Origin of the sequence: Nisaea sp. (genome assembly GCF_034670185.1) — a bacterium.
Lineage (GTDB): Bacteria > Pseudomonadota > Alphaproteobacteria > Thalassobaculales > Thalassobaculaceae > Nisaea.
On the sequence record NZ_JAXMNY010000004.1, the window covers coordinates 399,629 to 454,805 of the forward strand.

Below are 55,177 nucleotides of genomic sequence, written 5' to 3' on the forward strand. Positions count from 1 at the left end.
CAGACCGCAGCCGCGATGATGCTGAAGGGCATGACCGCACAGTATCTGATCCGGCAGATCTACAAGGTCAGAAAGGGCGACACGATCCTGATCCATGCCGCGGCAGGCGGCGTCGGCCAGATCGTCTGCCAGTGGGCCAACCATCTCGGTGCAACCGTCATCGGGACCGTCGGCAGCAAGGAAAAGGCAGAAATCGCCAAAGCCAACGGCTGTCATCACCCCGTGCTGTACAACGACGAGGATTTCGTCGAACGGGTGAAGGAGATCACGGACGGCAAGATGCTGCCGGTGGTCTACGACTCTATCGGTAACACCACCTTCGAGAAATCCCTCGATTGCCTGCGTCCGCGCGGCTTGATGGTCAGCTTCGGCCAGGCTGCCGGCCCGATCCCGCCGGTCAATCTCGGCATCTTCGCGCAGAAAGGGTCCCTCTTCTTCACCCGGCCGACCCTGTTCAACTACATCTCGACCGCTGAAGATCTGCGCGCGACGGCTGGCGATCTGTTCGATGCGGTCTCCTCAGGCGCGGTGAAGATCCATATCGACCAGACTTTCCCGCTGGCAGAAGCCAAGGCCGCCCATGAGGCTCTCGAGGCACGGAAGACCACGGGTTCGACCATCCTGATCCCGTAAGGTCCGGACTCAGATCAAACAAAAAGGGCGGAGCCATCAGGCTCCGCCCTTTTCTTTGATCTTTATGACCGATCAGGAATTCATGGCATCGAAGAAATCGTGGTTGTTCTTCGAGACCTTGAGCTTGTCGATCAGGAATTCCATGGCATCGACCGTGCCCATCTGGGTCAGGATACGGCGCAGCACCCACATCTTGTTGAGGGTCGCACGATCCACCAGAAGCTCTTCCTTCCGGGTGCCCGAACGGGTGATGTCGATCGCCGGGAACGTCCGCTTGTCGGCCAGCTTGCGGTCCAGGATGATCTCGGAGTTACCCGTGCCCTTGAACTCTTCGAAGATGACTTCATCCATGCGGGAGCCAGTATCGATCAGCGCGGTCGCAATGATCGTCAGCGAGCCGCCCTCCTCGATATTTCGGGCCGCACCGAAGAAGCGCTTCGGCCGCTGCAGGGCGTTCGCATCCACACCACCGGTCAGCACCTTGCCCGAGGACGGCACCACCGTGTTGTAGGCCCGTGCCAGACGGGTGATGGAATCCAGCAGGATAACCACGTCGCGCTTGTGCTCGACCAGACGCTTTGCCTTCTCGATCACCATCTCCGCGACCTGGACGTGGCGTGACGCCGGCTCATCGAAGGTCGAGCTGATAACCTCGCCCTTCACCGAACGGTCCATGTCGGTCACCTCTTCCGGCCGCTCGTCGATGAGCAACACCAGGAGATAGGCGTCCGGATGATTTTCGGCAATCGCATGCGCGATGTTCTGCAGCATAACCGTTTTACCGGTACGCGGCGGCGCCACGATCAGACCACGCTGCCCCATGCCAAGCGGCGCGATCAGATCGATCACCCGCGTTGTGGCACCCTGCTGCTTGTTCGTCGGATCTTCGAGCTCGAGATTGAGCCTTTGTTCCGGATACAGCGGAGTCAGATTATCGAAATTGATCCGGTGGCGAACCGCGTCCGGATCTTCGAAATTGATCTGATTGACCTTGAGCAGCGCAAAGTACCGCTCGCCGTCTTTCGGTGCCCGGATCTGCCCCTCGACCGTATCGCCGGTGCGCAGCCCAAAGCGCCGCACCTGACTCGGAGAGATGTAGATATCATCCGGACCCGGTAAGTAATTCGATTCAGGCGATCTTAAGAAGCCGAAGCCATCCGGCAGTGTTTCAAGAACACCTGTGCCGTAGATCGGTAGATCGTTATCAGCTAATTGTTTAAGAATAGCGAACATCATGTCCTGCTTGCGCAGAACACTTGCGTTCTCGATCTCCAAGTCTTCCGCAAATGCGAGAAGATCTTGAGGTGTCTTCGATTTCAGCTCTTGAAGATGCATCGTCCTGTCGATGATCAGGTATAACGAATGTTTTGAGAGTTCGGCCTCATGAGCAAGCCGCACGAGTGTGCTGGTTAGAGCAGACTTTTATTATTCGTTCTTGTGCGGGAAAGACCTGACGCAGCGCCCTACGGCGATCAGCGCTGATTTCAATTACAGTGCTTCAGCGCTTAATGTCAAACCCGAATATTTGAGAAAAATGGAATTCATCCGGAAAACGGCTTCACGATTACCATGATCACGATCACGATCAGCAAAATCGTCGGAACTTCATTCGCTATGCGATAGAAGCGTTCGCTATGCGGATTTTCATCCGAGGCGAATTGCCGTCTCCAGCGCGCCAGTCCGCCGTGAAAAGCGGTCATGATCACGATACAGGAAAGCTTCACATGCATCCACGGCTCCGAGAGATAGTCCGGAACCAGAACCAGCATCCAGATACCGAATATGAACGTCGAAATCATCGCCGGGTTGATGATCGCCCGCAGCAACCGCCGTTCCATCACCTTCAGGGTTTCGGAGAGCTCGGAGCCGGCCGCAGCGCCCACGTGATAGACGTAGAGACGCGGCAGATAAAACATCCCCGCCATCCAGGCGACCATGCTGATCACGTGAAGAGCCTTGATCCATTCGTAGCTCATGCCCGCGTCTCTCCCTGCGAATAGCGTCAGCGCTTGGCGCGAACCTGCCGGACAAGCTGTTCCACATGCTCAATCGGCGTGGTCGGCAAGATGCCGTGCCCGAGATTGAAGATAAATGGCTTCGAGGCTGCCGTTGAAAGGATGCTCTCGACTTCCGCTTCAAGCCCGGGACCCCCGGCCAGCAAAGCAATCGGGTCAAGATTTCCCTGGATCGGCATCCGGGTCTGGATGTTCTCGACAGCCCACCGGAGCGGCATCGCCGTGTCCACCGCAACCGCATCGACACCGGTTTCCTCGATATAGTCGAGATAATGGGCCCCGGCCGCGCGCGGAAATCCAATAATCGGCAGATCCGGATACTGGGCTTTTACCGCCGAGACGATCTTCTTCGTCGGCTCCAATACCGCCATGCGGAATAACCGCGATGACAACACACCGGCCCAGGAGTCGAAGAGTTTGAGGACTTCAGCCCCTGCTTTCGCCTGACCGAGAAGATAGATAATTGTCCCCTCGACCACGATATCGATCAGCTCCTGAAAGCCTTCCGGATCCGAATAGGCCCAGCGCTTGGTCGCTGCGTAATCCTTACTGCTGCCACCTTCGACCATATAGGTGATCACGGTCCAGGGGCTGCCCGAGAAGCCGATCAGCGTGGTTTCGGAAGGGAGGGCCGCCCGAACCCGCGAGACGGTCTCATAGACGTTCCCTACGCGCTCTGAGAGGCCATTGATATCGAGACTCTTGAGCGCTGCACGATCTGTCACCGGTTCGAGAACGGGACCCTTGCCCTCGACAAAGCGCAGAGGCTGACCGAGACCGTAAGGCACGATCAGGATATCGGAAAACAGGATGGCGCCATCCATGCCAAACCGGCGGATCGGCTGCAAGGTCACTTCCGCCGCCATCTCCGGATTGAGGCAAAGATCGACGAAAGATCCGGCCTCTGCCCTGATCGCTCGATATTCCGGCAGATACCGTCCAGCTTGCCGCATCAGCCAGATCGGCGGGATTTCCGCTGTTTTTCCGGCGAGCACGTTCAGTAGAACTTTATCGGTCATCGATTGCCTGTCCGTTTGGTGATAAGCGCGCCACTCCTATCAAAGAATCTTATTATAAATAAGTAGGAAGTGGTTGTAGTGGTGCTGTGAGTCCTGTGGATTATCATTTCAGCACAGATCATCCACAGTTCTGTTCTGCCGTAAGCATACAGGGCTGGATCGGGGACAAGGAGGGGTAAAAACGTCGCAAGGCCCCGGTATCTATCACGCCCGGTTTTTGTGAATAGCGGGGATATCTTGTCGCCGCTCGGCCAGATAGGAGTTGTCCATCTGTCGGGAAAAGATTGTCCCTGGATTAACAACCGGCCTGCTAGCTATGGCATGAAGTGGTGCAGTTTTTCTTTCGGAAGAGATTCCGGATTCTGTAAACAGATCGTACACAGTTATCCCCAACCGGATGTGGAATGTGACCGATACGGATATTCATCTTCACCTTGTGTCGGACGCGACCGGTGAAACCAACCATCAGGTCGCCCGGGCTTGCCTCGTTCAGTTCGAGGGTGTCCGTGCACGTGAGCATGTTTGGTCTCTGGTCCGGACATCCGGCCATATCGAGAAGGTCCTGGCAGCGGTCAGCGTCTATCCGGGGCCGGTGCTTTTCACCCTGGTCAACCCGGAGCTTCGCCAGCAGCTGGAAAAGGGCTGCCAGCAACGCCGCGTTCCCTGCATCTCCGTACTGGATACGGTGGTCAATGCCCTGGGCAGCTTCCTGGGTCAGGAGAGCCACGGTCGGCCCGGCCGGCAGCATGAACTGGACGCGGCCTATTTCAACCGGATCCGCGCCATGGACTACACGTTGGCGCATGATGACGGGCAGATGGTCCATGATCTTGAAGATGCCGACATTGTGATCGTTGGCGTTTCCCGAACCTCTAAGACCCCGACCTCTCTCTATCTGGCGAACAGAGGCTATGCGACGGCGAATATCCCGGTGGTGCCGGGGGTTGCCCTGCCGCAAGAACTTTACAGCCTGAAAAAGCCGTTCGTGATCGCCTTGACCAACGACCCGAACCGGCTGACCCAGGTTCGGCGCAACCGGATGCTGATGCTCCAGCACAGCAACGAAACGGACTATGTCGATCCTGAAAAGGTCCGTGCCGAGGTGATAGATGCACGCAAACTCTTCACAAAAGGCGGTTGGCCGGTAATCGATGTGACCCGTCGTTCGATCGAGGAAACTGCTGCGGCAGTGCTTCAGAAATACGCCAAGTTTCACGGTCTGGAATCCTGATGACCGAGCATTTTGATCCCTCTCATCTTGCCGGTACCGGTGAAAAACCGGTCGTGCTGGCCTCCGGAAGCCGGACCCGCGCCGATATGCTCCGCTCAGCGGGCCTGGCCGTGGAAATACGAAAACCCGCCGTTGATGAGTCCGAATTCAAACGGAGCCTTCGGGCTGACGGAGCGAGCGCGGCCGAGGTCGCGACTTTTCTTGCCGAAATGAAGGCAAACACTGTCTCCCGCGCCGTGCCGGAAGCGCTGGTGATCGGCGCCGATCAGATGCTCGATATCGACGGGGAGTGGCTGGATAAACCGGAAGACCGGGCAGGCGCCGCCGCGCATCTGCGACGTTTGTCCGGCAAGCGCCATAGCTTGATAAGTGCCGTGGTCGTTTCCGCCGGTGGAACCCGGATATGGCACAATATCGCTACGGCCAGTCTGCTTGTCCGCCCCCTCTCCGATGAGTTCATAGACGCTTATCTCGACACTGTCGGTGACATGGCGCTGGAGTCCGTCGGGGCCTATCAGCTTGAATCTGTCGGCGCCCAGCTTTTCACGGCGGTCGAGGGCGACTTCTTTACCGTTCTCGGGCTGCCATTGCTTCCGCTGCTCGATTTCTTGCGCACGCACAGCGCGCTCAGGACCTGAATCAATGCTGGTCCTCGGTCTGACCGGCTCCATCGGCATGGGGAAAAGCACTGCAGCCGCGATATTCCGGCGCCTGGGGCTCCCGGTGCATGATGCAGACGCTTCAGTGCATGCTCTTTTCCGGGCTGGCGGCACAGCGGTGGCACCGATTTCCCGCCGGTTCCCCGAGGCCGTCGTCAACGGGGCGGTCGACCGGGAGCGGCTCGGCAAGATTGTTTTCGGCGATGCGGATGCGCTGCGTGATCTGGAAGCCATCGTCCATCCGCTGGTGCGCCGCGAGCGGGACCGATTTCTTGATCTGCAGCGCCGGGCCCGGCGCCGGGCGGCCGTGCTTGATGTGCCTCTTCTCTTCGAGACTGGTGGAGAGGGGATCTGTGACTATGTCTTCGTTGTCTCGGCACCGGCCTTTTTGCAGCGGCAACGGGTTTTGGCCCGTCCCGGCATGACAGCGGAGCGGCTCTCTTCTATTCTGGGAAAGCAGATGCCGGATCGTGAAAAGCGGCGCCGTGCAGATTATGTGCTGCCGACCGGCCTCGGCCGGGCCGTTACAATCCGGGCGATCAAGAAGGCCCTCCGCCAACTGGGAATTAGACATGCGTGAACTGGTTCTTGATACGGAAACCACGGGTATCGATCCGAAGCAGGGGCACCGGATTATCGAAATCGGCGCCATCGAGCTGGTCAATCATGTGCCGACCGGCGAGAGCTATCACGTCTATATCAATCCGGAACGCGAGGTCGAACAGGGCGCATTCGAGGTGCACGGCCTTTCGACAGAGTTCCTTGCCGACTATCCGAATTTCGCAGGGGTCGTGGACGGGTTTCTGGAGTTTGTCGCGGATGCCACTCTGGTCATCCACAATGCCAAGTTCGACATGGGATTCATCAATGCCGAGCTGAAGCGGCTCGGTCATCCGGAAATGCCAATGGAGCGGTCGATCGATACGCTGACCATGGCACGGCGCAAATATCCGGGAGCGCAGGCTAGTCTGGATGCGCTGTGCCGCCGGTTCGAAATCGACAACGGGCATCGCGATCTGCATGGCGCACTGGTCGACGCTGACTTGCTGGCGTCAGTCTATCTGGAACTGATCGGCGGACGGCAGCCTGGCTTCGAGCTCGCGGGGCAGGAAAAGGCCGGAGCAGCCGCGCCGGAAATCCGCGAGGCAGTTATCCGGCCGCCGCGCCCGCACGCGCCGAGCCCTGACGAGCTCGCGGCGCATGCAACGCTTATGGAAAAGGTGAAGGACCCGATCTGGAACCGGGCCGGGGAAGCTGCAGAATAATCAGGCGTTGCCTTCGGTCTCGACCGCAGCAACGTCGACGCCGCCGGTTCCCTGACGCTTCAGTTCGTTTTGCTGAAAGACGCCCAGGAAATCGATCGGCTGGATATGCAGCGGCGGATAACCGCCATCGGCTGTCACCTGACCGATGATCTGGCGGGCAAACGGGAAGAGCAGCCGAGCGCATTCGACCATCAGCACGTATTCCGCCTGATCCGGCCGGACATTTTCGAACCGGAAAACACCGGCATAGGACAGCTCGACAATGAAGACCTTCTCGCCCTCGTGAACGCCGTTGACGTTCAGCAGCAGGATGACCTCGAAGACATTGTCAGCCATCCGCTCGGCGCGAACATCGACAGCAATTTCGATGTCGGGACGAATATCGGCACGCAAGCTAAAGGGCGCCTTCGGGTTTTCGAAGGACATGTCCTTGATGTATTGCGCCTCAACGGTCATCGAGAAGGTGTTGATCGCGTCACCATTTTGGGCGGGCGCAGTACCGGTATCTGTGTCGGTCATCGGTTCGATCTTGTCTCTGCCGGGTCAATTTGAAGGCGCGTGGGTATCACGGATCGGGGGTGTGAACAACCTCTCCGGCGCCGTCCCGCTGGACCTTGACCACAGTTCCGTTGCCGACCGGCAGGCCGGTGAGACGGTTGATGAAACCCCAGTGGCTGACACAAACCACACGATCCCAGTCTGTTCGCTGGTGGTTGGCATTGAGGAACGCACTCACCCTGGCATGAACCTCATGCTCTTCCTCGTGATGGTCCGTCCACCATTGCTCGTCGATATGGTCGAAAGCCAGATGGGGCCAGTCAGCCTGCAGCTCCGTGCGGGTGCGTCCGATATCGCAGATAAAATGCCGATGCTCGCGGATCAATGGCTCGATCCGGATCTCGCGGTCGATGGCCTCGGCGATGATATGCGCTGTTTCAAGCGCCCGGCGATAGGGGCTGGAGACGATATGATCGACATCGTGCCCGCGTAAAGCTTCGGCGCTGTGCCGGATCTGGGCTTGGCCGAGTTCGGTCAATGCCGGGTCTTCAATCCCCGGGTCGCGGCCGGTGGCTCCATAGACGACATTGAATTCGGACTGGCCGTGACGGACGAACAACATGCAGGTGAAACCCCTCAGATACGGATCTAGGTATGGCTGGATCAGCGCGGCGGTAATTTGCGATCGGTCTTGTCGGCACCGGTCTCTGGTTTATAGTCCGTATCCGTCAGATCCTCGAACTCTGCGTCGATGACTGTTCTGGAACCGGAGGAGGTTTTATCCGACCGACCTCGGACAATCCAGACATGAGAGTGGGCAGCCCGTGCGGCGCCTTGGAACAACATGCCGATCAGTACGATGCGCAGCGGCGGTATGAAGAGCAGAAATCCGGCTATGTCGGTCACGAAACCAGGCAGGAAAAGGAAGGCTGCTGCCAGCAGGAGGCCAACCCCGTCAATGATTTCAGCCAGCGGTGTCTCTTCCCGCTGTAGCTGCTCCTGGGCCCGTTGCAGAACGGCTGTGCCTTGGCTCCGGAACATAATTGCACCCAGTGAGGCGGTCAGCAGGGTCAGGCCGACCGTTGCCCAGCCCCCGATGATCCCGCCCACTTCGGCAAAGACGTAAATCTCGATGGCCGGGATGCCTATCAAGATGAAAAGGATTATCAGGGCCATAGTTGTTCTTTCAAAAGTGACAGCCTATGTATGCTGTAGTACGGTCGCCCGAAGGTTAAAGCGGCAGCTCTCTGGTCAGAACACAGCCAATCTGCCGTACAAACCGAAGGCGACTTCTTCATCAATGGATAAGGGTTTTTAAACCCGCAGTTAAGGGCGATATGGGCGACGGTGCCGCTTTGTTCGAGATAATTCTGTTCGCAATACTTGCGGGCTTCCTTGTTTTCAAGCTGCGCAGCGTGCTTGGAAAACGTACCGGGCATGAAGAACGTCACAGCGATCCGTTTTCGCCGGCACCCGAGCAGGGCAACAAGTCGGACAACGTGATCCAGCTTCCGGGCCGTGACGGGGAAATCGACAGTGCCGAACAGCAGGACGGCGAATTGTCGGAAGCCATGCGCCTGAAAATGGCCGATCCGTCCTTTGACGAGATCGAGTTCCTGCAAGGTGCGCGGACCGCGTTTGAATGGGTGGTCGAATCTTTTGCCAAAGGCGATCAGGAAAGCCTCCGCCCGCTTCTGGCGGACGATCTGATGTCTGCCTTCGCCGGTGCGATCGACGCGCGTGAGCAGGCGGGCGAGACGCAGGAAACAACGATTTCCTCCATGCGGTCAGCTTTGATCAGCGAAGTTCACCTGGTTGGCTCAATTGCCCGCGTGACGGTCGAATTCATCACGGATCAGGTAAAGGTGACCCGTGCCGAGGATGGGTCGGTCGTCGACGGCGATCCGGACAAGATCGAAACCGTGACCGATCTCTGGACATTCGAACGCGATGTTGCTGGACGGGACCCCAACTGGCGCCTCGTCGCGACACGTGTGCCTGAAGAATAAAGCGTCGATCACAATGGTCCGAAACGGACTGGAGAATATTTTGACGTGGCGCGGCTTGTGGCTGCTGGCAGTTTTTCTTCTGGCCGCGTGCGCGCCGGACCAGGATCCGGATCGCGCGGACTCGCCGCCGGTCAGCTATAAGCGGACCGACCTTGCGGGGCTGCCGTCCTGGAATAGTGACCGGGTCAGCGAAGCTCTTCCGGCCTTGAAGCGTTCTTGCGGAAAACTCCGGCGTCAATCCGATACCGATTCCATCGCACCGGCAGAAATCGGCGGCACGGTTGCCGCCTGGCGTGGCGCCTGCGATGCCCTTTCCCGGCTGTCCGACGGCAGCGGCGACGGTGCCGTGCGCGACTTTCTCTCGACCTGGTTCGATGCCTACGAGGTCCGGGCCGGCAAGAGTGACGGGCTCTTCACGGGATATTACGAGCCGGAGCTGAACGGCTCGCTGGAACGGCGCACCGGTTTCGAGACCCCGTTGCTGGCAAAGCCGTCTGATCTGGTTCTGGTCAATCTCGGGGACTGGCGGATGGGCCTGCGCGGAGAGCGTATTGCCGGTCGGCTGCGTAGCGGGCGCTTGATCCCGTATGAAAGCCGTTCGGAAATCGAGTCCGGTGCGCTTGGCAGTAATGCGGAGACGCTGGTCTGGCTCGACGATCCGGTTGACGCGTTCTTCCTGCACATTCAGGGATCGGGCCGGATACGGCTTGACGACGGCCGGGTGCTGCGGGTTGGCTACGACGGTCATAATGGACACATCTACTACCCGATCGGACGTTATCTCGTTGAAAGCGGCGAGATAGAGCGCGAGGCGGTATCGTTGCAGACCATCCGTGACTGGCTACACCGTCATCCTGATCAGATGCGCGGTGTGATGGACCGGAACCCCTCTTACATATTTTTCCGCACAATCAATGGCGATGGCCCGATCGGCGCCCAGGGCGTAGCTTTGACAGCCGGGCGTTCACTTGCCGTTGACCGGCGGTATATCCCGCTCGGCGCGCCTGTTTGGCTTGATGTCGATTATCCGGACGAAAGCGGCCGCCCCTTGCAGCGCCTGGTCGTCGCCCAGGATACCGGCGGCGCCATCAAGGGCGCGGTCCGCGGCGACGTGTTCTGGGGCCACGGTCCGACGGCGGCCGAAAAAGCCGGACCGATGGCAGCCCCCGGTCGATATTACGTGCTTCTGCCCAAAAATCTCGATATTGCCTTAAAGCAATAGGATACGGCGTGCCGGTCCAAGGGCCCCGCATCCTCAAGAAAAAAGAGATGTGAGTGGGAGCCTGCTGTGTCTGCGTCCGAGAATGCCCGTCCACGCGTTGGCCTGTTCGTGACATGCCTTGTCGATTTGTTCCGTCCGTCCGTCGGCTTCGCGACCCTGTCCCTGCTTGAGAAGGCAGGATGTGAGGTGGTTGTGCCGGAAGCGCAGACCTGCTGCGGCCAGCCGACATTCAATTCCGGTGACTTCAAGGACAGCCGCGACATTGCGGCCAATGTGATCGAGGCCTTTGAGGGTTTCGATTATGTGGTCGCGCCGTCCGGCTCCTGTGCCGGGATGATCCGGGAGCATTACCCGGAGCTGTTCGAGGATGACCCGGCGATGGCCATGCGGGCCCAGCATCTGGCCAAGCGGACCTACGAGCTGACGTCTTTTCTTGTGGATATCATGGGTGTGGAGAGCACCGGCGCGGCGTTCGATGGCACGGTGACCTACCATGATTCCTGCTCCGGCCTGCGTGAACTCGAGATCAAGACCCAGCCCCGCAAGCTGCTGGCAGCGGTGGACGGCACCTCCATCAAGGAGATGCCGGGCGCCGAGATCTGCTGCGGCTTCGGCGGCACCTTCTGCGTCAAATACCCGGAAATCTCCGACAAGATGGTGACGCAGAAAGCGGCGGAAATCGTCGAGAGCGGCGCCGATTACCTGCTGGCGGGCGATCTTGGCTGTCTGCTGAATATGGGCGGCAAGCTGAAGCGGCTCGGCGCCAGGACGGAGGTCCGGCATGTTGCCGAAGTGCTGGCCGGCATGACAGATCAGCCCTCGATCGGTGAGGGAGAGCGCTGATGCAAACCACCTCGCACAGTTTCAAACAGAATGCGCGTGATGCACTGACCGATGTCCAGTTGCAGAAGGCGCTTTCCAAGATGCGCCCCGGCTTCCAGCAGAAACGGGCGGATGCAGTCGCCAACCTGCCTGAATTCGAGGATCTCCGCGACCGGGGCCGGGATATCAAGAACCATGTGCTGGAGAACCTCGATTTCTATCTCGAGCGCTTCGAAAGCAATGTCGTTGCCAATGGCGGGCAGGTTCACTGGTGCCGGAATTCCGAGGAAGCCCGGCAGACCATCATGGAGATCTGCCGCTCCGTCGATGCCAAGACGGTGACCAAGGGCAAGAGCATGGTGGCCGAGGAAATCGGCCTCAACGAGTATCTGGAAGAGCACGGTGTCGAGCCGATCGAGACGGATCTCGGCGAGTACATCATCCAGCTCCGGGATGAGCCGCCGAGCCATATTATCGCGCCGGCGATCCATGTGAACAAGGAACAGGTCGTCGAGGCCTTCCGCAAGAAACACACGGATTTGCCGCCGGACCGCCCGCTGGAGGAAGTCGGCGACATTACCGACGAGGCCCGAACCCAGCTCCGCCCCAAGTTCTTCGCTGCCGATGTCGGCATCACCGGCGCCAATTTCCTGATTGCCGAGACCGGCCAGACAGTCATCGTCACCAATGAAGGCAACGGCGACCTCACCCAGACCCTCGGCAAGGCTCATGTCGTGGTGGCAAGCCTGGAGAAGATCGTGCCGACGCTGGAGGATGCAAGCTGCATCCTGCGGCTGCTGGCCCGCTCGGCGACCGGCCAGGAGTTTTCCGTCTACACCACCTTCTCCAGCGGGCCGCGTCGGGAAACCGATCTGGACGGCCCGGCCTCCTTCCATGTGGTGCTGATCGACAATGGCCGCTCTGCCATGCTCGGCACCGAATATCAGGACATGCTCCGCTGCATCCGCTGTTCCGCCTGCATGAACCATTGCCCGGTCTATGCCGCCGTCGGCGGGCATGCCTATGGCTGGGTCTATCCGGGACCGATGGGCGCGGTGCTCACACCCAGCCTGATCGGCATCGATGAGGCGGGTCATTTACCCAATGCATCGACCTTTTGCGGCCGTTGCGAGCAGGTATGCCCAATGCGCATCCCGTTGCCGAAGATGATGCGTCACTACCGGGCAAAAGAGTTCACTGAGAACAAGGCTACCTCGCAGGTTCGCGCGGGTTTGAGGCTTTGGTCGTACTTTGCCAAAAGACCATGGCTCTATCAGCAATCGACCAAGTTGGGGGCTGCGCTACTGCATGCTCTGGGCGGAAAGCGCGGCCGGATCGCCATGTTGCCGCTGGCCTCCGGCTGGACCTCGGTGCGCGACATGCCAGCACCTGAAGGACGCACCTTCCAGCAGCTCTATAAGATGAGCGGGCACGGCAAGAAGGGGGACGCGCGATGAGCGGGGCGCGGGAACAGATCCTGGCGGGCATCCGCAAGTCCCTTGGACGCGGCAAGCTCGAAGGCGCGGCGGCCGAGGCTGTCGAGGCGCGTCTGAAAGGGCACGAACGCATTCTTGTGCCAAAGCGCTCCGACGGGGATCAGGCTCATAAGATCGGCCTCTTTGTCGAGATGGCGGAAGCCGTCTCCTGTACCGTTGATAGGCTGGAGTCCCTTGAATCCGTGCCGGAGCGGCTCGCGGACTATCTCCGTCGGGAGAACCTGCCGGCCCGGATCAAGCAGTCACCGGCTCTGGAAGACACGGTGATCCCGTGGGACAAGGCGCCGGCGCTTGAAATCACCAGCGGTGCCGCCGTCAACGAGGATGCAGTGGGGCTGACGCCGGCCCATGCAGGGATCGCGGAGACCGGCACATTGATGCTGCATTCCTCCGCCGAAACCCCGACAAGCCTGCATTTCGTGCCGGACACGCACGTGGTATTGCTGCGCGAGAGCCAGATTGTTGGCGCCTACGAGGATGCCTGGGACATGTTGCGGCAGAAGCTGGGGCTGGAGCCGGGAGCAAGTGTGCCGCGCACGGTCAACCTCGTCACCGGTCCGTCGCGGACCGGCGATGTGGAACAGATCATCCAGCTCGGCGCGCACGGTCCCCGGCGTCTGCATATCATGCTGGTCAAGGACTGAGCCCGAAAGCGGAACGGATTTCATGGCACGGCGACCGACAGCGGAGGAGCTTGATCTGTGGCGCAAGGTGGTCGCCGACACGGTGCCCCTGACGCCCGAGCGTCGTGCCGCCCTGGCCGAGGCCGAAGAGGTGCCGAAAGTCCCGGAACTCAGCACGAAACAGCCAAAAAAGAGTGGCAAGGGGCAGCAGGCAGCGCGCCATCACAGCCGTCCCCAGAACGACCCGGGTTTTGCCGCCATCAAGGTGCCGAGCGCACTGGCGGAGTACGCTCCGGGCAAGGTTCCGGGGATAGACCGGCGCACGGCGCTCAAGATCAAACGCGGCAAGCAACAGATAGACGGCCGCATCGACCTGCATGGCATGCGCCAGGAGGAAGCCCACCGGGCTCTCAACGGCTTCATCGCGTCTGCCTACCGGCGCGGCCAGCGTTGCGTGCTGGTGATTACGGGCAAGGGCAGCCGCTCGGCCGATGACGGTGAGCGGGAAGTGGGTGTGCTGCGCCGGATGACGCCGCGCTGGCTGGCCGATGGGGCGAACAAGGACAAGGTGCTGACCTATTCCCCTGCCCAGCCACAGCACGGGGGCAGTGGCGCGCTCTATGTCATGCTGCGTCGGCAGAAGAGCTGATGACGAGGCAAGGCAACGCATGACCCCGTTCGGCGCAAAGATCCGCGAGCTGAGAGCCGACCGTGGGGTCACCCTGAAGCAGATGGCAACCGCCCTGCAGGTTTCCTCCGCCTATCTCTCGGCCCTGGAGCACGGCAAGAAGGGGCGTCCGACCGTCGGCCTGATCCACCAGATCTGCCAGTATTTCGGCCTGATCTGGGATGATGCGGAAGATCTGAAGAAGCTCGCGAAACACTCGAACCCGCGTGTCGTCATCGACACGGCCGGGCTCAGTCCGAAAGCGACAGAACTCGCAAACACTCTCGCCGTCCGCATCCGTGATCTGGATGATCCGCGGATCGATACCCTGCTCGCCGAACTCGCGCCGCCGGGCAAGGGGCCACGTCACTGAGCGCGGCTATGTCCCGTCAGAGGATAAACTTGCTGAGATCGGTGTTTTTCGCCAGTTCGCCCACCCGTTCATTCACGTAAGCCGCATCGATTTTCAGCGTCTCGCCGCTCTTGTCGGAGGCGGTGAAGCTGATTTCGTCGAGCAGCTTTTCCATGACCGTGTGCAGCCGGCGGGCGCCGATATTCTCGACATTCTTGTTGATGTCGACCGTCAGGTCGGCGAGGGCGTCGATGGCGTCGTCGGTGAAGTCGAGCGTGACTTCCTCGGTTGCCATCAGGGCCGTGTACTGGCGCAGCAGGCTGTTTTCCGGCTCCGTCAGGATACGGCGGAAATCGTCCCGCTCCAGTGCCCGCAGCTCGACTCGGTTCGGCAGACGGCCCTGCAGTTCAGGAAGCAGGTCCGAGGGTTTCGCCAGATGGAAGGCGCCGCTGGCGATGAACAGCACGAAGTCGGTCTTCACCGAGCCGTACTTGGTCGCAACCGTGGTGCCCTCGATCAGTGGCAGCAGGTCGCGCTGCACGCCCTCGCGGCTGACGTCACCGCCACGCTCCGCACGGCTGGTGATCTTGTCAATCTCGTCCAGGAAGACGATGCCGTTCTGCTCTGCCGTCTCGATGGCCTGGCGCACGACCTTTTCCTCGTCGAGCAGCTTGTCCGCCTCTTCCTCGACCAGAACCTTGTAGGATTCCGCCACCGCCATGCGGCGTTTCTTGGTGCGACCGCCGAAGGCCTTGCCGAACATGTCGTTCAGATTGAGCATGCCCATCTGCGCGCCTGGCATGCCGGGGATCTCGAAGGTCGGCATCCCGCCGCCGCCGGAATCTTCGGTCTCGATCTCGATTTCTTTTTCGTCGAGCTGGCCCTCGCGCAGCATGATGCGGAATTTCTGCTTGGTGTCCGGGCTCGCGTTTTCGCCGACCAGGGCTTCGACCACCCGGTCCTCGGCCGCCAGTTCCGCCTTGGCATGCACATCTTTGCGCATTTTCTCTCGGACCTGGCTGATCGCGATCTCCACGAGGTCACGGATGATCTGCTCTACGTCCCGGCCGACATAACCGACTTCGGTAAATTTGGTCGCCTCGACCTTGATGAACGGCGCTTCCGCGAGTTTGGCGAGGCGCCGGGCGATTTCCGTCTTGCCGACGCCGGTCGGGCCGATCATCAGGATATTCTTTGGCTGCACTTCCTCGCGGATATCGTCGGCCAGCTGTTGCCGCCGCCAGCGGTTGCGCAGGGCAATGGCGACGGCGCGCTTGGCATCGGTCTGGCCGATGATGAAGCGGTCGAGTTCGGAGACAATTTCACGCGGGCTGAAGGAGGTCATGCGTGGTTTTACCAATCATCAGGAATGCGAGGGCCGATCCGGAGGTCGGCGGGGTCAGTCGGACTCGAGTTTCTCGACGGTGAGATTCTCGTTCGTGTAAATGCAGATATCGGCAGCGATCTTCATCGCCTTGCGAGCGATCGCCTCGGCTTCCATGCCGTCGATATCCACCAGGGCCCGTGCGGCGGACAGGGCGAACGTGCCGCCGGAGCCGATGCCGATCAGACCGTCCTCGGGCTCCAGCACATCGCCGTTCCCGGTCAGCACCAGGGAGACCGACTTGTCGGCCACCGCCATCATCGCTTCGAGCCGGCGCAGATAACGGTCCGTCCGCCAGTCCTTGGCCAATTCGACGGCGGCGCGGGTCAGCTGGCCCGGATGTTTGTCCAGCTTCTCTTCCAGCCGTTCAAACAGGGTGAATGCGTCCGCCGTGGCGCCGGCGAACCCGGCAATCACGCTGCCGTCGCCGAGCCTGCGCACTTTGCGGGCCTGCGCCTTCATCACCGTGTTGCCGAAGCTGACCTGACCATCGCCGGCCACCAGCACCTGGCCGTTCTTGCGCACCGAAAGGATTGTGGTGCCGTGCCACTGGATCGGGTCTGCGGCCTGATTGTTCATGAGAACTCCATGGATAACGTGCCCGTCCAATTTGGGCATCGGACGGATAACGTCAAGAGAACGCTTTTGACAAGGGTGGAAGCATAGAGAGAACTTGCGGTCCGGTGATTGGCATTTCGCCGTACTTCCTGCTACATAGCCGCCGTATATTGCTTGGGAGCAGAACCCATGTCGGACAACCGCAGCGCGACCGTCAAGCGCGTGACCAATGAAACCAGCATTTCCGTCGAGCTTTCGCTGGACGGAACCGGGAAGTATGACGTCGAGACCGGGATCGGTTTCCTCGACCATATGCTGGAACAACTGTCCCGACATTCCCTGATGGACCTCAAGGTCCGGGCCGAGGGTGATCTGCATATCGATGCCCACCACACGACCGAGGATTGCGGCTGGGCCATCGGCGATGCGCTGACGAAGGCGCTGAAGGACCGGAAGGGCATCAATCGCTATGGTTCGTCCTATCTGCCGATGGACGAGGCGCTGAGCCGTGTTGCGCTCGATTGCTCGAACCGCCCGTTTCTGGTCTGGCGGGCAACCATGCCGGCGCAGAAGCTGGGAGACATGGACACGGAGTTGTTCCGTGAGTTTTTCCAGGCCTTCAGCCAGGCGGCCGGACTGACCCTGCATATCGAAAATCTCTATGGTGACAACACGCACCATATCGTCGAGTCCATCTTCAAGGGTGTCGGCCGGGCGTTGCGTGTAGCCATTGAAATCGATCCGCGCCGCGCCGATGCCGTGCCCTCGACCAAGGGCACCCTCGGTGGGAGCTTGTGACCGCCTCTGGCGGCCGGACCACAGTCGCAGTTGTTGATTACGGGTCCGGCAACCTCCGTTCGGTGGCGAAAGCCTTCGAGCGGGTGGCGTCCGAGCATGGAAAAGGTACCGAGATCGTCGTGACGTCCGATCCGGCTGTGGTGCGCAAGGCAGGGCGGATCGTACTGCCGGGCGTTGGTGCCTTCGCCGATTGCCGAAGTGGTCTCTATGGTTTGCCCGGCATGGTCGAGGCACTGTCGGATGCGGTACTTGGGAACGGCACGCCGTTTCTCGGCATCTGCGTCGGCATGCAGCTCATGGCGGAGCGCGGGCTGGAGCACGTGACCTCGGAAGGGCTCGGCTGGATCGGCGGCGAGGTTCGCCTGATCGAACCTGCGCCGGCGCCGGACGGGCTTGCCCTCAAGGTCCCGCACATGGGTTGGAACCAGCTCAATTTCGTCCAGAGCGGGCATCCGTTGCTGAAAGACATCGAAGAAGGTGCCTTCGTTTACTATGTGCATTCGTATCTGTTCGATGTTGCGGACCGGTCCGACCTGATCGCGGTGAGTGATTACGGCGGCGAGATCGCGGCGCTCGTCGGGCGCGAAAACTATTTCGGGACCCAGTTTCACCCGGAGAAGAGTCAGGCCAACGGCCTTGCTTTCATCCGGAACTTTCTCGACTGGGCTCCATGAGGGAGGGCGGCATGGACGACAGCGGCTCTGAAACACAGCTTCCGGCAGCCCCCACGGTCGAGATGCTGAACGAATTCGGCCCGGGCGATTTGCAGGATCTGTCTGATGCGGCCGAGGCTGCGATCATTGACGGTGGCGGTTTCGGCTGGATCTCGCCGCCGCCGCGGGAAACGCTGGAAGCGTTCTGGCGCGGGGTTCTGTTGATTCCCGAGCGTGATCTCTTTGTTGGCCGGATTGACGGTGTGATTGCCGGGTCCTGTCAGATCCAGAAACCGGCACGGAACAATGAGGCGCAGCGCCATACCTGTAGCCTGACCACTACCTTTGTCGCGCCCTGGGGTCGGGGGCATGGCCTGTCCCGGGACCTGGTCGAGATCGCGGAAAATCATGCACGGGACGAGGGCTTCAAGGTGCTGACGCTGGATGTGCGTGAAACCCAGCATGCGGCGATCCGGCTTTATGAACGGCTTGGCTATGTCCGTTTCGGCAGCCTGCCGCATTATGCCTATGTGCGGGACGGGTTCGTCTCCGGGCACTTCTATTACAAGGAATTGGACGCGGCATGATCCTGTTTCCCGCCATCGATCTGAAAGGCGGCCAGTGTGTGCGGCTGCTCAAGGGCGAAATGGATACGGCGACGGTCTTCAATGACGACCCGGGCGCCCAGGCGCGGCTGTTTCAGGATGCCGGGTGTGGCTGGGTTCATGTGGTCGATCTGGACGGCGCCTTTGCCGGAGAGACCCGGAACGGCGAAGCCGTCGACCGCATTCTCGCGGCCGTCGATGTGCCGGTGCAGCTCGGTGGCGGTATCCGCGACATGGCGGCAATCGATGCCTGGCTCGAAAAAGGCGTCGCCCGTGTCATTCTCGGCACCGTGGCCCTGCGCGACCCGGAGCTTGTGAAAGCAGCCTGTGCGCGCCATCCGGGCCGCATTGCGGTCGGCATCGATGCCCGCGACGGCATGGTCGCGGTCGAGGGCTGGGCCGAAACCTCGACCCTGTCGGCCGTCGATCTTGCCCGCCGTTTCGAAGGCTGCGGTGTTGCCGCGATCATTTTCACCGACATCGATCGGGACGGCGCGCTCGGCGGCGTCAACGTGGCGGCGACAGCCGCTTTGGCAAACGCGATCTCGACGCCGGTGATTGCCAGCGGCGGCGTCGCCTCGCTGGAGGATCTGGCGGCACTGAAGGCTGCCGGTGCGCCGGGTATCGCTGGTGCGATTTCAGGCCGGGCGCTCTACGATGGCCGGATCGATCTGGCTGAAGCGGTCGCTCTATTGGCCGCGCCCGACGTGGAGGCCGTCTGATGCTGACAGCGCGCGTTATCCCCTGTCTCGACGTCAAGGACGGCCGTGTCGTCAAGGGCGTCAACTTCCTCGATCTGGTTGATGCCGGCGATCCGGTGGAGCAGGCCAAGATCTATGACCGCGAAGGCGCGGATGAGCTCTGCTTCCTCGATATCACCGCCAGTCACGAGGAACGGGACACCTTGTTCGATGTTGTCGGCCGGACGGCGGAACAATGCTTTATGCCGCTGACTGTCGGCGGCGGCGTTCGGACGCTTGAGGATATTCGCAAACTGCTGCTGGCCGGGGCCGACAAGGTGTCGATCAATACGGCGGCGGTGAAAGACCCTGATTTCGTGCGGCGCGCGGCGGAGAAATTCGGCAGCCAGTGCATCGTTGTGGCGGTGGATGCGAAAAGCGTCGGGCCGGACAAGTACGAGATCTTTACCCATGGCGGGCGCGAGGCGACCGGTATTGACGCCGTGGCCTGGTCCCAACGCATGACCGAGTACGGTGCGGGCGAAATCCTGCTGACATCGATGGATCGGGACGGCACCAAACAGGGCTTCAACCTGCCACTGACACGGGCAATTTCAGATGCGGTGAGCATCCCGGTGATTGCCAGCGGCGGCGTTGGCACGCTGGAGCATTTCGCAGAAGGTATTCTCGAAGGCCATGCCTCGGCGGTTCTGGCCGCCTCCGTGTTCCATTTCGGTACTTTCCGCATCGCTGAAGCTAAAGCGGCGATGGCGAAGGCCGGTATCCCCGTGAGGCCGCAATGAGCGAGCATATTCTGGACAGGCTCCACGCGGTCATCGACTCCCGCAAGGGCGCCGACCCGGATAGCTCCTACACTGCGAAGCTGTTCGACAAGGGTCCGAAAAAGATCGGTCAGAAGGTCGGCGAGGAAGCCGTCGAGGCTGTGATCGAGGGCGTTGCCGGGGACCGTGACGGGCTGACATCGGAGAGCGCCGACCTGCTTTACCATCTGCTCGTGCTTTGGAGCGCGACCGGGGTGAAGCCGGAGGATGTCTGGTCCGAACTGGCGCGCCGCGAAGGTCTGTCGGGGATCGAGGAAAAGGCAAACCGCTCCGAGTGAGCGCCAGCCGATTGGGAGTGGGGGAAGTTCTATGTCCTATGATGAGCAGAATATATTCGCCAGGATCCTGCGCGGCGAAATTCCGAACAAGACTGTCTATGAAGACGATCATGTTCTCGCCTTCGAGGATATCCAGCCCCAGGCGCCGGTCCATGTCCTGGTAATCCCGAAGGGCCCCTACAAGACAATGAACGAATTCTCGGAGCAGGCGAGCGACGCTGAGATCGTTGCCTGGGTCCGGGCTATCGGCAAGGTGGCGAAGATCATGGAAGCCCGCGAGGATGGATATCGTCTGATCGTCAACACGGGTGAGAATGGTGTGCAGGAAGTCCCGCATCTCCACATCCACCTGCTTGGCGGCCGCCGTCTTGGCCGGATGCTGCAGAAGCAGGATTGAAGCAGGGGGTTATTGCCCCTCCACGATCCGCATGTTGTCGCCCCAGAATGAATAGAGCCCGTTCAGCACCGCGGCAAAGTCCAGGCTGCGATATGCCCAGGCGATTTCCTGCCCTTCCAGTGAAAAATAGTCCGCATCGCCTTTCAGGGGGCAATGCGTGACCTTGTCCTGCCGGGTGAGTGGCACGGTCAGGGACTGCTCCGGCAGATAGAGCCGCGGCTCGTAGGCCCGGCGCCCGATCTCGATCACACGCACCGCATCCATACTGTCCGCGACGAGACGGTCGCCGAAAAAGATACGAACCCTGCGCCCGGCGGGCTGCACCACCATGAAATGATGCGGATTGGCGGGATTGCGGATCGCTCCCTCGACCGGGGCGACGTTGTCGGGCAAATCATTCTCTGCCACAGATATTCTCCCTTGATGACCAAGACTGAAGAACTTGGGTGCGGCGATCCAATCTGCAAGGACACGGATGCGCGAACCGGCGCCCGATTGAGTGGCAAATAAGTCTTTAGGTAGGGGTGATTTAAGGATTAGCTTTTAATCCACACCATAGAGTGTTGATTTTATTGATTGATATGCGCCTTTGGATTGATTAAAGTAAAACTCTAAATAGGAACCAATATATAGACAAAACAGTATCCATTTTTTCTATATGTTGTTGTCTGTTTACCAGACGCTCGAATACTGGCCTGGAATTGCACAATGGTTCTCGATGAACTTCAGCAAGAACTCGACAAAACTGTCTCGAAACACGAGGCGTTTTTGCGGCGCTATCCAGGCGGTGAAATCGCCGATCTGAGGCAGCGCGACCTGCGTGGTGTTCGTTTGCCGGGTGCGGATTTGCGTCAGGCCTTGCTCGCGGGCGCCAACCTGCAGAACAGTATCTTTGCCGGCGCCAATCTTTCGGATGCCCAGATGCTGACGGCGCGTCTCAGCAATTCCGACCTGTCGGGCAGCCGCCTTGTCGGTGCTAATTTGCGGGGGGCCTCTCTCGCCGGCGCGAAGCTGATGGCGGCGGACATGACCAATGCCGATCTGCGGCCAATGAAGCTCCGCGACGTGCATCATGCGATCGAGCAGGTGGCAGACCTGCAGAACAGCGATATGTCCGAAGCGAAGCTGATCCATACCGACCTCACCAATGCCAATCTTTCCGGCGCCGTCGCGGTCAACGCGAATTTCTCCGCCGCAAAGCTGGTCGGGGCCAATCTCCACCATGCCGATCTCAGCCGGACGATCTTCAAGGATGCGGTGCTGCAGAACGCTAATCTTCAGGGCGCTAACCTGACCCAGGCGCAGCTGCGCAACAGTGACCTTTCCGGCGCGGACCTGCGCTCCTGCAATTTTGACGGCGCGGATCTGACCGATGCGGACCTGACCGATTGCCGGATTGCCACCGGTATGGAGAATTTGCCGGAGGATATCCGGCACCGGCTCATCGAGCACTTTCACTGGGTTTCCTCCGGCGGGACCAAAGGCACGCGCGGGGATTTTCGGGATACGGATCTTTCCGGTATGGATTTGAGCGGGACCGAACTCAGCGCGGCGGAAATGTCCCGGGTTAAACTGAACGGCACGAAGCTGAAGGGCGCGTCCCTTCGGCTCGCCAACCTGCAGAACGCCAACCTGACCCAGGCGGACCTGACCCGCGTCGACTTGCGCGGGACCAATCTGAAAGATGCGGACCTGAGCGGCGTGACCCTGGTTTCCGCCCGCCTGTCCCGGATTTCGATCCTGAAACCGGGTACGCTTGAGGTGTTGCGGGAATGGCCGACGGATCTGCGTGGCGCCAAACTGGTCGGTGCGGACTTGCAGCGCGCCGATTTCGCCGGCGCCCTTGTTGAAGATACCTGCTTCGATCATGCGGACGTGACCCATGCCAGCTTTACCGAAGTGGCGGTGCGGTCCTGTTCCTTCCTTGATGTGCGTGGTGGTGACCCCGCCATGCTGGAAGAAAACTCCTAGGCCACATTTGCGGTTCTCCTGAAAACAGGCCAGATCGGCTCATAACCAACCGGGAGATATTCTTGGTGGAGCGGTTATGGTTGCGCGGGTTCGGACGGTGGCGTTTCAGGGGGTCGATACGCTTGATATCGATGTCCAGGTGCATATGGGAAACGGGCTCCCGGCCTTTTCCATCGTCGGGCTTCCGGCCAAGGCCGTAGACGAGAGTAAGGACCGGGTCCGGGCGGCGCTGAGCGCGCTTGGTCTGGCTCTGCCGCCACAGCGCATTACCGTCAATCTTGCCCCCGCGGATGTCACCAAGGAGGGCAGCCACTACGATCTGCCGATCGCCGTCGGAATACTGGTTCAGATGGGCGTCCTTCCAGCCGAGGAAATCGCCGGGTACCTGGTGCTTGGGGAGCTGGCGCTGGACGGGAAGTTGACGGAAGTTTCGGGGATATTACCCGCAGCACTCGGGGCGGTTTCCCGTGGAGTCGGTATCATCTGCCCGGAAAAGGTCGGTCCGGAAGCCGCCTGGGCCGGGGATCTCGACGTGCTGGCACCACGAACGCTGCTTTCCCTGATCAACCATTTCAAGGGCAGTCAGGTGCTCACCCCGCCCGAGCCCGCAGGGGCTGAGGAGCCGGGCCTGTTCCCCGACCTTGCGGATGTGAAGGGTCAGGAAAGTGCCAAGCGGGCGCTCGAGATTGCAGCAGCCGGGGGCCATAACCTGTTGATGACCGGGCCACCCGGTGCGGGCAAGTCGATGCTGGCCGCCCGGTTGCCGGGACTCTTGCCGCCGCTCGACGCGCGGGAGGCGCTTGAGGTCAGCATGGTGCGCAGCGTCGCGGGCGACCTGAAGGGCGGCCGGATATCGCGCGCCCGTCCGTATCGCGATCCGCATCATTCCAGCAGCATTCCGGCGCTTGTCGGCGGTGGTTTGAAGGCCCGGCCGGGGGAAGTCTCCCTCGCGCATTGCGGCGTCTTGTTTCTGGACGAGCTGGCGGAATTCCCGCGCACAGTGCTGGATTCACTGCGGCAATCGATCGAGACCGGGCAGGCGGTTGTCAGCCGGGCAAATCACCGGGTGACCTATCCGGCTCGTTTCCAGCTGATTGCGGCAATGAACCCCTGCCGGTGCGGCTATCTTCCCGACCCGGCTCAGGCCTGTGGCCGGGCGCCTAAATGCGGGCTCGATTATCAGGCGCGCCTCTCCGGCCCGTTGCTCGACAGGTTCGATCTGCGTATCGAGATTGAGCCGGTATCGATCCAGGAGCTGGGGCAGCCGCTCGATGCCGAGCGGTCGGAGACGGTGGCCGCCCGGGTGGCTGCTGCCCGTCGGCTCCAGCGCCGCCGGTTCGAGGGTGTCGAGGGTGTCTCTGGCCGGGTCAATGCGGACCTCGGCGGAAAGCTGCTTGAGGAGCATGCCCGGCCCGATCCGCCGGGACAGGCGCTGATGGAGGAGGCTGCCGCCCGCCTTGCTCTGTCGGCCCGTGGCTATCACCGCATATTGAGGGTTGCCCGGACCATCGCCGATCTTGAGCAGTCAGGGCCGATTCGACGGCACCATATAGCCGAGGCACTGGCCTATCGAGGCCTGGTGCTGAAAAGGGCCGCGTAAAGAATATATTTCTACTCAAACGAGTGAATAATATGATATTCGATCGTATCGATAACCATCGGTGCGATTGTTTATGCGCTCTCTTCGCTTGTTGCATGCCCGGGTCCTTGCAGCCGCCCTGCTTCTTGTTCTCTTGCCTGTTTCGGTGCTCCGGGCGGAACCGCTGGATCCCAACTGCTTCCAGCAATGCCCGATCACGACGACGGACAATCGGGTGGTGATAAGGAGCAGCCACACGCTCTCCAACAACGCCGCAACGAAGTTCGCAGACTGGGTAGCCTATGAAGTCGTGCCGGCGGATATAGGCAGGTCACAGCGCCGGGTCTGGCGCCCTGACCCCCTGTTGCCGGAAGATGAGACCCTGGAGCCGGCAGACTATAAGGGCGCGCACAAGGCGTTGAAAACGGATCGGGGCCATCAGGCGCCGCTTGCCAGTTTCACGGGCGCTTCGGGCTGGGAGGCGACGAATTATCTCTCGAATATCACGCCGCAGAAAAGCGCTCTCAATCAGGGTCCCTGGAAAGAGCTGGAGGGGGCGGTCCGGGCTTTGGCAAAATCCGGAGCGGGAGCTGTTCATGTGATCACTGGGCCGCTTTATGAGCGCGATATGCCGTCCCTTCCGCAAGCGGACGAGCCCCATCGCCTGCCGAGTGGATACTGGAAAATCATTTCCCTGCTGGGCGGGCGCGCGACGGAAGTCGCCGGGTTCGTTTTCGATCAGGAAACACCGCGCAAGGCTGACTTTTGCGATACGTCCTATGCGGTTCCAGTCCCTGAGATTGCCAGGCGATCCGGGCTGACATTTGCTCCGGGGCTGGCAAGCAGTTCCGCCGCAAAGGTGCGGGCGCGTCTCGGTTGCGCGGCGGTCGCCTCGTCGTCCGAGGCGGCGCCGCGCAGTTGAGGGGTCAGCGTTTGGACTCGATGGCGTCCCAGAGCTCGGTCTCGATGGAACGGCCCTCGAAACGGCCGAGTTCCTGCAGGCCGGTCGGCGAGGTCACGTTGATTTCCGTCAGATAGTCGCCGATCACGTCGATACCGACGAAGATCAGCCCCTTCTCGGCCAGGGTCGGGCCGATGATCTCGCAAATCTCCGCGTCGCGCTTGGTCAGGCCGATCTTCTCCGCCCGGCCGCCAACATGCATGTTGGAGCGCGCTTCGCCAGCAGCCGGCACCCTGTTGATGGCACCCACCGGCTTGCCATCGATCAGGATGATGCGTTTGTCGCCCTGCCGTACTTCAGGCAGATAGCGCTGCACGATCACCGGCTCGCGATACATTTCGGTAAACAGTTCCAGCAGCGAGTTCAGGTTCTCGTCGCCGGGCTTCAGGTGGAACACGCCAGCCCCGCCATTACCGAACAGCGGTTTGACGATGATGTCTTCATGCTCGGCCCGGAAAGCCTGGATCCGTTCCCGGTCATGGGTGATCAGGGTCGGCGGCATGACATTGTCGAAATGGGTGACGAACAGCTTTTCCGGCGCGTTCCGGACTTCCACCGGATCGTTCACCACCAGTGTTTTCGGATGGATATGTTCGAGGATGTGGGTCGCGGTGATGTAGGACATGTCGAAAGGCGGGTCCTGGCGCATCAGCACGACGTCCATCTGGGAGAGGTCAATCAGCTCGGGCGCGCCCAGCGTGAAGTGGTTGCCCGCTTCGCGGCGCACGTCGAGAGCCCGGACACGGGCCATCACCTTGCGGTCCTGGAAGCTGAGGTCCTTCGGCTGGTAGTGGTACAGCGTGTGGCCGCGCCGTTTGGCTTCAAGTGCCATGGCGAAACTGCTGTCGCCGTTGATGTCGATATGTTCGATGGGATCCATCTGGATGGCGACGCCGAGACCCATTGCTTCCTCCGTCAGGTAAGCGCTTTTTACGAGCCGGGACTATGTGGTGATCCGGCATGCCGGATCAACCGGATTTCCGGCTCAGTTCAATTGACTTTCAAGAACTTGAAGAACCCGCGTGACATCCACGCGCTCCGGCTCGCGGATATTGTCCCGGGTCAGGAAGTCGCGCAGGCAGCTGATTGCCGCCCTGCGTTCTCCCTTGCGGGCCAGCAGCAGACCCTCCTCGCGCAGCAGGCTCGGAATGCCGGGCGCGAGCAGCCGCATGTCGCGTATGACCTGCAGGGCAGGCTCCAGTTGGCCATCCCGCAGCAGGCGCAGCTTTATGTTGTTTTGAAGGCGCAACAAAATGTTGAGATCGCTGACATCGCTGTAGTGGTCTTGGCTGAGTTCGGCGTTCGCCCCCTGAAAATGGGTGAGCAGATCGCGCAGGGCGCGGGCATCGAGGGTGACGCCGCCGTTGAACGGGTCGACAATGGCGCGTCCGCCGTCCCATTGCAGCCGGATCAGGAAATGGTTCGGGAAATTCAGTCCGCAGGCCTCCAGCCCGAGCGCGCGGGCTGTCGCGATATAGAGAATGCCGAGTGAAACCGGCAGGCCCTTCCGCCTGTCAATCACCCGGATCAGGTTCGCGTTTTGCGGATCGTCGTAGGTTTTCTGGTCGCCCTCATAGGCAAATTCGCCAGCGATTGTCTGACGCAGGGCGGAACTTGGATCATCGGCGGATAAATTCGCCGCCGTCTTGGCGATGGAGGCCAGATGGTCGTGATACTGGTCCAGCGGCACACCGGGGCGATCCAGCGAGGCGAGCAATAGAGCGGCTTCGCCGAGATCGCCATCGGTCAGGCCTGACTGGCCGAACCGTCTGAGTGTGGCGCGGGTGGATTCCGGGTCGGGGGCCATGATTTACGGGGCGCCGCGGATACGCACATAGCTGATGACATTGCGGACATATTTGAGATTGCGCGCATGATTGACGACGCGCAGATGTTCCGCATTGTCCTGGGCCGTTCCGAAGATATAGACGGTGCCGTTGACCGTATCGATGTCATAGTTGATCGACTGGACCGCGCCATCGAACAGAAGCTTTGTTTCAAGCTGGGTTTCGATCCAGGTGTCGCGCGCCTTGTCGATGATGTCCGAATTGTCGACGACCTGAATTTCGTTGATCACCTCCCGGACACCATCGGCCTTCCAGGCAAGCCGCGCTGCTTCAATCCGGTCTTCCGGTTTCGCCACCGAGCCGGTCAGCAGGACGCGCCCGTCTTTGATGGAAAGCCCAACCGCGGAAAACAAATCGACATTGCTCTGGAACAGATAGTGATTGATCTCCGTACTGAGGGCGATGTCCTTGGCCGTTCCCTCAAGCCCGCGTTCCGACTGGCTTGCAGTTGCGGCGGTCGCTCCAGCACCGATGGCGACGCCGACGGGCGTGCAGGCGCCAAGCCCAAGCGGGGCGAGCAGGAGAAGCAGAATGAAAACGAGGCGATGCATCATCGGGTCACTCTATCGGTTGGGATCGACGGTCCAAGCATTCTGAATATGGCGAGGAATGCGCCAGTGTGCCACTGCGAAGAGGTCGAATCTAAGGCAATGGTTCGAGAGCCGGCTATCTCCGTGCTGGACCCAGAGGGCGGCGCGTTCGAGGCGTCGCCGTTGCGACATCGAAACGGCCTCGAGCGCCGCCGCTTCGGTTGGCCTTGCCTTCACCTCAATGATGGCGAGGACGCGGCCCCGCTCGGCGAGAATATCGATCTCTCCGACCTTCGTGCGCAAGCGGCTCGCCAGCACCCTGTAGCCTTTCAGGCGGAGGATCAGACGGCAGGCCCATTCGGCCAAGGCACCGTAGCGGAGGGCGCGGCGTTTGCGTTCCCTTTGGTTGCCCGGCTTTCCGCTCAGGTGGGACATCACCCGGCACCGTCCTTCAACTGCACGGCCCGGTCATAGAGCGTCTTGCGGGGCAGCCCGGTCTTCGCCGCTATTTCCTTTGCCGCATCCTTGACCTTCAGCCGGGTGAGGGCTTCCGTGAGCATGGCGTCCAGATCTGCTTCCTCGATCACGTCGTGCTGTTCCGGAGGGCCGAAAAGCAACACGGCCTCGCCCTTCGGCGGCTCGGTTTCCGCATAGTGGCGGGCGAGATCTTCAAGACGGCCCCGGTTCACATCCTCGAACCGCTTTGTCAGCTCCCGTGCGACGGCCATGTCCCGGGGCCCAAGAATTTCAGCGGCCACAGCCAGGGACTCGGCCAGCCTGCGCGGCGCCTCAAAAAATATCAGCGTGGCGCGCAGTCCGGAGACCTCTTCCAGAATACGGCGGCGTTCGCCCTGCTTGGTCGGCAGGAAGCCACCGAAGAAGAATCGGTCTGTCGGCAGTCCGGAGATGGAAAGCGCCACGATCGGTGCCGCCGGGCCGGGCACCGACGTTACCGGCGTGCCCTGGGCGGCGGCTTCGCGGACCAGCTTGTAGCCCGGATCGGAAATGGTAGGCGTACCGGCGTCGGTCACCAGTGCAATGCTTTTGCCCCCGGCAAGCAGGCGGAGCAGTTCGGGGCGGCTGCGCTCCGCATTGTGATCCTGGTAAGCGAGCATGCGGGCCTTGATGGCGAAACGCTGCAGCAGGCGCCCGGTGAGCCGTGTGTCCTCGCAGGCGACAATGTCCGCCGTGGCGAGGGTTTCCAGTGCCCGGCGCGAGATATCGCCGAGATTGCCGATTGGCGTGGCAACCAGAATCAACCCCTCGACAGGGCGTCCCGGGGCCTCGACAAGAAGCTCATTTTCCGGCTCTGGCGCTGGGGTTACAGCAGGGGTCACAATGGTGCCATCTTGCAGCGGTTTACTCTCGTCGCCGGCTTGATTAGCCTTTGGCGCCAAAGAGCGGGAGGAGATCTGAGGTGTACGAGTCTTCATACCGTACCGAAAGTGACTGGAGCGACAGTCGAGTTATGGGAGGAACCGGGCGGTTTCTCCAAGCCCTTTTCGCCAGCGCGGGTGGGGCCGGCCGACTTTGTCTGCTTCTGGTCTGTGTCGCATTGACGGCTTGCCAGACGCCGAATCCCCTTGCAGGCTTCGGGCAGCAGTCCAGCACTGTGCCTGCTGCGACAAGGGAGCCGCAACCGATCACCCCGCCGTCGGGCGTGGCGGGAACGGGTGCCGAGGCACCGGGTGCTGGCAAAGGGCCGGTGGTTCCCGAGACCGAGTTGTCGCTCGAGACTCCTGCCGTGCCGTTGCAGCTGGTTGAACCGGAAGGGTCGACTGTTGGCGTTGCCATGTTGCTGCCATTGAGCGGCGCCCGCGCTTCGGTTGGGCAGAGCATGCTCGACGCCGCGCAGATGGCGGTGTTCGACATTGCTGGCAACGATTTCAACCTAATGGTCTACGACACGCAAGGCACGCCCGAAGGTGCTGAGGACGCGGCCAAGCTCGCCGTTGCGGATGGGGCAAGGATTGTGCTCGGGCCGCTCTATGGGCGCTCCGCTGCCGCCGTCCGGCCGATTGTCGCGGCTGCGGGGATCAATGCCGTTGCCTTTTCCAACGACCGCACCGTGGCCGGAACACCGGTTCACCTGATGGGCCTGATGCCGGAGCAGCAGATCGAACGGGTGATCCGTTATGCCGTTCAGCGCGGGTACCGGCGGATCGGCTTGTTGCTGCCGCATGGCGGATATGGAGATCTGGTACTGGAAAGCGCCCGCGCCTCCGCCATCGCGTCCGGGGCCGAGATCACCCGGATTGCGTATTACGATGCTCTGGCCAGTGACTTCACCGAGACTGCCCGGTCCTTTGCCGAGTATGATAGCCGGCGGGAATCCCTGAAGATCCAGAAGGATGAGCTGGCAGGCCGGACCGATGAGATTTCCCGGCAGACCCTCGCGCGTCTGGAGGCGATGGATACGCTTGGCGATCCGCCCTATGACGCGATCCTGATCCCGGAAGGCGGCAATGTGTTGCGCACGATCGCACCGCTGCTCGCTTTCTACGATGTCGATACACGGCGGGTGAAGCTGCTTGGAACGGCACAATGGGAAGACCCGAGCCTCGGCACGGAGCCGAGTCTTGTTGGCGGCTGGTTCGCTGCTCCCCCGTCTCTTTACCGGGAGAATTTTGCGGTGCGGTATGAGGCTGCCTTTGGCAAGCGCCCGTCCGGACTTGCTGCACTTGCCTATGATTCAATTGCGTTGACCGTCTCGCTGCAGCGCGGTGAGAACGGCGCTAACTTTGGCGGCGCGGCCTTGATGTCCAAAGGCGGTTTTGTCGCGCTAAACGGCCTGTTCCGCTTTGTCGAGGATGGTACAAATCAGCGTGGACTTACGGTCTTCGAGATCGGCGACAGGGCGCTTGATGTGGTTGACCCGGCGCCGGAGCAGTTCACGGATCTAACGAACTAGGCTCCGGGATTGAGGATCAGGCCTCGTCTCCGAGCCGCTCGGTCAGCGCGGCGATGACTGCGTTCAGCCGCTGCCGCCCTTCCAGGGTCGCGGCAAGCCGGGTGTGCGGCGGCTCTATGTAGCCAGCGGCTTCCAGGTCCGAGAGCAGGCCAGCGCCGAACAGCGCCTCAAGATCGCGTCCGGCCTCCTGTTCCAGCCGGTCTTTCTCGATACCGTCGCGCAATCTGAGACCCATCATCAGCATTTCAGTCAGGCGTCCGGTTCGGCCGACAACTTCGTCCTCGGCAATGCCGTGACCCTGCTTGCTGACGCGGTCGAGCCAGATGGCAGGTGCCCGCACTGTTTGGATCGCTTTCGTAATGACCTGACTGTCAGCACCGTCGGTCCGTATCCGGGAATGGGCGCCTGGTCCGACGCCTGCATAGTCGTGATATCGCCAATAGACCAGATTGTGCCGGGACTCATCCCCGCTGCGGGCATGGTTGGAGATTTCGTAGGCCGGCATGCCTGCCAGCTCCAGCGCTTCCTGCGTCGCTTCGTAGAGCGCAGCTTGGGAATCGTCCTTCGGCAGTTTGATTTCGCCCTTTGCGTGGCGGGCGAAGAACGGGGTCTCAGGCTCAATGGTCAGCTGGTAGAGCGAAATGTGATCGACGGCGAGATCCAGCGCTTCTTTCAGCTCTTTGAGCCAGGCCGACACCGTCTGTCCCGGCCGGGCATAGATCAGATCGAATGACATGCGCTCGAATGTGTCCCGGGCGATACCGATCGCGCGCCGGGCTTCCGCTGCATCATGCGTACGGCCGAGGAATTTCAGATCCGCGTCGTTCAGCGCCTGGATACCGAGGGAGACCCGGTTCACGCCGGCTTCCCGGAAAGCGGCGAATTTGCCTGCCTCGACCGAGGTCGGGTTTGCTTCGAGGCTGATCTCGACCTGGTTTGTCCAGGGCCAGAGCCGTCGGATCTCGGAGATCACCGTATCCACCGTCTCCGGCTCCATCAGCGAGGGCGTGCCGCCGCCAAAAAAGATGCTGGAAACCGTGCGTTCCGGTGCCAATGCTTTGAAATATCTAAGTTCTTCAGTCAGCGCCGCGCGCCAGCGCGCATGATCCACTTTTGCGGAAACATGACTGTTGAAGTCGCAATAGGGGCATTTCGAGAGACAGAAGGGCCAATGCACATAGACCCCGAACGGCTCTGCCGCAGCAGCGTGGAGCCCGGTTTTATCCGGCACCGTTCGTCGCCTGGTCGAGGCCGACCTGCTTCAGAAGCTTTTCGAAAGCAATGGCCCTATGGCTGACGGAATGCTTCCAGGCTGCATCGACCTCGCCGAAGGTCTGGTCGTGGCCCGTGGGCACGAACATCGGATCGTAGCCGAAGCCATTGTTTCCGCGCGGCGGCCAGACCAGATCGCCGTGAACCCGGCCTTCGACCGACTCCGTATGACCGTCCGGCCAGCAGATGGTCAGGGCGCAGACAAAGGCGGCGGAGCGGTCATTGTTTCCGCTGGCTGCCTGCTTCTGTAATTCGTCTTCGACCTTTTGCATGGCTATGGCGAAGTTTTTCTCCGGTCCGGCCCAGCGGGCGGAATAGATGCCGGGATTGCCATCGAGCGCCGTAACACTCAGTCCGGAATCGTCCGCCAGCGCGGGCATGCCGGAGCCTTCGGCCGAGGCCCGCGCTTTCAGTTCCGCATTCTCGATGTAGGTTACGCCGGTTTCCTCCGGCTCCGGCAGACCGAGCTCCCCGGCCGACACCACCTCGATTCCGAGCGGGCCGATCAGAGCGCGGATTTCCCGGAGCTTGCCCTGGTTGTGACTGGCAATAACCAGCTTGGTCTCGGAGAAGGTACGGCCCATGGATCAGCTCCCGATTGCGGCTTTCTGCAGGTCCACCAGCTCACCGATGCCCTTGCGTGCGAGGCGCAGCATATCGGTGAAAGCCGCATCCTCGAACGGCTCGGCTTCGGCGGTGGCCTGGATTTCGACGATGCCGGCTGTGCCGGTCAGCACGAAATTGGCATCGGCTTCTGCATTGGAGTCTTCAGGGTAATCGAGATCCAGGACCGCTGTGCCCTGATAGATGCCGCAGGACACGGCCGCGACATGGTCTGTCAGCGGGATGTCCTTGAGGGCGCCGAGCTTGACCAGTTTCTGCAACGCGAGATGCAGGGCGACGAATGAGCCGGTGATTGCGGCTGTTCGGGTTCCGCCGTCGGCCTGCAGAACGTCGCAATCGACTTTGATCTGGCGCTCGCCCATGGCCTTCAGGTCAGTGACCGCGCGCAGCGAGCGTCCGATCAGGCGCTGGATTTCCTGGGTCCGGCCGCTTTGTTTTCCGCGCGCCGCTTCCCGGTCGGTCCGTGTATGGGTCGAACGGGGAAGCATGCCGTATTCGGCGGTTACCCAGCCGGAGCCGGAATTGCGCAGGAACGGAGGGACCCGATCGTCGACCGAGGCGGTGCAGAGCACGTGCGTGTCGCCGAATTTGACGAGGCAGGACCCCTCGGCATATTTGGCAAAGCCCGGCTCAAGCGAGACCGCGCGCATATGGTCGGCGCTGCGCCCGGAAGGGCGTTTGGCTGTTCCGGTCATGACAATACTCCTGTTTTCCGGCCATCACGTGGCCCAGGCGGTGCGAGTCTGCACCAGCCATTGAATGTGTCTGTTCGAAAGCGCGCGCAACCTACTATCGGGTCCGGGATGCGTCCATGACTTTGCTTGGCACGGGGCTTGGCACGGGCCCGGATGCGGGAAAGGGGGTGCCATGCATTCTGCCGCATTGACGGGCAGGGGGGCGCTCCCTAGATTCCAGCCATGGAACATATGTCAGGTATCGGTGCACTCAACGCCCGTTCGCGGGAAATTCTGCAGCACATTGTCGATACATATGTCGAGACCGGCGAGCCGATCGGCTCGCGCACCATTTCCCGGCGTATTGGCGACGTGCTGTCCCCGGCCACTATCCGCAATGTGATGGCGGACCTCGAAGAAGCCGGCCTGCTCTATGCCCCTCATACGTCTGCAGGGCGGCTGCCGACGGACCGTGGTCTACGCATCGTGGTCGACGGGCTGCTTGAAATTGGCGGTGATCTCACCGAGAGCGAGCGCGGAACGATAGATTCCATGCTCGGCGCCACCGGACGCGGCTACGATGAAGTCCTTGAGGAAGCGACCAGCGCGCTTGCCGGCCTCTCGGCCTGCGCCGGGCTGGTGATTTCCCCGAAATCTGACCCGTCCCTGCGCCACATTGAATTCGTGCCGCTGACGGCCGGCCGGGCGCTGGTGGTGCTGGTTAATGAGCTTGGCCTGGTGGAAAACCGGGTGATCGAGCTGCCGCCTGAAGTGCCGGCCTCGGTTCTGGTTCAGGCAACGAATTTCCTGAACACTCGCTTCCACGGCGCCTCGATTGATCAGGCGCTCAAGGATATCAAGGCGGAGATGGAGCAGCGCCGGAGCGAGCTGGACGAGTTGACGGCGCGGGTGGTCGAGAATGGCCTTGCCCTGCTTGCCGGTGGTGGACCTGATAGCGGATCGCTGATCGTGCGCGGCCAGTCCAAGTTGCTCGACGATGTGAATGCGGTCGAGGATCTGGAGCGGATCCGGCTTCTGTTTGATCAGCTTGAGCAAAAGCAGGGCATGTTGCGGCTGCTGCAGGCGACCGGGGATGCCGACGGGGTGCAGATTTTCATCGGCGCCGAGAACCAGCTATTCGATCATACCGGCTGCTCGATGATCCTCTCGCCCTACCGGGATACGAAGAAACGGGTGGTCGGCGCTATTGGCGTGATCGGTCCGACCAGGATGAATTACGCCCGCATCATTCCCATGGTCGATTATACGGCCCGGCTGATCGGTCGTGTCATCGGTTGATTGCGAGGCCCAGCCGGGGTAAAGCAGGCTCTGCAGGCCCGGAATGATTGATTTCCCGTTCCGGCCGCCCACATTTGGGCCTGACTTTCAGGATCTACAGACGAGAAAGAGCCGGGATTATGGCCGAAGACGACAAGAAAACAGAGCAGCACGCCAATCAGGACGCGGAGCCGCTGGTCAATCCGGATGACGGCATCATCGACATGGACGCCCTGACAGGCGGTGAAGCGTCACAGGAAGCGGATGCGGATTCCGATGAGGATAGTGAGGCCCAGCAGCTGAAAGACCAGCTGATGCGGACTCTGGCCGAGCTCGAAAACACGCGGAAGCGGGCGGAGCGTGACATCGCCCATGCGCGCAAGTTCGCCATTACTGATTTCGCGCGTGACCTGCTCAGTGCTTCCGACAATCTCCGCCGCGCCGTTGAATCAGCGCCGGAAGACCGGGACGAGCTGGATATCACACTGAAGAACCTGGTGATTGGCGTCGAGATGACCGAGAAGGAAATGCTCGGTGCGTTCGAGAAGCACGGCATCCGCAAGATCGACCCGATGGGCGAGAAGTTCGACTACAACCTGCATCAGGCGATGTTCGAGGTTCCGGATGCGAACAGTGAGCCGGGCACCGTGGTTCAGGTAATGCAGCCGGGTTACGTGCTGCAGGACCGGTTGTTACGTGCCGCGATGGTCGGGGTCTCGAAGAGCCCCGAGGCGCAAAAGGAACATGTCGACACAACGGCCTGACTTCAGATTGCAGGCCTGACCACAGAGCTGGGGCCTGATTCCAGAATTGGGGCCTAGCCGACCCGCGCCGGAAGCAAAGTTTCTCCGGCGGGGTCGTGGTTCTTCAGAGCATTCTTTGCCCGCTGCCGGTTTCCGACCGCGTAGCAATAGACGCAGCCGTGCGGGCAACTGTCGTAGCCCCCGATATCGCGGGATTCCGCACAGAGGCAGCCCGGGCGGTTGCCTTTCTGGCGGGACTTGAACGGCTGTCCTGCAATATCCACCAGACGTTCCGCGTCGATGCATCTTGCGGGCTTCAGGCCATCGGTGAGCAGGGCCGGCTGGGAGCAGAGCGTTGCTGTCATGCCGACGTCAGCCGCAAGAGCGGCAAGATCACCCAGCAATGCGATCTTCTCGTCCTCCGCCGGATCCCACCATGTGAAATCTGCGCGTTCGGCACTGTCATCCGTGTTCCGGCGGGTCTTGCGATAGATATGCGCGGCCGAGAGCGTGACCTCGTCGACGGAGCCGCGCAGCGTGGCGGCAAGCGCGGCAAAATTCTCGCGATGAAAATCGGCAGGCGTCAGGCTGGACCAGAACACCGGATCATAGCGCCAGACTACGGCGCGCGGCCCAAACCGATCCGCCAGCGCTCTGATATCGTCGAGCGCCGTTGTTACCGGGGGTACACTGGTTTCAAGCGCCGTGGGGTACCCCGTCACAGTATATTGCACCACGAAAGGCACGCCGTTCCCGGCAAGCCAGCCAAAAATGTCGCGCGCGGGCCGGGCATTTCTGGTCCAGAATACAAACCCGTCGACATCCTTTCCCGTCAGGGCGACCCGTGACGGCTTGCCTCCATAAGGATTGGGCACGACTGCATATCCGGCATCGAGCCTGGCCCGCAGCCAGTCACTGTAAAAGGCAGGGATATCGGTCCGGTAGCTTGCTGAAATGATCATCCGGGCGCAGATTCTCGAAAAATGATGGGTTTCATCCACATTCTGATGCGAAATCCTATTCCACTTGGTTGCAGCGCGGCCAGACCCCGCCTATATAGCGGGTTGCCAAACACACCAATCGGGAACGGATGCGGCGCTTTCATAAGGCCGCTGGCGTTTGCTGAAGGATGAGGAAAACATGAGCAAAGTAATCGGTATCGACCTCGGGACCACGAACTCCTGTATCGCGTTCATGGACGGCAAGGACGCGAAAGTCATTGAAAACGCTGAGGGCGCGCGCACCACGCCGTCGATGGTTGCCTTCGCTGAAAGCGGCGAACGGCTCGTCGGTCAGGCTGCGAAGCGACAGGCAGTGACCAACCCGGAAAACACCCTGTTCGCGATCAAGCGCCTGATTGGCCGCCGGTTCGACGACAAGGCCTCCAAACGCTTCAACGATCTCGTTCCTTACGAGGTTGTCGCTGGCGAGAACGGCGATGCCTGGGTCCAGAGCCGTGGCGAGAAGTACAGCCCGAGCCAGGTTTCCAGCTTCACCCTTCGTAAGCTGAAGGAAGACGCGGAAGCTTATCTCGGCGATACGGTCGACCAGGCCGTGATCACGGTGCCTGCCTACTTCAATGATGCCCAGCGTCAGGCGACCAAAGACGCCGGCAAGATCGCTGGTCTTGAAGTCCTGCGCATCATCAACGAGCCGACGGCAGCCGCGCTGGCCTATGGCCTCGACAAGAAAAACACCGGCATTATCGCGGTCTATGACCTTGGTGGTGGTACCTTCGACGTTTCCATTCTTGAAATCGGCGATGGTGTGTTCGAGGTGAAGTCGACCAACGGCGACACCTTCCTCGGCGGTGAAGACTTTGACCAGCGGGTCATCGATTATCTCGCCGACGAGTTCAAGAAAGAGAACGGCATTGACCTGCGCAAGGACAAGCTTGCGCTGCAACGTCTGAAGGAAGCCGGTGAAAAGGCCAAGATCGAGCTCTCCAGCTCGATGCAGACGGAAATCAACCTGCCCTTCGTTACCGCGGATCAGAGCGGTCCGAAGCACCTGAACATCAAGCTGACCCGGGCAAAGCTCGAAGCGCTTGTGGACGATCTGGTGCAGCGTACGGTCGACCCGTGCAAGGCGGCTCTCAAGGATGCGGGCGTCAGCGCCGGCGAGATCGACGAAGTGATCCTGGTCGGCGGTATGACCCGCATGCCGAAGATCGCGGAGACGGTGAAGAGCTTCTTTGGCCGTGAGCCGCATCGCGGCGTGAACCCGGACGAAGTCGTGGCGCTCGGCGCGGCGATCCAGGCCGGCGTTCTGAAGGGCGATGTCAAGGACGTCCTGCTGCTCGACGTGACCCCGCTGTCGCTCGGCATCGAGACTTTGGGCGGTGTCTTCACCCGTCTGATCGATCGCAACACAACGATCCCGACGAAGAAGAGCCAGACCTTCTCTACGGCTGAAGATAATCAGACCGCGGTTACCATCCGGGTGTTCCAGGGTGAGCGCGAGATGGCGGCGGACAACAAGGTCCTCGGCCAGTTCGATCTGGTCGGTATCCCGGGCGCTCCGCGCGGCATTCCGCAGATCGAGGTCACCTTCGACATCGACGCCAACGGTATCGTCAACGTGTCCGCCAAGGACAAGGCGACCGGCAAGGAGCAGCAGATCCGCATCCAGGCGTCCGGCGGTCTGACCGACGACGATATCGAACGGATGGTTCAGGAAGCGGAAGCCAATTCCGAAAGCGATAAGGCCCGGCGCGAGAGTGTCGAGGTGAAGAACCAGGCCGATAGTGCGATCCACGGCACGGAGAAGATGCTCGCCGATCACGGCGACAAGATCTCCGAGGAAGACCGCCGCGAGATCGACGAGCAAATGGCTGCCTTGAAGACAGCCATGGAAGGTGACGACGTCGCCGACATCAAAGCCAAGATGGATGCGCTCCAGCAGGCGTCGATGAAGCTCGGCGAGGCGATGTACAAGGCCTCGCAGGAAGCTGGCCCCGACGCGGCTGCCGGTGATGCTGGTGAGAGTGCCGGTGGCGATGACGGTTCTGCGGCGAGCGACGATGTCGTCGACGCGGACTTCGAAGAAGTCGACGATCAGAACCGCGACAACAAGTCCGCCTGATCCCAACGGTCCGGGCGAAGGAGCCGATGATACAGCGGCATCCTTCGCCCGTTTCCGACCAGGAACGGCAAACGGCAGATAGCTTTGCCGGACTGCCGACACCGTTGCGGGGACGATGACGCGCTATGGCTAAAAGAGACTATTACGAAGTTCTGGGGGTCGAACGCGGCGCTTCGGATGCGGAAATGAAATCCGTTTACCGCAAGCTGGCGATGCAGTACCACCCGGACAGAAATCCCGATAATCCCGAAGCTGAAGCCAAGTTCAAGGAATTGAACGAGGCCTATGACGTCCTGAAGGACGAGCAGAAGCGGGCAGCATATGACCGCTTCGGGCACGATGCCTTCGAAGGCGGTATGGGCGGCGGCGGCGGTGCTGGTGGCGCCGGGTTCGGTGGCTTTGCCGATATCTTCGACGAGATGTTCGGAGATTTCATGGGTGGCCGTCGCGGTGGCGGCGGTCGGCGTGGCTCGGACCTGCGCTACAATATGGCCATCAGCCTCGAAGAGGCCTTCAAGGGCAAGCAGACCGAGATCCATATTCCCAGCTCCATCCAGTGCGACGAGTGCAATGGTTCCGGTGCGGAAAAAGGCAGCGAGCCTGTCACCTGTACGACCTGTCACGGTCACGGCAAGGTGCGGGCCCAGCAGGGTTTCTTCACCATCGAGCGGACCTGCCCCCATTGCGGAGGTAACGGCACGCGGATTGAGAAGCCGTGCAAGAGCTGTGGCGGCAATGGCCGGGTTCAGAAGGAAAAGACCCTTTCGGTCAATATTCCGGCGGGTGTTGAGGACGGCACGCGTATTCGCTTGAGCGGAGAGGGCGAGGCCGGTCCACGTGGCACGACGCCAGGCGATCTCTATCTGTTTCTCGCAATCGCTGATCATCCGATCTTTCAGCGTGAGGGAGCGGATATCTACTGCCGCGTTCCATTGCCGATGACCACAGCCGCACTTGGCGGCCAGATTGAGGTCCCGACGATCGAAGGCGGGCGTGCCCGTATCACCGTCGGTGCTGGAACCCAGAGTGGCAAACAGTTCAGGCTGAAGGGCAAAGGCATGTCCGTGCTCCGAAGCCCGGCCCGGGGCGATCAATATGTCGAAGTGATTGTCGAAACCCCGGTCAACCTCAATAAGCGCCAGCAGGAGCTTCTCGAGGAATTTGCCGCCGGTCAGAACGAGAAGACCAGCCCGCAATCAGCCGGCTTCTTTGATCGGGTCAAGGAGCTCTGGGACGATCTCAGGGACTGATTTTATCTCAAGAGCACTTCGAGCGTTTGAACGCCGGCCCATTGGGCCGGCGTTTTTCGTATGGCCACGAGGCAGTCAGCTGTACGAGCTATCGCGGTCACGGCAAGGTGCAGGCCTGGCAGCGGTTCTTCACCGCAGGCGTTCTTCACCAATGAGTGGACCGCGCAGTCCGGGACGGGCCGACCAATAGCCGGTGTGATTGTTGAAACCCCGGTCAACCTCGATAAGCGCCAGCAGGAGATTTTCGAGGACTGTGTCACGGGCAGAGCGAGAGGACCTCCCTTGCAATTTGCCTGCTACTTTGTCCGGTTTACGGAACTCTAGGGCGATCTTAGGGGCTGACTTTACCGCTACGAGATCACATCGAGCGCTTGAGCGGCGGCCCAATGGGCGGCGATTTTCGTAGGGCCGCGCTCTAAAATGGTAGTTTGCCATACTATTAAAAAGCAGGGGATGCCCCCGGTATTCCCGGTATTATTTACCTCTAATTATCTGTTATTTCTGGATTCTATGTCGATCGCTGTTGCGATGGCACGACCCTCATGGCGAAGGAACTCCAGACCTGCGCGACGCACCGCCAGGGCGTAGCGCACTGTGAAGCGTTCGGTATTAGTCATGGATTGAAGGGGTAAGGCCAGAAGTGCCCGGATCTCTTGGTTGAGGGCTCCGGCCCTCTCCTCGATGAGCCTTACGGTCTCTTCCGGACCGGCGCTTTCCGAGAAATAGACAGCGGCCAAGAAATCGGACCTCAGTCGCTCACCCGCTCCTGCCTCCTGCACCTTCTGACGTAACATAGTACGCCCGAGGTCGGTAATGGCGAATGTTCGACTGTCGAGGGACCCATTTGCCGATCCAGTCTCGGTAATGGCGCCGCGCGCCTTCAGCTTGCTCAATGCCGGGTAGAGACTACCTGTGCTGACTGACTGGAAATGGGCAAAATCACTATTGATCCGGCGACGGACCTGATAGCCGTTCGCAGGGCTCTTCGACAAGGCGCCAAGGATAATATCACTGATTTCAAACATACTTTCAGCTCGATATATCAGGAAGAAAACGGAAAAGCGAGCCTTATGTTGCGTCGAGCCCGAGGGGCGAACAAGCAGGCTCGACAGGTGCGGGAAAGCAGGTTAGGACCATCAGGAGCAGTGGCAGACCATTCAGGAGAGCGTCGATGGGCACGACAAAGATCGGAATCATGGGGGTCGCCGGCTTTATGGGCCGGATGATTGCCAAACAGGTCCATGAGCACCCAAAAGCGGTGATCTCCGGCGGCACTGTTCTCCAGGGTAGTGCTGAGGAAGGTGTTGAAATCGCAACACTTTGTCAGTTGCACGGCGAGATGGTCAAAACTGTCTCTGACCCACGTTCAGTCATTTCTGCATCAGATGTGGTGATCGATTTCACGCTTCCCGAGGTGACCGTCGCGCATGCTCGGATCGCGGCCGAATGCGGCACGGCGTTCGTCGCGGGCACAACCGGCCTGACGCCGGAGCAGGAAGCGGATCTTGCCGAGGTGGCTAAAACCATCCCGCTGGTCTATGCGCCGAACATGAGCCTTGGGGTGAACCTGCTGTTCGACCTGGTGAAGAAGGTCGCGGCTGCTCTGGATGATAGTTACGATATCGAAATAGTTGAGATGCACCACAAGCGAAAGATTGATGCTCCATCGGGGACGGCACTCGGCCTTGGCAAGGCTGCGGCGGCGGGTCGGGGCGTTTCGCTCGCCGAGAAAGGCGTGCTGTCACGGGAAGGCATCACAGGGGCGCGTGAGGAGGGCCAGATCGGCTTCGCCACCCTGCGCGGCGGCGATGTGGTTGGTGAGCACACGGTGATCTTCGCCGGCCCGAACGAGCGGATCGAGCTTACGCACAAGGCTGCAAGCCGGGATATTTTTGCGGCTGGGGCCGTGCGCGCGGGTATCTGGGCCGCCAGACGCAAACCCGGGTTCTATTCCATGACGGACGTGCTCGGAATCTGACGCAAAAGCGCGTCAGGCGGACCGCACTTTCGCCAGAGCATCGGTGAGATTGTCGGCGAAATCCTGCTTTTCGGGGGGAGAGAGGAAGGCGCCTATCTCGAGTGCTTGCCCGTGGCTGCGCAACATCAGCCGATCCGGCCCCGTGCGCTCTTCCTCGACGCGGACATTCAGCCAATATGGTTGTAGCTGCTTTTGCATGACCTGGCGTCCACGCACGAAACGCTCGATCGTCAGCTCGGTGCGGGTGAGCCGGACAATTTCGTATCGTCTGGCGTCGCGGTAACTCAGCCGGAAAGCGACATAGATCAGGAACACGTCGAGCCCGAAAAATCCAACGACAGGCCAGGCACCCGCGATCCAGAACACAGCGCCAAGGGCAATGCTGCAGCAGGAGATGGCTGTCATCAGGATAAGAAAGCCTGTCGGTGACAGGCTTCGGTGCGGGTAGAGGACCGCATCGAAGAGTGCGGCATCAGGCGCGGGGCCATTCCTGTGCTCAACTCGTGTCACTGCCAGCCGTCCGGACTGTTGCATCGTGATTCATCAAGGCCCTAACTTGTGATTGGCGCAGGGTAAAGGCAACCTGAAAACAGGGCGTGTCCGGAGCAATCCCCGGAAGCAAACGCCCGGAAGCAAGCGAGAGAGTGCGGGATATGACGAAACGGATGACGAACGCGGCGGTGGACAGTTTTTTCCAGCGCCTGAGCGATCGCGAGCCGGAGCCGAAAGGCGAGCTCAATTACGTCAATCCCTATACCTTGCTGGTTGCGGTTGTGCTCTCCGCGCAGGCTACGGATGTCGGGGTCAACAAGGCGACAGGGCCGTTGTTCGAGGTCGCGGATACGCCGGAGAAGATGGTCGCGCTGGGCCTTGAGCGGGTGCGCGATTACATCAAGACGATCGGCCTCTTCAATTCAAAGGCCAAGAATGTCATCGCGCTTTCGGAAATACTTATCCGGGAGCATGACAGCATTGTCCCGCAGGACCGGGAGGCGCTCGAGAAACTGCCGGGGGTAGGCCGGAAGACAGCGAATGTGGTGCTGAACATGGCGTTTGGTCAGCCAACCATCGCTGTCGACACCCATCTTTTCCGCGTTGCCAACCGGACCGGGATGGCGAGCGGGAAGACGCCGCTTGCGGTGGAGCTGGCTCTGGAAAAACGCATTCCGGCGAAATGGATGCTTCATGCGCATCACTGGCTGATCCTGCACGGCCGGTATATCTGCAAGGCGCGCAAGCCCGTCTGCCCGGTTTGCCCGGTTTCCGATCTGTGCAACTTCAAGGATAAGACGCTGGAGCCTGCCTGAGCCGGATCAGCTCTGTGCCGCACGCGAGATGCCGCGCTGCAGTAAGTTGACAAAGCATTCGTCCCGCACAAGTGCCCCATCGCGTCGCGGTCGGAACTCGTAATAGGTCACGGCGAGGTCTTGATCGAGTTCATAGAGAAACAGATCAAGCACACAGACATCCGTGCGATACTGCCAAACCACGGCGGACATATCGCGCCGGATGAAGGCGGGTTTGCCGAGGATGCTCGAAAGGTCGTGCTGCCCGAGATCGAGCAATCTGCTTGGGTCGCGCTCTTCTTCGCTGAAAGCCGGTGCGCGCGGGCTCGCCGGCGCGGGCAGGCTGGCGACCGAAGCGGAGCCTCCCGGCTCGGCCTGTTTCGTAGCGGCGGCCGCAGATTTCTCGGCAGAGATCGGCTGCTGAACGCGTCCGGTGCTGGCCGTTTTCTGAACGGCTCCGCCGCAACTCGACAGGCTGACAGCAATCAAGAGAAGGAGAAGAGAACGCACCGGTATCAACCTATTCCGGCGTGTTCACAGGCTCGTCTTTGAAAAGCGAGATATCGCCGTCGATCTGACCGCCGAGTTCGACCTCGAGCTGGCCGAAGCGCACAGACCCGGTAACCCGACCGGTGCTCCGAACATGCAGGGTTTGCCGAACGACCAAGGTGCCTTCGAAGCGCCCCCCGATGATGGCTTCGTCTATTACCACCTTACCCTTGAAATGGCCGGACTCGGTGACTTCGAGATGGCGGCTGTTTTCCAGGGTCGCGTCAACGGTGCCCTCGACAACGAGGCTGTCGCAGGCCGTGATCTCACCGGTCAGGGAGATCTCGGGGCCGACCGTAAGCTTCTTGCTCTCGGAGCGGGGCGCGCCACCGCGCCGGCTCGATGAGCCCGGAAGATCGAGAGTCCGGCGCGGGATTTCCGGTACAAATCCCGATGAGGATGGCTTGCTCGGTTGCATTCTGGACTCCTCGTCCGGTTTTCTGGTTGTGACCGCATCGGAGACAGGCGCCGCCGCATCCAAGCGCGTCTCCGAGGGAGATTTCCGGTCCTGGGATCCGGAGGTCTGCTGTTCGTCTGTCGCGCCGGTGCCGAACGACGGGCTTGTGCGCTCGGTGGTGTCCGTGCCGGATTTTTTACGCCGAAACATCAGATCGTCAACTCATATAATTGCAGAAGAGACCATGGCCATCGACCTTAATACTCAAGGACTTATTATCATTTCTTCATGTCGCTCCGCAAGCGCTCGAAACGATGAAGCATAAAAGCCGTCGCAATGACCGGCCCCGCGAAGTTCACAACGGGGATGGTCATGACTGCGGCGATCAGCACGCCACTGACGAAAACCGACCCTGCCTTACGCTTCCGCAGTTCCTTGGCTTCTGCCGGAGTCAGCCGCCTCATGGCAACCATTTCGAAGAATTCCCGCCCCAGAAGATAACCATTCGCGCCGTAGAAAACGATCAGGTTAAGACCGGGGACCAGCAGATAGATCGGCAGAAGCAGAACGTTAACAAGTATAGTAATACCGAGAAACTTCAGACTTTCCAGAACGGTTTCGATGAAAGGCTGCGGGCGCGCGGGGCCGAGTGCCGGATAATGCCGCGCTTCCACTGCCTTACAGACTGAATCCAGAAACAGCCCGGAGATTATGTTCGCGGCACCAGGGAAAAAGAGAACGCCCAGGATCACCACGATCAGGCTGGCGACCCAGGCCGCCGCGTCATCCAGCCAGCCGCCGAAGAACGAAAACCAGTCAAGGACGTACCAGACCGTCGCTCCGAGCAACAGGATTGCCGTGATCGATCCGACGACACTGATGATGATCGGATTGCGGAGCCGGGGATCCGTCAGCTGACCGATGGTGGCGGACAAGGCTGAAAACATAGTCGATCTCTTCTTCTTTCTGGCGTTGTCACCGGATCACTTGGGGCCGGAAGCGGTGCGGTCCAATGCATTTCGACCGAAAAAGCATAGGATCCCTGTCCGCGCAAGAGCCGTGGCGCCATTCGGTGATAGCAGACTTTCCTTGCTGTCCCTGCTCCAGTACCTTGTCGCCGCATTGAGCGGACATCCGGTCCGCCAACCTTTTTTCGCCCTGTTTTCGGGAGCCTGGTCCGCATGGCAGCCAAACCCATCGATGTCACCTGTATCGGCAACGCGATCGTCGACGTTTTCGCCCAAGCCACCGATGTATTTCTCTCCGAGAACGGCATCGAAAAGGGGGCGATGAACCTGATCGACGCCGAGCGCGCCGAGTTGCTTTACAGCAAGATGGGTCCCGGCATGGAAATGTCGGGTGGGTCTGCCGGCAACACGGCCGCAGGTCTTGCGTCCCTTGGCGGCAAGGCTGGTTATATCGGCAAGGTACAGGACGATACGCTCGGCAAGGTCTTCCGGCATGACATCACCGCTGTCGGCGTGCGCTTCGACACAGCGCCGACCCTGGACGGGCCGCCAACCGCCCGATCCCTCATCATGGTGACACCGGATGCCCAGCGCAGCATGAACACCTTCCTTGGCGCTTGCGTGCAGCTCGGCCCGGAGGATGTCGATCCGGACCTGATCGCGGACAGCCGCGTGGTGTATCTGGAAGGCTATCTGTTCGATCCGCCGGAAGCCAAGAAGGCCTTCGTGAAGGCGGCCCGGACCGCGCACGAGACCGGGGGCAAGGTTTCGCTCACCCTCTCCGATCCGTTCTGTGTCGACCGCCACCGTGATGCCTTTCTCGAGCTGGTCGATCACCATGTCGATATTCTGTTCGCTAACGAGGAAGAGCTGAAGTCTCTCTATCAGACGACGGATTTCGATGAAGCATTGCAGAAGGTCCGTCAAAACTGCGAGACGGCTGCGATCACGCGCGGGCCGAAAGGCTCTGTCGTTCTGCACAAATCGGAAGTCCATGTGATTGATGCCGAGCCGGTGGCCACAGTGGTGGACACGACCGGCGCGGGCGATCTTTTCGCCGCAGGTTTCCTGCATGCCTATTGCCAGGGTATGGAGCCGGCTGACTGGGGACGGGCAGGCGGTGTTGCCGCGGCCGAGATCATCTCGCACTACGGCGCCCGGCCGGAAGCCAATCTGAAAGACCTTCTGGCCGCGCGGCTTGGCTGAGACCTTGTCCGGCGCCTGGGATTGGCTGGTGGAGACGGCGGCGCTTTATCTGAAGCGCCGCGTGCTGGTGGTTCTGCTTCTCGGGTTTTCCAGCGGATTGCCGCTGCTTCTGTCCTTCTCCACGCTCAGCGCATGGATGCGTGAGTCCGGTGTGGATCTGACCACCATCGGCCTGTTCGCTCTGGTCGGGACGCCCTACACGCTGAAATTCATCTGGGCGCCGGTGATGGACAGTCTGAAGGTGCCGATCCTCGGCCACCTGTTCGGCCGCCGCCGTGGCTGGCTGATCTTCACTCAGCTCTGCCTGATGCTGTCGATCATTCTGCTTGGCGGCACTGACCCGCTGGCCAGTCCCGCACTGATGGCGACGATGGCAGTTGCGGTGACCTTTTTTTCCGCCAGCCAGGACATTGTTGTCGACGCCTATCGGATCGAGACGCTCCCTGAGGAAGAACAGGGGGCGGGAGCGGCCGCTTATACATTCGGATACCGGATCGGCGTCCTCGCCGCTGGTGCCGGCGCGCTGTTCCTGGCCGACGCTGTCGGGTGGTTCATCGCTTATCTGGCGATGGCCGGCCTCATGCTGGTTGGCTTGATCACTGTCCTCGCGAGCCCGGAGCCAAAGTCCGGCGCGGAAGACGAAGCAGCCGAGAGGCGCGAAGCAAAGTCAGCTCCCGATGCAATTCTCAATTGGACGAAGCGGGCCGTCGTGGCGCCCTTCTCGGAATTTCTGCTTCGGCGCGGCGCATTGCTGATCCTTGCCTTCATCCTGTTTTACAAGCTCGGGGATGCTTTCCTCGGCACGCTGACCAACCCGTTCTATATCGATCTCGGCTTCACAAAGACCGAGATCGCCCAGGTCACCAAGGTTTTCGGGCTGATCGCTCTGCTGGCGGGATTGTTCGCGGGGGGCGCGCTGGTGAAGCATATGGGGCTTCTGAAGGCGCTGCTGGTCTGCGGCGTGTTGCAGGCTTTGTCAAATCTGGTTTTCATCGGGCAGGCGGTGGCGGGGCACGATCTCTGGATTCTGACGGTGACGATCGGGGTTGAGAACTTTACCGGCGGCATGGGAACGGCCGCCTTCGTCGCCTATCTCTCCAGCCTGACGAACATCGCCTTTACGGCAACCCAGTTCGCCCTGCTCTCGTCCTTCATGGCTTTCGGGCGCACCATCCTCAGCTCCGGCGGCGGATGGGTGACGGACCATATCGGTTGGATCGGGTTCTTCCTCGCCTCGACGGCGATTGCCGTGCCCGGTTTGATCCTGCTGCTGGTGCTGATGCGGATGTTTCCGCCGGAACCCGTGTCCGGCGGAAAACAGGCGGGTTGAGCTTGGTCAGGCCGGTGTGGTTGACCGGTCGAGAGCGTATCCGGCAGAGCGGACCGTACGGATCAGGTCGGACTCGGCCTCGATATTGATGGCCTTGCGCAGACGGCGGATATGCACGTCGACGGTACGTGGCTCGACATAGATGTCGGGACCCCAGACCCGGTCCAGCAATTGCTCACGGGAAAACACCCGGCCCGGATGCTCCAGGAAATAGCGCAGCAGCCGGAATTCGGTCGGGCCGAGATGGATCTCCCGGTTGTTCCGGCGCACCTTGTGGGATGCCAGATCCATTTCGAGATCTTCAAACTCCAGGGTCTCGGCATCGCTCGCCGGCCGTGTCCGGCGCAGCACGGCGCGGATGCGGGCGATCAGCTCGCTCGGGCTGAAAGGCTTGGTGATATAATCGTCCGCGCCTGCGTTGAGGCCACGGATCCGGTCACCCTCATCGCCGCGCGCTGTCAGCATGATCACCGGTATGCCTTTGGTCTCGGGCGTCCGGCGCAGTCTGCGGCAGACCTCGACACCGGAGAGAAGCGGCAACATCCAGTCCAGCAGGATCAGATCGGGGGTTTTCTCCATGGCCAGCAGTATGGCTTCTTCACCATCGCCGGCTTCGAGGACTTCGAACCCTTCCCGCTCAAGGTTGTAGCGCAGCAGAGTGACGATAGGGGCTTCGTCCTCCACGATCAGGATTTTGGGACTCATCATGTTCATAGGACACTAACTCTCGATATGAACGCTCATTCGGGCATCGTCACGACATAGCTGGCGTCCTCGCCCTTGGGGCGATCGGCCTGCATTTTCGTGCCTTTGATCTGGAAATGCACGGTCTCGGCGATGTTGGTCGCGTGATCGCCCATGCGCTCCAGGTTCTTCGCGATGAACAGAAGATGGGTGGAAGCGGAGATATTCCGCGGATCTTCCATCATGTAGGTCAGCAGTTCTCGGAACAGGCTGGTGTAGAGCTCGTCGATATCCTCATCCCGGTGCCAGGCGGCAACAGCGAGATCAAGGTTGTCGTCCGCGTAGGCGTCCAGCACATCCTTGATCAGGGACTGGACCAGGCTGCCGATGCGCACAATGCCATTGGCAGGCGGGATCTCTGGCAGGCTACTGAGCACAATGGCGCGCTTGCCGATATTCGCGGCGTAATCGCCGATGCGCTCAAGGTCGCTGACGATCTTCAGGCTGGCCACGACCGTGCGAAGGTCTCCCCCGAGCGGCTGGCGCAGCGCGAGCAGCCGGAGGCTCATGGCCTCGACCTCTGTTTCCAGAAGGTCGATCGGAGCATCGGCTTCGCGCACCCGTTGGGCGAGCGCCTGATCCCGCCGATGCACGGCACGGACAGCTGCTTCGCACTGACTTTCGACAAGGCCGCCCATCTGGGCGATCTTGGCTTTGAGGGCTCCAAGTTCTTCGTCGAAAGAGCTGACTATGTGGTCGTTGTTCGAACCCATTGAGATACTTTCCGTGATCTTTCTTAGCCGAACCGGCCGGTAATATAGCCCTGCGTGCGGGAGTCGTTCGGGTTGGTGAAGATCTGCTCGGTATCGCCGACCTCGACCAGCTCGCCCAGATGGAAGAAGGCGGTGCGCTGGGAAACCCGTGCAGCCTGCTGCATGGAGTGGGTGACGATAACGATCGTGTAGTTCTCGCGCAGCTCGTCGATCAGCTCCTCGATCTTCGCCGTAGCGATCGGATCGAGGGCCGAGCAGGGCTCGTCCATCAGGATCACTTCCGGATTGACCGCGATGGCGCGGGCGATGCAGAGGCGCTGCTGCTGGCCGCCGGAAAGGCCGGTGCCTGGCTCCAGCAGGCGGTCTTTGACTTCCCCGAAGAGACCGGCCTTGGTCAGGCTCGTCTCGACGATCTCATCGATGTCGGCCTTGCTCTGGGCCGTGCCGTGAATGCGCGGGCCATAGGCGACATTGTCGTAGATCGACTTCGGGAACGGATTCGGCTTCTGGAACACCATGCCGACGCGGGCACGGAGCTGCACCGGATCGAGCGAGGAGTCGTAGATATTCTCATCGTCGAGGGTGATTTTGCCTTCCACGCGGCAGATGTCGATGACGTCGTTCATCCGGTTCAGGCAGCGCAGGAAAGTGGACTTGCCGCAGCCGGAGGGTCCGATCAGAGCCGTGACCTCGTTCGGTTGGATGTCTAGGTCGACATCCATCAGGGCCTGCTTCTCACCGTAGAAGACCTTGACCTTGTCGCCCTTCATCTTCGGCTTGGCGCTTGGTGTCGGGGAGGCATCGGACTTGGCCATATTCTTGTTTTTGCTCATGGAATTACCTCTACCAGCGCCGTTCGAACTTCTTGCGAAGCATGACGGCTACAATGTTCATGAAAATGAGGAACGCAAGCAGCACCATGATGGCGGCTGAGGTTCGCTCTACAAAGGCGCGCTCGGGGCTGTCCGCCCAGAGATAGATCTGCACCGGCAGCACGGTCGCCGGATCGGTGAAGCCGCCGGGGACGTCGACGATGAAGGCGATCATGCCGATCATCAGCAACGGTGCGGTCTCGCCGAGTGCCTGGGCCATGCCGATGATGGTGCCGGTCAGGATGCCGGGCATGGCCAGTGGCAGTACGTGATGGGTCACGACCTGCAGCGGCGAAGCACCGAGCCCGAGTGCTGCTTCCCGGATCGAGGGCGGCACCGCTTTCAGGGCGGAGCGGGAGGCGATGATAATGGTCGGCAATGTCATCAGTGCCAGCACCATGCCGCCGACCAGCGGGGCGGAGCGCGGGAAGCCGAAGAAGTTGAGGAACATCGCGAGGCCAAGCAGACCGAACACAATGGACGGCACCGCCGCGAGGTTGTTGATGTTGACCTCAATCAGGTCGGTCCATCTGTTCTTTGGCGCGAACTCTTCCAGATAGATCGCTGCCATCACTCCGATGGGAAACGACAAGAGCAGGGTGATCACCAGGGTCAGCAAGGAGCCTGTCACGGCGCCGAGAATACCTGCTTCCTCCGGCTCGCGGCTGTCCGCGTTCATAAAGAAATCGGTATTGAAGCGCGTTTCAATTCGATCGTTCGAGTCCAGCTTATCGTACCAGGTGAGCTCGGTGTCGGTGACCCGGCGGTTGCTTTCCTCAAGAGTGCGATCAACATAACCCTTGGTCAGCATGTCGATATCGTCGGATGCCTTGACCCAGAGATCGAAAGTCTGCCCGACCAGGGTGGGGTTCTCGATCACCATATCCCGCAAGACAAAACCGGCATTTGGCGAGACGAAGTTGTACAGCTTCCGTTTGTCTTTTCGGCCGGTGACCTCCGGGAAATTGTCGCGCAGGTTCTTCTTGATCAGTCCGCCATAGTCGGCGGTCTTGAGCTGGGCTATATCGCCCGTGCCGGCCGGATCGAGATATTCCGGATCGAACGAGATATTCAGCTTGATGTATGTCTGCAGGAAAGCCGTATAGCCCGTCCCGGAGATGCTTCCGACGAGAAATACCAGCATCAGACCGGCGGCAATAATGCTGCCCAGACCGTACATCCGGAAACGGCGTTCCGCCGCATAGCGCTTTTTCAGACGGTCCTCGGAAAGAGTCGGCCTGCGGATCTCGGTACCTGATTTCGAATTCATGATCGCGTCAGTCATATTTTTCCCGATATTTCCGGACCACCCGTAGGGCGACCACATTCAGACCGAGGGTGACAAAGAAAAGCACAAGACCGAGGGCGAAGGCCGCGAGCGTCTTGGCGGAGTCGAATTCCTGATCGCCGACCAGCAAGGTGACGATCTGCACCGTCACCGTGGTGACGGCTTCAAACGGGTTTGCCGTCAGGTTCGAGGCGAGGCCGGCGGCCATCACCACGATCATGGTCTCGCCGATGGCGCGGGAGACGGCCAGCAGAAAGGCCCCGACAATGCCCGGAAGGGCGGCCGGAATGATCACATGCCGGATGGTTTCGGACTTGGTTGCACCAAGCCCGTAAGAACCGTCGCGCAAGGATTGCGGCACCGAGTTGATGACGTCGTCCGAGAGCGATGAGACGAAAGGAATGATCATGATGCCCATGACCAGACCTGCCGCGAGCGCACTTTCCGATGAAACATCGAGCCCGACACCCTCGCCCCAGCCGCGGATCAGCGGCGCGACTGTCAGGGCGGCGAAGAAGCCGTAGACGACAGTCGGGATACCGGCCAGCACTTCCAGCATCGGCTTGGCGATAGCGCGGAATTTGGGATTGGCATATTCCGCCATGTAGATCGCGGAGAGCAGACCGATCGGACCTGCGACCAGCATCGCGATCAGAGTGATCAGCATGGTCCCGGCGAATAGTGGCACGGCGCCGAAGCTGCCGGAGGCCCCGACTTGCTCGGCGCGGATTGCCGTTTGCGGGCTCCAGTGAATGCCGAACAGGAAGTCGAAGAAGGGGACGCGGGCGAAGAACCGGATGCTTTCGAAGATCAGCGACATGACGATGCCGACGGTCGTCAGGATCGCGATCATCGAGCAGATTATCAGCAGCCCGCGAATGATTTTCTCGACCGCGTTGCGCGCCCGGAATCTGCGACTGATCTGGGAGCGGGCCCAGGCGAGACCAAGCAATGCGATGCAGACGACGCTGGCAACCATGGACCAGAAGCCGATGGATTGCAGCGCCAGATAGCGTTCGGTAGCGGCGACGATGGCCGGACTGGCCTCACGGCTGACAGCGTTTCCGCTGGAGAGGTTCCGGATATCTGTCAGCATCAGTGAATAATCGTCCGCATTTTGCGGCATGATCGACGCATCAAGTCCCGACATCACCATGTGATCGACGATCTGCGGCTGGACGATCAGCCAGATCGCCAGCAGAAGTATCGCGGGCAACCCGCAACCGAGCGCCACGAACATACCGTAGTAGCTTGGCAGTGAGTGCAGGATACGGACATCGCCCGACGCAGCGAAAACGGATCTGGCCCGGCCGACCGCGTAGCCGGCAACCGACAGTCCGATGACAACCAGAATAAGAAAGAAGCTGTTCATAGTGCCCTGCCGGCGGAGGTTGCTCTTGGCTGCGGCTGGAGGTGCCGGGCCGAATAAGTGCCTGTCTTTATGGATCCACGGTTTCGAGCGGGTCCATAAAGACAGGGGAGAGGCGGTGGACCGCCTCTCCCGTGAGACCAATTACATGGTCAGGTTGGTCTTGTTGGCAGCGGCCGCGCGATACTTCTCGCGGTCGGCGCCCGGCAGCGGGATCAGACCCTTGTCGGTCAGGTATCCTTCGTCGCCGATGGCTTTTTCGCTGGTGAACTCAGTGACATATTCCTGGATGCCCGGAACCACGCCGATATGCGCGGACTTCACGTAGAAGTAAAGGGAGCGGGAGATGCCATAGTCGCCGCCAGCGATGTTTTCGAAGGTCGGGGAAACGCCGGCGACGTTCGCGCCTTTGATCTTGTCGCTGTTCTGATCAAGGAAGCTGAAGCCGAAGATACCCAGGGCAGCCTGGTTAGCCTGAAGCTTCTGAACGATCAGGTTGTCGTTCTCGCCTGCTTCGATGAACTTGCCGTCTTCCCGCATGGAGTCGGAAATCTTGCGGAAGCCCTTCTTGTCGGCCTTGCGCATGTCGGCAAGCATCTTGAAGGACTTGGCGCCCGGGCGCATGGCCAGCTCGACGAAAGCGTCGCGGGTACCGGATGTCGGAGGCGGGCCAAGCACTTCGATGGCCTGATCCGGCAGAGACTTATCGATATCGGACCATTTGCTGTACGGGTTCTTGACCATCTTGCCGTCAACCGGAACTTCAGCGGCGAGGGCCAGGAAGATCTGTTGCTTGGTCAGGTTGAAGTCGGCGCCGCCCTTTGCGTTGCCGATGACGATTCCGTCAAAACCGATCTTCACTTCAACGATGTCGGCAACGCCGTTCTTGGCGCAAAGCTCGACTTCGGATTTCTTGATCCGGCGCGAAGCGTTGGTGATGTCCGGATGCTGGACGCCCACACCGGAGCAGAACAGCTTCAGACCGCCACCGGAACCGGTGCTTTCGACGACCGGCGTCTTGAAGCCGCTGGTCTTGCCGAACGTTTCTGCAACGGTCGTGGAGAACGGGAATACGGTCGAGGATCCGACGATGCGGATCTGGTCGCGGGCTTCAGCGGCCGCTGCAACAGCGATAACGCCGGCGAGGGCGAGCGGGATAGCCTTGATAATTGAGTTCCTAAGCACGATTTTGCCTCCGGGACAAAGGAGTGTGATCGATCAGGCCCGGCACATTGCAGGCCGGGTCGCCCCGTTACCTACGCCTGTCAGGAGTCCTAATTACTACGGATATGTGAAGGTTTTGTTTCAGCCGGCGGCGAAAGTTTGCGATTTTGTGACGGCAGGGGCCCTGCACGGAATGTAGACCGTGAAAGTGCTGCCTTCGCCGACCTTGCTGTCAATGGTCAGGGCGCCGCGGTGGCGGCTGACAATGTGCTTCACGATGGCCAGACCGAGGCCGGTGCCGCCCATCTCCCGAGAGCGTGCGGTGTCCACACGGTAGAAGCGTTCGGTGAGGCGCGGGATATGTTCCCGCGGAATGCCATCACCCTGGTCCGAGACAGAGATCGTGGCGACATGATCCGCCTGCAAACTTAACGATGCGGGCAGATCGCTGGCAACATCTGCACGGATGGTGACGACGCTCTTATCACGGCCATACTTGATCGCGTTCTCGAGAAGGTTCTGAAGCACCTGAGAGATTTCATCACTGTTGGCGATCAGGGCCGGTAGATCGGGATTGATATCGAGCGCGATGCGAATTCCGCGCCGTGCCGCGGTGAGTTCCGCGGCCGCGGTCAGATGCTCTGCTAGCGGACGCAGCGCCACTTCTTCATTCGGGGCCGTATGCTCTGCTGTCTCGATCCGGGAGAGTGACAGCAAGTCCGTGACCAGCCGGGTCATGCGGCTGGTCTGTTGCTCCATGATCTCAAGAAACCGCTCATGCGCGTCCAGATCGTCCCGTGCCGGCCCGCGCAAGGTTTCGATGAAGCCATGCAGGGTCGCCAGCGGTGTTCGTAGCTCATGGCTGACATTGGCGACGAAATCGACGCGCATGCTTTCGATCCGGCGGATTTCGGTCAGGTCCCGGAAAATCACCAGTGCAGAGCGTTGCTCGTCCTGTTCATTGGGAAGGGCTTCGATCCGGACATTGAAAACCCGATGCACCGGGTCCGAGATGGAGATCTCGACCGTTCGGTTCCCGCCTTGTGCAAGGACCGCGTTGCCGGCCTCGAGCAAGGCGGGGTCGCGTGCGACATGGGAGAGTTCACGCCCCATGATACGGCCGCCAAAGCGGTCGCGGGCAGCCTTGTTCATACTTTGAACGCGGCCTTTGGCATTCAGGAAGATAAGCGGGTCCGGGATATTGTCGATGATCGAGACATGACGCTCGTTCAGTGCCTGAAGCTGCGTGCGCCGGTCTGCTGTCGCCCGGAACAGGCGGGTCAGAGCGGCAGCGAGCTCTGCGGTTTCCCCGATCCCGTCCGCGATGTCGGACAGCACGTCGCCGGTCTTTGAGGCGCGTTCGGGTGCGCTGGAACCGGCCCGGCGCTGGATATGGCGCTTGATGGCGTCCAGCAGACTATAATGCCGCCGCACGATGCCCATTGCTATAATCAGTGCAACGATCCAGGCGCCGACCGCATGCCAGGGCTCGACGGCATCGAGAGCGGTGATCGCGCCGAGTGCGATCGCGGCCGGCATCGAAACCACCAGGCCGCCACGGAACACATCCCAAAGCGGCAGTGCCACCGGACCGTCGTTCTTGGCTGAGGAATCTGTTTCGATCGGCTGTTCGCTCATCGGTTTTTTTGATCAATTGGCGGTTTTACGCCGGGCGGCCAGCGCTCCTGCGCATTGATCGCATTCTCTAGCGCCAACGGTATGACAGTTTCTATCATATGGGTCGGAAAACACGGACCCCAGCCTAAAATAGGCACGAAAATGTATAAAAGAGGCCTTTCGCGCCGGTTATGGCGCGAAAGGCGGATCAATGTAGCAAGAGATCTATTTCCCGAGTGCGGTATGGGCTGCGATGGCCGCGGCGT

General features: G+C 60.7%; 62 protein-coding genes (2 of these 62 cut by a window edge). 31 read left to right on the top strand and 31 right to left on the bottom strand.

Going from position 1 to position 55,177, the window contains the following annotated elements; translation table 11 throughout:
- A protein-coding gene (locus tag VOI22_RS18220) for a quinone oxidoreductase (protein WP_323797865.1) crosses the window boundary here: on the top strand, window positions 1–633 show its 3' portion. The gene continues 342 nt to the left of window position 1, outside the view; only the last 633 of its 975 coding nucleotides appear in the window; its start codon lies beyond the left edge, outside the window; its stop codon occupies window positions 631–633.
- A 72-nt stretch (window positions 634–705) separates the two neighbouring features.
- Here VOI22_RS18220 and rho read toward each other — a convergent pair whose 3' ends face one another.
- From rho to hemE, 3 genes are all read right to left on the bottom strand, one after another.
- The gene (gene rho, locus VOI22_RS18225; protein ID WP_028466214.1) at window positions 706–1,968 is read right to left on the bottom strand and encodes a transcription termination factor Rho; all 1,263 of its coding nucleotides are present in this window, start codon (window positions 1,966–1,968) and stop codon (window positions 706–708) included.
- Window positions 1,969–2,174: 206 nt separating this feature from the next.
- Complete coding sequence (gene hemJ, locus VOI22_RS18230; RefSeq protein WP_323797866.1) at window positions 2,175–2,609, bottom strand: protoporphyrinogen oxidase HemJ; 435 nt, start codon at window positions 2,607–2,609, stop codon at window positions 2,175–2,177.
- A gap of 26 nt (window positions 2,610–2,635) precedes the next feature.
- Window positions 2,636–3,667, bottom strand: a complete 1,032-nt coding sequence (gene hemE, locus VOI22_RS18235; RefSeq protein WP_323797867.1) for a uroporphyrinogen decarboxylase — start codon at window positions 3,665–3,667, stop codon at window positions 2,636–2,638.
- 406 nt (window positions 3,668–4,073) lie between these two features.
- On the opposite strand from hemE, the gene VOI22_RS18240 reads away from it, so the two are divergent.
- Genes VOI22_RS18240 through dnaQ form a run of 4 tightly spaced genes read left to right on the top strand, consistent with a single transcriptional unit; the run spans window position 4,074 to window position 6,822 of the window.
- The gene (locus VOI22_RS18240) at window positions 4,074–4,898 is read left to right on the top strand and encodes a pyruvate, water dikinase regulatory protein (RefSeq protein ID WP_323797868.1); all 825 of its coding nucleotides are present in this window, start codon (window positions 4,074–4,076) and stop codon (window positions 4,896–4,898) included.
- Complete coding sequence (locus VOI22_RS18245; RefSeq protein WP_323797869.1) at window positions 4,898–5,536, top strand: Maf family protein; 639 nt, start codon at window positions 4,898–4,900, stop codon at window positions 5,534–5,536. The genes VOI22_RS18240 and VOI22_RS18245 overlap by 1 nt, the downstream gene beginning before the upstream one ends.
- Window positions 5,537–5,540: 4 nt before the next feature.
- Window positions 5,541–6,137 carry a dephospho-CoA kinase gene (gene coaE / locus VOI22_RS18250; protein ID WP_323797870.1) on the top strand — a complete coding sequence of 199 codons (597 nt, stop codon included), beginning with the start codon at window positions 5,541–5,543 and terminating at the stop codon, window positions 6,135–6,137.
- A complete protein-coding gene (dnaQ, locus tag VOI22_RS18255; protein ID WP_323797871.1) occupies window positions 6,130–6,822 on the top strand; it encodes a DNA polymerase III subunit epsilon in 693 nt (230 codons plus the stop codon). The genes coaE and dnaQ overlap by 8 nt, the downstream gene beginning before the upstream one ends.
- Here the strand turns inward: dnaQ and secB are convergent, their stop codons facing one another.
- Genes secB through VOI22_RS18270 form a run of 3 tightly spaced genes read right to left on the bottom strand, consistent with a single transcriptional unit; the run spans window position 6,823 to window position 8,496 of the window.
- A complete protein-coding gene (secB, locus tag VOI22_RS18260) occupies window positions 6,823–7,341 on the bottom strand; it encodes a protein-export chaperone SecB (protein WP_323797872.1) in 519 nt (172 codons plus the stop codon).
- 46 nt (window positions 7,342–7,387) lie between these two features.
- Entirely contained in the window at window positions 7,388–7,942 is a 555-nt protein-coding gene (locus tag VOI22_RS18265) for a histidine phosphatase family protein (protein ID WP_323797873.1), read from the bottom strand.
- Window positions 7,943–7,983: 41 nt separating this feature from the next.
- Window positions 7,984–8,496 (bottom strand): FxsA family protein, encoded by a 513-nt coding sequence (locus VOI22_RS18270; RefSeq protein WP_323797874.1) that lies wholly within the window; start codon window positions 8,494–8,496, stop codon window positions 7,984–7,986.
- A gap of 161 nt (window positions 8,497–8,657) precedes the next feature.
- On the opposite strand from VOI22_RS18270, the gene VOI22_RS18275 reads away from it, so the two are divergent.
- From VOI22_RS18275 to VOI22_RS18305, 7 genes are all read left to right on the top strand, one after another.
- Window positions 8,658–9,329 (top strand): Tim44/TimA family putative adaptor protein, encoded by a 672-nt coding sequence (locus VOI22_RS18275; RefSeq protein WP_028466221.1) that lies wholly within the window; start codon window positions 8,658–8,660, stop codon window positions 9,327–9,329.
- A 40-nt stretch (window positions 9,330–9,369) separates the two neighbouring features.
- On the top strand, window positions 9,370–10,551 hold the full coding sequence (locus tag VOI22_RS18280) for a murein transglycosylase A (protein ID WP_323797876.1): 1,182 nt from the start codon (window positions 9,370–9,372) through the stop codon (window positions 10,549–10,551).
- Between the two features lie 66 nt (window positions 10,552–10,617).
- A complete protein-coding gene (locus VOI22_RS18285) occupies window positions 10,618–11,394 on the top strand; it encodes a (Fe-S)-binding protein (RefSeq protein ID WP_323797877.1) in 777 nt (258 codons plus the stop codon).
- Window positions 11,394–12,830: a LutB/LldF family L-lactate oxidation iron-sulfur protein gene (locus tag VOI22_RS18290; RefSeq protein ID WP_323797878.1), complete on the top strand. Its 1,437-nt coding sequence runs from the start codon at window positions 11,394–11,396 to the stop codon at window positions 12,828–12,830. The genes VOI22_RS18285 and VOI22_RS18290 overlap by 1 nt, the downstream gene beginning before the upstream one ends.
- Window positions 12,827–13,513 carry a lactate utilization protein gene (locus VOI22_RS18295; RefSeq protein ID WP_323797879.1) on the top strand — a complete coding sequence of 229 codons (687 nt, stop codon included), beginning with the start codon at window positions 12,827–12,829 and terminating at the stop codon, window positions 13,511–13,513. The genes VOI22_RS18290 and VOI22_RS18295 overlap by 4 nt, the downstream gene beginning before the upstream one ends.
- Before the next feature lie 22 nt (window positions 13,514–13,535).
- Entirely contained in the window at window positions 13,536–14,141 is a 606-nt protein-coding gene (locus VOI22_RS18300) for a Smr/MutS family protein (RefSeq protein ID WP_028466226.1), read from the top strand.
- Window positions 14,142–14,160: 19 nt separating this feature from the next.
- Entirely contained in the window at window positions 14,161–14,532 is a 372-nt protein-coding gene (locus VOI22_RS18305; RefSeq protein WP_323797880.1) for a helix-turn-helix transcriptional regulator, read from the top strand.
- A 16-nt stretch (window positions 14,533–14,548) separates the two neighbouring features.
- Here VOI22_RS18305 and hslU read toward each other — a convergent pair whose 3' ends face one another.
- Together hslU and hslV are read right to left on the bottom strand one after the other, a co-directional pair.
- Window positions 14,549–15,856: an ATP-dependent protease ATPase subunit HslU gene (hslU, locus tag VOI22_RS18310; protein ID WP_323797881.1), complete on the bottom strand. Its 1,308-nt coding sequence runs from the start codon at window positions 15,854–15,856 to the stop codon at window positions 14,549–14,551.
- A 54-nt stretch (window positions 15,857–15,910) separates the two neighbouring features.
- Window positions 15,911–16,474, bottom strand: coding sequence for an ATP-dependent protease subunit HslV (hslV, locus tag VOI22_RS18315; protein WP_323797882.1), 564 nt, complete (start codon window positions 16,472–16,474; stop codon window positions 15,911–15,913).
- Window positions 16,475–16,642: 168 nt separating this feature from the next.
- Between hslV and hisB the strand changes: the two genes are divergently transcribed.
- From hisB to VOI22_RS18350, 7 genes are read left to right on the top strand one after another with little or no spacing between them, the layout of a single operon-like run.
- Complete coding sequence (gene hisB / locus VOI22_RS18320) at window positions 16,643–17,251, top strand: imidazoleglycerol-phosphate dehydratase HisB (RefSeq protein ID WP_323797883.1); 609 nt, start codon at window positions 16,643–16,645, stop codon at window positions 17,249–17,251.
- Window positions 17,248–17,925 (top strand): imidazole glycerol phosphate synthase subunit HisH, encoded by a 678-nt coding sequence (hisH, locus tag VOI22_RS18325; RefSeq protein WP_323797884.1) that lies wholly within the window; start codon window positions 17,248–17,250, stop codon window positions 17,923–17,925. Before hisB ends, hisH begins: the two co-directional genes overlap by 4 nt.
- An 11-nt stretch (window positions 17,926–17,936) precedes the next feature.
- Complete coding sequence (locus VOI22_RS18330; protein WP_323797885.1) at window positions 17,937–18,491, top strand: GNAT family N-acetyltransferase; 555 nt, start codon at window positions 17,937–17,939, stop codon at window positions 18,489–18,491.
- Complete coding sequence (gene hisA, locus VOI22_RS18335) at window positions 18,488–19,231, top strand: 1-(5-phosphoribosyl)-5-[(5-phosphoribosylamino)methylideneamino]imidazole-4-carboxamide isomerase (protein ID WP_323797886.1); 744 nt, start codon at window positions 18,488–18,490, stop codon at window positions 19,229–19,231. Before VOI22_RS18330 ends, hisA begins: the two co-directional genes overlap by 4 nt.
- Window positions 19,231–19,992: an imidazole glycerol phosphate synthase subunit HisF gene (gene hisF / locus VOI22_RS18340; RefSeq protein ID WP_323797887.1), complete on the top strand. Its 762-nt coding sequence runs from the start codon at window positions 19,231–19,233 to the stop codon at window positions 19,990–19,992. The genes hisA and hisF overlap by 1 nt, the downstream gene beginning before the upstream one ends.
- Window positions 19,989–20,309 carry a phosphoribosyl-ATP diphosphatase gene (locus tag VOI22_RS18345; RefSeq protein WP_323797888.1) on the top strand — a complete coding sequence of 107 codons (321 nt, stop codon included), beginning with the start codon at window positions 19,989–19,991 and terminating at the stop codon, window positions 20,307–20,309. The genes hisF and VOI22_RS18345 overlap by 4 nt, the downstream gene beginning before the upstream one ends.
- 31 nt (window positions 20,310–20,340) lie before the next feature.
- Window positions 20,341–20,706, top strand: a complete 366-nt coding sequence (locus VOI22_RS18350; RefSeq protein WP_193172375.1) for a histidine triad nucleotide-binding protein — start codon at window positions 20,341–20,343, stop codon at window positions 20,704–20,706.
- Between the two features lie 9 nt (window positions 20,707–20,715).
- Here the strand turns inward: VOI22_RS18350 and VOI22_RS18355 are convergent, their stop codons facing one another.
- On the bottom strand, window positions 20,716–21,114 hold the full coding sequence (locus VOI22_RS18355; protein WP_323797889.1) for a DUF427 domain-containing protein: 399 nt from the start codon (window positions 21,112–21,114) through the stop codon (window positions 20,716–20,718).
- A gap of 300 nt (window positions 21,115–21,414) precedes the next feature.
- On the opposite strand from VOI22_RS18355, the gene VOI22_RS18360 reads away from it, so the two are divergent.
- The 3 genes from VOI22_RS18360 to VOI22_RS18370 all read left to right on the top strand — a co-directional run bounded on the left by VOI22_RS18360 (window position 21,415) and on the right by VOI22_RS18370 (window position 25,178).
- Window positions 21,415–22,677 (top strand): pentapeptide repeat-containing protein, encoded by a 1,263-nt coding sequence (locus VOI22_RS18360; RefSeq protein WP_323797890.1) that lies wholly within the window; start codon window positions 21,415–21,417, stop codon window positions 22,675–22,677.
- Window positions 22,678–22,753: 76 nt separating this feature from the next.
- On the top strand, window positions 22,754–24,277 hold the full coding sequence (locus VOI22_RS18365) for a YifB family Mg chelatase-like AAA ATPase (RefSeq protein ID WP_323797891.1): 1,524 nt from the start codon (window positions 22,754–22,756) through the stop codon (window positions 24,275–24,277).
- 73 nt (window positions 24,278–24,350) lie between these two features.
- Window positions 24,351–25,178: a DNA/RNA non-specific endonuclease gene (locus VOI22_RS18370; protein ID WP_323797892.1), complete on the top strand. Its 828-nt coding sequence runs from the start codon at window positions 24,351–24,353 to the stop codon at window positions 25,176–25,178.
- A 4-nt stretch (window positions 25,179–25,182) separates the two neighbouring features.
- On the opposite strand, the gene gshB is transcribed toward VOI22_RS18370, so the two are convergent.
- The 5 genes from gshB to rsmI form a co-directional block, all read right to left on the bottom strand.
- Window positions 25,183–26,121 (bottom strand): glutathione synthase, encoded by a 939-nt coding sequence (gshB, locus tag VOI22_RS18375; RefSeq protein ID WP_323797893.1) that lies wholly within the window; start codon window positions 26,119–26,121, stop codon window positions 25,183–25,185.
- A gap of 81 nt (window positions 26,122–26,202) precedes the next feature.
- Complete coding sequence (locus tag VOI22_RS18380; RefSeq protein WP_323797894.1) at window positions 26,203–27,024, bottom strand: transglutaminase-like domain-containing protein; 822 nt, start codon at window positions 27,022–27,024, stop codon at window positions 26,203–26,205.
- A 3-nt stretch (window positions 27,025–27,027) separates the two neighbouring features.
- A complete protein-coding gene (locus tag VOI22_RS18385) occupies window positions 27,028–27,618 on the bottom strand; it encodes a BON domain-containing protein (protein ID WP_323797895.1) in 591 nt (196 codons plus the stop codon).
- Between the two features lie 9 nt (window positions 27,619–27,627).
- On the bottom strand, window positions 27,628–28,029 hold the full coding sequence (locus tag VOI22_RS18390) for a YraN family protein (RefSeq protein ID WP_323797897.1): 402 nt from the start codon (window positions 28,027–28,029) through the stop codon (window positions 27,628–27,630).
- A complete protein-coding gene (rsmI, locus tag VOI22_RS18395; RefSeq protein WP_323797898.1) occupies window positions 28,029–28,931 on the bottom strand; it encodes a 16S rRNA (cytidine(1402)-2'-O)-methyltransferase in 903 nt (300 codons plus the stop codon). The genes VOI22_RS18390 and rsmI overlap by 1 nt, the downstream gene beginning before the upstream one ends.
- Window positions 28,932–29,011: 80 nt before the next feature.
- Between rsmI and VOI22_RS18400 the strand changes: the two genes are divergently transcribed.
- Complete coding sequence (locus VOI22_RS18400; protein ID WP_323797899.1) at window positions 29,012–30,505, top strand: penicillin-binding protein activator; 1,494 nt, start codon at window positions 29,012–29,014, stop codon at window positions 30,503–30,505.
- Window positions 30,506–30,521: 16 nt separating this feature from the next.
- On the opposite strand, the gene hemW is transcribed toward VOI22_RS18400, so the two are convergent.
- The 3 genes from hemW to rph are packed head-to-tail and all read right to left on the bottom strand — an operon-like array spanning window position 30,522 to window position 33,096.
- On the bottom strand, window positions 30,522–31,736 hold the full coding sequence (gene hemW / locus VOI22_RS18405) for a radical SAM family heme chaperone HemW (protein WP_323797900.1): 1,215 nt from the start codon (window positions 31,734–31,736) through the stop codon (window positions 30,522–30,524).
- The gene (gene rdgB / locus VOI22_RS18410; protein WP_323797901.1) at window positions 31,726–32,361 is read right to left on the bottom strand and encodes an RdgB/HAM1 family non-canonical purine NTP pyrophosphatase; all 636 of its coding nucleotides are present in this window, start codon (window positions 32,359–32,361) and stop codon (window positions 31,726–31,728) included. The genes hemW and rdgB overlap by 11 nt, the downstream gene beginning before the upstream one ends.
- A 3-nt stretch (window positions 32,362–32,364) precedes the next feature.
- A complete protein-coding gene (gene rph, locus VOI22_RS18415) occupies window positions 32,365–33,096 on the bottom strand; it encodes a ribonuclease PH (protein ID WP_323797902.1) in 732 nt (243 codons plus the stop codon).
- A 231-nt stretch (window positions 33,097–33,327) separates the two neighbouring features.
- Here rph and hrcA point away from each other — a divergent pair, with 231 nt between their 5' ends.
- Together hrcA and grpE are read left to right on the top strand one after the other, a co-directional pair.
- The gene (hrcA, locus tag VOI22_RS18420; protein WP_028466245.1) at window positions 33,328–34,374 is read left to right on the top strand and encodes a heat-inducible transcriptional repressor HrcA; all 1,047 of its coding nucleotides are present in this window, start codon (window positions 33,328–33,330) and stop codon (window positions 34,372–34,374) included.
- Window positions 34,375–34,493: 119 nt separating this feature from the next.
- Window positions 34,494–35,117, top strand: coding sequence for a nucleotide exchange factor GrpE (gene grpE, locus VOI22_RS18425; protein WP_323797903.1), 624 nt, complete (start codon window positions 34,494–34,496; stop codon window positions 35,115–35,117).
- Between the two features lie 53 nt (window positions 35,118–35,170).
- On the opposite strand, the gene VOI22_RS18430 is transcribed toward grpE, so the two are convergent.
- Window positions 35,171–36,058 (bottom strand): DUF1848 domain-containing protein, encoded by an 888-nt coding sequence (locus VOI22_RS18430; protein WP_323797904.1) that lies wholly within the window; start codon window positions 36,056–36,058, stop codon window positions 35,171–35,173.
- A 178-nt stretch (window positions 36,059–36,236) separates the two neighbouring features.
- Between VOI22_RS18430 and dnaK the strand changes: the two genes are divergently transcribed.
- Window positions 36,237–38,180: a molecular chaperone DnaK gene (dnaK, locus tag VOI22_RS18435; RefSeq protein WP_323797905.1), complete on the top strand. Its 1,944-nt coding sequence runs from the start codon at window positions 36,237–36,239 to the stop codon at window positions 38,178–38,180.
- 125 nt (window positions 38,181–38,305) lie between these two features.
- A complete protein-coding gene (gene dnaJ, locus VOI22_RS18440) occupies window positions 38,306–39,430 on the top strand; it encodes a molecular chaperone DnaJ (RefSeq protein ID WP_323797906.1) in 1,125 nt (374 codons plus the stop codon).
- Between the two features lie 488 nt (window positions 39,431–39,918).
- On the opposite strand, the gene VOI22_RS18445 is transcribed toward dnaJ, so the two are convergent.
- On the bottom strand, window positions 39,919–40,455 hold the full coding sequence (locus tag VOI22_RS18445) for a PadR family transcriptional regulator (RefSeq protein WP_028466250.1): 537 nt from the start codon (window positions 40,453–40,455) through the stop codon (window positions 39,919–39,921).
- Between the two features lie 146 nt (window positions 40,456–40,601).
- Between VOI22_RS18445 and dapB the strand changes: the two genes are divergently transcribed.
- Window positions 40,602–41,408 carry a 4-hydroxy-tetrahydrodipicolinate reductase gene (dapB, locus tag VOI22_RS18450; protein ID WP_323797907.1) on the top strand — a complete coding sequence of 269 codons (807 nt, stop codon included), beginning with the start codon at window positions 40,602–40,604 and terminating at the stop codon, window positions 41,406–41,408.
- A gap of 12 nt (window positions 41,409–41,420) precedes the next feature.
- Here the strand turns inward: dapB and VOI22_RS18455 are convergent, their stop codons facing one another.
- The gene (locus VOI22_RS18455) at window positions 41,421–41,918 is read right to left on the bottom strand and encodes a DUF2244 domain-containing protein (protein ID WP_323797908.1); all 498 of its coding nucleotides are present in this window, start codon (window positions 41,916–41,918) and stop codon (window positions 41,421–41,423) included.
- A gap of 155 nt (window positions 41,919–42,073) precedes the next feature.
- Between VOI22_RS18455 and nth the strand changes: the two genes are divergently transcribed.
- Window positions 42,074–42,715, top strand: coding sequence for an endonuclease III (gene nth / locus VOI22_RS18460; protein WP_323798021.1), 642 nt, complete (start codon window positions 42,074–42,076; stop codon window positions 42,713–42,715).
- 6 nt (window positions 42,716–42,721) lie between these two features.
- Here nth and VOI22_RS18465 read toward each other — a convergent pair whose 3' ends face one another.
- The 3 genes from VOI22_RS18465 to VOI22_RS18475 all read right to left on the bottom strand — a co-directional run bounded on the left by VOI22_RS18465 (window position 42,722) and on the right by VOI22_RS18475 (window position 44,587).
- On the bottom strand, window positions 42,722–43,204 hold the full coding sequence (locus VOI22_RS18465) for a hypothetical protein (RefSeq protein WP_323797909.1): 483 nt from the start codon (window positions 43,202–43,204) through the stop codon (window positions 42,722–42,724).
- 10 nt (window positions 43,205–43,214) lie between these two features.
- The gene (locus VOI22_RS18470) at window positions 43,215–43,850 is read right to left on the bottom strand and encodes a polymer-forming cytoskeletal protein (protein ID WP_323797910.1); all 636 of its coding nucleotides are present in this window, start codon (window positions 43,848–43,850) and stop codon (window positions 43,215–43,217) included.
- Window positions 43,851–43,918: 68 nt separating this feature from the next.
- The gene (locus tag VOI22_RS18475; RefSeq protein ID WP_323797911.1) at window positions 43,919–44,587 is read right to left on the bottom strand and encodes an EI24 domain-containing protein; all 669 of its coding nucleotides are present in this window, start codon (window positions 44,585–44,587) and stop codon (window positions 43,919–43,921) included.
- Between the two features lie 234 nt (window positions 44,588–44,821).
- Between VOI22_RS18475 and VOI22_RS18480 the strand changes: the two genes are divergently transcribed.
- Complete coding sequence (locus VOI22_RS18480; RefSeq protein WP_323797912.1) at window positions 44,822–45,814, top strand: adenosine kinase; 993 nt, start codon at window positions 44,822–44,824, stop codon at window positions 45,812–45,814.
- Window positions 45,807–47,144, top strand: coding sequence for an AmpG family muropeptide MFS transporter (locus VOI22_RS18485; protein WP_323797913.1), 1,338 nt, complete (start codon window positions 45,807–45,809; stop codon window positions 47,142–47,144). Before VOI22_RS18480 ends, VOI22_RS18485 begins: the two co-directional genes overlap by 8 nt.
- A 6-nt stretch (window positions 47,145–47,150) precedes the next feature.
- Here VOI22_RS18485 and phoB read toward each other — a convergent pair whose 3' ends face one another.
- The 8 genes from phoB to VOI22_RS18525 form a co-directional block, all read right to left on the bottom strand.
- A complete protein-coding gene (gene phoB, locus VOI22_RS18490) occupies window positions 47,151–47,849 on the bottom strand; it encodes a phosphate regulon transcriptional regulator PhoB (protein WP_416366266.1) in 699 nt (232 codons plus the stop codon).
- A 35-nt stretch (window positions 47,850–47,884) separates the two neighbouring features.
- Window positions 47,885–48,601, bottom strand: coding sequence for a phosphate signaling complex protein PhoU (phoU, locus tag VOI22_RS18495; RefSeq protein WP_323797914.1), 717 nt, complete (start codon window positions 48,599–48,601; stop codon window positions 47,885–47,887).
- 23 nt (window positions 48,602–48,624) lie between these two features.
- Complete coding sequence (gene pstB / locus VOI22_RS18500; RefSeq protein WP_323798022.1) at window positions 48,625–49,416, bottom strand: phosphate ABC transporter ATP-binding protein PstB; 792 nt, start codon at window positions 49,414–49,416, stop codon at window positions 48,625–48,627.
- Between the two features lie 28 nt (window positions 49,417–49,444).
- Window positions 49,445–50,758 (bottom strand): phosphate ABC transporter permease PstA, encoded by a 1,314-nt coding sequence (pstA, locus tag VOI22_RS18505; RefSeq protein WP_416366263.1) that lies wholly within the window; start codon window positions 50,756–50,758, stop codon window positions 49,445–49,447.
- Entirely contained in the window at window positions 50,751–52,133 is a 1,383-nt protein-coding gene (pstC, locus tag VOI22_RS18510) for a phosphate ABC transporter permease subunit PstC (RefSeq protein WP_323797915.1), read from the bottom strand. The genes pstA and pstC overlap by 8 nt, the downstream gene beginning before the upstream one ends.
- 141 nt (window positions 52,134–52,274) lie before the next feature.
- Complete coding sequence (locus VOI22_RS18515) at window positions 52,275–53,315, bottom strand: substrate-binding domain-containing protein (protein ID WP_323797916.1); 1,041 nt, start codon at window positions 53,313–53,315, stop codon at window positions 52,275–52,277.
- 120 nt (window positions 53,316–53,435) lie between these two features.
- Window positions 53,436–54,932 carry an ATP-binding protein gene (locus VOI22_RS18520; protein WP_323797917.1) on the bottom strand — a complete coding sequence of 499 codons (1,497 nt, stop codon included), beginning with the start codon at window positions 54,930–54,932 and terminating at the stop codon, window positions 53,436–53,438.
- Between the two features lie 204 nt (window positions 54,933–55,136).
- A protein-coding gene (locus VOI22_RS18525; protein WP_323797918.1) for an NADP-dependent malic enzyme crosses the window boundary here: on the bottom strand, window positions 55,137–55,177 show its 3' end. Its footprint extends 2,224 nt past the window's final position; 41 of the gene's 2,265 nt are visible here — the last part of the coding sequence; the start codon falls outside the window, past its right edge; its stop codon occupies window positions 55,137–55,139.

Coding starts and splice junctions, on each gene's coding strand:
- rho (WP_028466214.1), bottom strand. CDS start 1,968: ATGCATCTTCAAGAGCTGAAATCGAAGACACCTCAAGATCTTCTCGCA.
- hemJ (WP_323797866.1), bottom strand. CDS start 2,609: ATGAGCTACGAATGGATCAAGGCTCTTCACGTGATCAGCATGGTCGCC.
- hemE (WP_323797867.1), bottom strand. CDS start 3,667: ATGACCGATAAAGTTCTACTGAACGTGCTCGCCGGAAAAACAGCGGAA.
- VOI22_RS18245 (WP_323797869.1), top strand. CDS start 4,898: ATGACCGAGCATTTTGATCCCTCTCATCTTGCCGGTACCGGTGAAAAA.
- coaE (WP_323797870.1), top strand. CDS start 5,541: ATGCTGGTCCTCGGTCTGACCGGCTCCATCGGCATGGGGAAAAGCACT.
- dnaQ (WP_323797871.1), top strand. CDS start 6,130: ATGCGTGAACTGGTTCTTGATACGGAAACCACGGGTATCGATCCGAAG.
- secB (WP_323797872.1), bottom strand. CDS start 7,341: ATGACCGACACAGATACCGGTACTGCGCCCGCCCAAAATGGTGACGCG.
- VOI22_RS18265 (WP_323797873.1), bottom strand. CDS start 7,942: ATGTTGTTCGTCCGTCACGGCCAGTCCGAATTCAATGTCGTCTATGGA.
- VOI22_RS18270 (WP_323797874.1), bottom strand. CDS start 8,496: ATGGCCCTGATAATCCTTTTCATCTTGATAGGCATCCCGGCCATCGAG.
- VOI22_RS18275 (WP_028466221.1), top strand. CDS start 8,658: ATGGGCGACGGTGCCGCTTTGTTCGAGATAATTCTGTTCGCAATACTT.
- VOI22_RS18290 (WP_323797878.1), top strand. CDS start 11,394: ATGCAAACCACCTCGCACAGTTTCAAACAGAATGCGCGTGATGCACTG.
- VOI22_RS18295 (WP_323797879.1), top strand. CDS start 12,827: ATGAGCGGGGCGCGGGAACAGATCCTGGCGGGCATCCGCAAGTCCCTT.
- VOI22_RS18300 (WP_028466226.1), top strand. CDS start 13,536: ATGGCACGGCGACCGACAGCGGAGGAGCTTGATCTGTGGCGCAAGGTG.
- VOI22_RS18305 (WP_323797880.1), top strand. CDS start 14,161: ATGACCCCGTTCGGCGCAAAGATCCGCGAGCTGAGAGCCGACCGTGGG.
- hslU (WP_323797881.1), bottom strand. CDS start 15,856: ATGACCTCCTTCAGCCCGCGTGAAATTGTCTCCGAACTCGACCGCTTC.
- hslV (WP_323797882.1), bottom strand. CDS start 16,474: ATGAACAATCAGGCCGCAGACCCGATCCAGTGGCACGGCACCACAATC.
- hisB (WP_323797883.1), top strand. CDS start 16,643: ATGTCGGACAACCGCAGCGCGACCGTCAAGCGCGTGACCAATGAAACC.
- VOI22_RS18330 (WP_323797885.1), top strand. CDS start 17,937: ATGGACGACAGCGGCTCTGAAACACAGCTTCCGGCAGCCCCCACGGTC.
- hisA (WP_323797886.1), top strand. CDS start 18,488: ATGATCCTGTTTCCCGCCATCGATCTGAAAGGCGGCCAGTGTGTGCGG.
- hisF (WP_323797887.1), top strand. CDS start 19,231: ATGCTGACAGCGCGCGTTATCCCCTGTCTCGACGTCAAGGACGGCCGT.
- VOI22_RS18345 (WP_323797888.1), top strand. CDS start 19,989: ATGAGCGAGCATATTCTGGACAGGCTCCACGCGGTCATCGACTCCCGC.
- VOI22_RS18350 (WP_193172375.1), top strand. CDS start 20,341: ATGTCCTATGATGAGCAGAATATATTCGCCAGGATCCTGCGCGGCGAA.
- VOI22_RS18360 (WP_323797890.1), top strand. CDS start 21,415: ATGGTTCTCGATGAACTTCAGCAAGAACTCGACAAAACTGTCTCGAAA.
- VOI22_RS18365 (WP_323797891.1), top strand. CDS start 22,754: ATGGTTGCGCGGGTTCGGACGGTGGCGTTTCAGGGGGTCGATACGCTT.
- VOI22_RS18370 (WP_323797892.1), top strand. CDS start 24,351: ATGCGCTCTCTTCGCTTGTTGCATGCCCGGGTCCTTGCAGCCGCCCTG.
- gshB (WP_323797893.1), bottom strand. CDS start 26,121: ATGGGTCTCGGCGTCGCCATCCAGATGGATCCCATCGAACATATCGAC.
- VOI22_RS18380 (WP_323797894.1), bottom strand. CDS start 27,024: ATGGCCCCCGACCCGGAATCCACCCGCGCCACACTCAGACGGTTCGGC.
- VOI22_RS18385 (WP_323797895.1), bottom strand. CDS start 27,618: ATGATGCATCGCCTCGTTTTCATTCTGCTTCTCCTGCTCGCCCCGCTT.
- VOI22_RS18390 (WP_323797897.1), bottom strand. CDS start 28,029: ATGTCCCACCTGAGCGGAAAGCCGGGCAACCAAAGGGAACGCAAACGC.
- rdgB (WP_323797901.1), bottom strand. CDS start 32,361: ATGGGCCGTACCTTCTCCGAGACCAAGCTGGTTATTGCCAGTCACAAC.
- rph (WP_323797902.1), bottom strand. CDS start 33,096: ATGACCGGAACAGCCAAACGCCCTTCCGGGCGCAGCGCCGACCATATG.
- hrcA (WP_028466245.1), top strand. CDS start 33,328: ATGTCAGGTATCGGTGCACTCAACGCCCGTTCGCGGGAAATTCTGCAG.
- grpE (WP_323797903.1), top strand. CDS start 34,494: ATGGCCGAAGACGACAAGAAAACAGAGCAGCACGCCAATCAGGACGCG.
- VOI22_RS18430 (WP_323797904.1), bottom strand. CDS start 36,058: ATGATCATTTCAGCAAGCTACCGGACCGATATCCCTGCCTTTTACAGT.
- dnaK (WP_323797905.1), top strand. CDS start 36,237: ATGAGCAAAGTAATCGGTATCGACCTCGGGACCACGAACTCCTGTATC.
- dnaJ (WP_323797906.1), top strand. CDS start 38,306: ATGGCTAAAAGAGACTATTACGAAGTTCTGGGGGTCGAACGCGGCGCT.
- VOI22_RS18445 (WP_028466250.1), bottom strand. CDS start 40,455: ATGTTTGAAATCAGTGATATTATCCTTGGCGCCTTGTCGAAGAGCCCT.
- dapB (WP_323797907.1), top strand. CDS start 40,602: ATGGGCACGACAAAGATCGGAATCATGGGGGTCGCCGGCTTTATGGGC.
- nth (WP_323798021.1), top strand. CDS start 42,074: ATGACGAACGCGGCGGTGGACAGTTTTTTCCAGCGCCTGAGCGATCGC.
- VOI22_RS18470 (WP_323797910.1), bottom strand. CDS start 43,850: ATGTTTCGGCGTAAAAAATCCGGCACGGACACCACCGAGCGCACAAGC.
- VOI22_RS18475 (WP_323797911.1), bottom strand. CDS start 44,587: ATGTTTTCAGCCTTGTCCGCCACCATCGGTCAGCTGACGGATCCCCGG.
- VOI22_RS18480 (WP_323797912.1), top strand. CDS start 44,822: ATGGCAGCCAAACCCATCGATGTCACCTGTATCGGCAACGCGATCGTC.
- phoB (WP_416366266.1), bottom strand. CDS start 47,849: ATGAGTCCCAAAATCCTGATCGTGGAGGACGAAGCCCCTATCGTCACT.
- phoU (WP_323797914.1), bottom strand. CDS start 48,601: ATGGGTTCGAACAACGACCACATAGTCAGCTCTTTCGACGAAGAACTT.
- pstB (WP_323798022.1), bottom strand. CDS start 49,416: ATGGCCAAGTCCGATGCCTCCCCGACACCAAGCGCCAAGCCGAAGATG.
- pstA (WP_416366263.1), bottom strand. CDS start 50,758: ATGACTGACGCGATCATGAATTCGAAATCAGGTACCGAGATCCGCAGG.
- pstC (WP_323797915.1), bottom strand. CDS start 52,133: ATGAACAGCTTCTTTCTTATTCTGGTTGTCATCGGACTGTCGGTTGCC.
- VOI22_RS18520 (WP_323797917.1), bottom strand. CDS start 54,932: ATGAGCGAACAGCCGATCGAAACAGATTCCTCAGCCAAGAACGACGGT.